Source organism: Arthrobacter sp. P1_B3, assembly GCF_056406615.1.
In genome coordinates this window covers 57,459-103,212 of the sequence record NZ_JBFTZV010000019.1, presented here as the reverse complement: position 1 = coordinate 103,212, position 45,754 = coordinate 57,459, and the positions used below count along the sequence as shown (strand labels likewise).

Annotated in this window: 39 protein-coding genes and 1 pseudogene (1 of these 40 running past the window's edge); 17 read left to right on the top strand and 23 right to left on the bottom strand. The window is 66.8% G+C overall.

Going from position 1 to position 45,754, the window contains the following annotated elements:
- The 6 genes and pseudogenes from aspA to acs form a co-directional block, all read left to right on the top strand.
- Positions 1-319, top strand: a pseudogene (gene aspA / locus AC1D2F_RS18070) (aspartate ammonia-lyase); the annotation flags it as partial.
- Between the two features lie 27 nt (positions 320-346).
- Entirely contained in the window at positions 347-1,945 is a 1,599-nt protein-coding gene (locus AC1D2F_RS18065; protein ID WP_476967323.1) for an amino acid permease, read from the top strand.
- 131 nt (positions 1,946-2,076) lie between these two features.
- Complete coding sequence (locus AC1D2F_RS18060; protein WP_229996061.1) at positions 2,077-3,393, top strand: ATP-binding protein; 1,317 nt, start codon at positions 2,077-2,079, stop codon at positions 3,391-3,393.
- 196 nt (positions 3,394-3,589) lie between these two features.
- Positions 3,590-4,879 carry a GAF domain-containing protein gene (locus tag AC1D2F_RS18055; RefSeq protein WP_229996060.1) on the top strand — a complete coding sequence of 430 codons (1,290 nt, stop codon included), beginning with the start codon at positions 3,590-3,592 and terminating at the stop codon, positions 4,877-4,879.
- A gap of 331 nt (positions 4,880-5,210) precedes the next feature.
- A complete protein-coding gene (gene adhP, locus AC1D2F_RS18050) occupies positions 5,211-6,221 on the top strand; it encodes an alcohol dehydrogenase AdhP (protein WP_364744844.1) in 1,011 nt (336 codons plus the stop codon).
- A 113-nt stretch (positions 6,222-6,334) separates the two neighbouring features.
- The gene (gene acs, locus AC1D2F_RS18045; RefSeq protein WP_476967322.1) at positions 6,335-8,365 is read left to right on the top strand and encodes an acetate--CoA ligase; all 2,031 of its coding nucleotides are present in this window, start codon (positions 6,335-6,337) and stop codon (positions 8,363-8,365) included.
- Positions 8,366-8,438: 73 nt separating this feature from the next.
- On the opposite strand, the gene AC1D2F_RS18040 is transcribed toward acs, so the two are convergent.
- Positions 8,439-9,026 carry an adenylate kinase gene (locus tag AC1D2F_RS18040; RefSeq protein ID WP_229991993.1) on the bottom strand — a complete coding sequence of 196 codons (588 nt, stop codon included), beginning with the start codon at positions 9,024-9,026 and terminating at the stop codon, positions 8,439-8,441.
- 87 nt (positions 9,027-9,113) lie between these two features.
- A complete protein-coding gene (exaC, locus tag AC1D2F_RS18035; RefSeq protein ID WP_229991989.1) occupies positions 9,114-10,637 on the bottom strand; it encodes an acetaldehyde dehydrogenase ExaC in 1,524 nt (507 codons plus the stop codon).
- A gap of 185 nt (positions 10,638-10,822) precedes the next feature.
- Between exaC and AC1D2F_RS18030 the strand changes: the two genes are divergently transcribed.
- Entirely contained in the window at positions 10,823-11,464 is a 642-nt protein-coding gene (locus AC1D2F_RS18030; protein WP_229991988.1) for a transmembrane-type terpene cyclase, read from the top strand.
- A 47-nt stretch (positions 11,465-11,511) separates the two neighbouring features.
- Complete coding sequence (locus AC1D2F_RS18025) at positions 11,512-13,026, top strand: carboxylesterase/lipase family protein (protein ID WP_364746519.1); 1,515 nt, start codon at positions 11,512-11,514, stop codon at positions 13,024-13,026.
- Here AC1D2F_RS18025 and AC1D2F_RS18020 read toward each other — a convergent pair.
- Together AC1D2F_RS18020 and gluQRS are read right to left on the bottom strand one after the other, a co-directional pair.
- A complete protein-coding gene (locus AC1D2F_RS18020) occupies positions 13,023-13,658 on the bottom strand; it encodes an HD domain-containing protein (RefSeq protein ID WP_229991986.1) in 636 nt (211 codons plus the stop codon). The two genes, AC1D2F_RS18025 and AC1D2F_RS18020, sit on opposite strands and share 4 nt — an antisense overlap.
- A gap of 9 nt (positions 13,659-13,667) precedes the next feature.
- Positions 13,668-14,615 carry a tRNA glutamyl-Q(34) synthetase GluQRS gene (gene gluQRS / locus AC1D2F_RS18015; RefSeq protein WP_229991985.1) on the bottom strand — a complete coding sequence of 316 codons (948 nt, stop codon included), beginning with the start codon at positions 14,613-14,615 and terminating at the stop codon, positions 13,668-13,670.
- A 338-nt stretch (positions 14,616-14,953) separates the two neighbouring features.
- On the opposite strand from gluQRS, the gene AC1D2F_RS18010 reads away from it, so the two are divergent.
- Positions 14,954-15,412 carry an Lrp/AsnC family transcriptional regulator gene (locus AC1D2F_RS18010; RefSeq protein ID WP_026266767.1) on the top strand — a complete coding sequence of 153 codons (459 nt, stop codon included), beginning with the start codon at positions 14,954-14,956 and terminating at the stop codon, positions 15,410-15,412.
- Between the two features lie 42 nt (positions 15,413-15,454).
- Here the strand turns inward: AC1D2F_RS18010 and AC1D2F_RS18005 are convergent, their stop codons facing one another.
- Positions 15,455-15,910, bottom strand: a complete 456-nt coding sequence (locus AC1D2F_RS18005) for an Lrp/AsnC family transcriptional regulator (protein ID WP_364746522.1) — start codon at positions 15,908-15,910, stop codon at positions 15,455-15,457.
- Positions 15,911-16,027: 117 nt separating this feature from the next.
- Between AC1D2F_RS18005 and AC1D2F_RS18000 the strand changes: the two genes are divergently transcribed.
- Entirely contained in the window at positions 16,028-16,690 is a 663-nt protein-coding gene (locus AC1D2F_RS18000) for a LysE family translocator (protein WP_229991983.1), read from the top strand.
- Between the two features lie 15 nt (positions 16,691-16,705).
- Here the strand turns inward: AC1D2F_RS18000 and AC1D2F_RS17995 are convergent, their stop codons facing one another.
- The 6 genes from AC1D2F_RS17995 to AC1D2F_RS17970 form a co-directional block, all read right to left on the bottom strand.
- Positions 16,706-17,062, bottom strand: a complete 357-nt coding sequence (locus AC1D2F_RS17995) for a nuclear transport factor 2 family protein (RefSeq protein WP_229991982.1) — start codon at positions 17,060-17,062, stop codon at positions 16,706-16,708.
- Between the two features lie 81 nt (positions 17,063-17,143).
- Positions 17,144-18,193: a hypothetical protein gene (locus tag AC1D2F_RS17990; RefSeq protein ID WP_229991981.1), complete on the bottom strand. Its 1,050-nt coding sequence runs from the start codon at positions 18,191-18,193 to the stop codon at positions 17,144-17,146.
- A 33-nt stretch (positions 18,194-18,226) separates the two neighbouring features.
- Entirely contained in the window at positions 18,227-18,727 is a 501-nt protein-coding gene (locus AC1D2F_RS17985) for a DUF456 domain-containing protein (RefSeq protein ID WP_476967321.1), read from the bottom strand.
- 101 nt (positions 18,728-18,828) lie between these two features.
- The gene (locus AC1D2F_RS17980; RefSeq protein ID WP_414645519.1) at positions 18,829-20,022 is read right to left on the bottom strand and encodes an NAD(P)-dependent malic enzyme; all 1,194 of its coding nucleotides are present in this window, start codon (positions 20,020-20,022) and stop codon (positions 18,829-18,831) included.
- A gap of 304 nt (positions 20,023-20,326) precedes the next feature.
- Positions 20,327-20,914, bottom strand: coding sequence for a TetR/AcrR family transcriptional regulator (locus AC1D2F_RS17975; protein WP_229991978.1), 588 nt, complete (start codon positions 20,912-20,914; stop codon positions 20,327-20,329).
- Between the two features lie 152 nt (positions 20,915-21,066).
- Entirely contained in the window at positions 21,067-22,347 is a 1,281-nt protein-coding gene (locus tag AC1D2F_RS17970; RefSeq protein ID WP_476967320.1) for an MFS transporter, read from the bottom strand.
- 102 nt (positions 22,348-22,449) lie between these two features.
- Between AC1D2F_RS17970 and rraA the strand changes: the two genes are divergently transcribed.
- The 3 genes from rraA to AC1D2F_RS17955 all read left to right on the top strand — a co-directional run bounded on the left by rraA (position 22,450) and on the right by AC1D2F_RS17955 (position 26,488).
- On the top strand, positions 22,450-22,926 hold the full coding sequence (gene rraA / locus AC1D2F_RS17965) for a ribonuclease E activity regulator RraA (RefSeq protein WP_476967319.1): 477 nt from the start codon (positions 22,450-22,452) through the stop codon (positions 22,924-22,926).
- 118 nt (positions 22,927-23,044) lie between these two features.
- Positions 23,045-24,703, top strand: a complete 1,659-nt coding sequence (locus tag AC1D2F_RS17960; protein ID WP_476967318.1) for an MDR family MFS transporter — start codon at positions 23,045-23,047, stop codon at positions 24,701-24,703.
- Positions 24,704-25,012: 309 nt separating this feature from the next.
- Positions 25,013-26,488, top strand: a complete 1,476-nt coding sequence (locus AC1D2F_RS17955) for a sugar porter family MFS transporter (RefSeq protein ID WP_364746529.1) — start codon at positions 25,013-25,015, stop codon at positions 26,486-26,488.
- On the opposite strand, the gene AC1D2F_RS17950 is transcribed toward AC1D2F_RS17955, so the two are convergent.
- The 5 genes from AC1D2F_RS17950 to AC1D2F_RS17930 form a co-directional block, all read right to left on the bottom strand.
- On the bottom strand, positions 26,438-27,727 hold the full coding sequence (locus AC1D2F_RS17950; RefSeq protein ID WP_476967317.1) for an MFS transporter: 1,290 nt from the start codon (positions 27,725-27,727) through the stop codon (positions 26,438-26,440). The genes AC1D2F_RS17955 and AC1D2F_RS17950 overlap by 51 nt on opposite strands.
- A 37-nt stretch (positions 27,728-27,764) precedes the next feature.
- On the bottom strand, positions 27,765-28,250 hold the full coding sequence (locus tag AC1D2F_RS17945; protein ID WP_476967316.1) for a MarR family winged helix-turn-helix transcriptional regulator: 486 nt from the start codon (positions 28,248-28,250) through the stop codon (positions 27,765-27,767).
- A 169-nt stretch (positions 28,251-28,419) separates the two neighbouring features.
- Positions 28,420-29,568, bottom strand: a complete 1,149-nt coding sequence (locus tag AC1D2F_RS17940) for a mannitol-1-phosphate 5-dehydrogenase (protein WP_476967315.1) — start codon at positions 29,566-29,568, stop codon at positions 28,420-28,422.
- Complete coding sequence (locus tag AC1D2F_RS17935; protein WP_229991969.1) at positions 29,568-31,550, bottom strand: PTS mannitol transporter subunit IICBA; 1,983 nt, start codon at positions 31,548-31,550, stop codon at positions 29,568-29,570. Before AC1D2F_RS17935 ends, AC1D2F_RS17940 begins: the two co-directional genes overlap by 1 nt.
- Before the next feature lie 58 nt (positions 31,551-31,608).
- Entirely contained in the window at positions 31,609-32,328 is a 720-nt protein-coding gene (locus AC1D2F_RS17930; protein ID WP_229991968.1) for a TetR/AcrR family transcriptional regulator, read from the bottom strand.
- A 182-nt stretch (positions 32,329-32,510) separates the two neighbouring features.
- Between AC1D2F_RS17930 and ptsP the strand changes: the two genes are divergently transcribed.
- The 3 genes from ptsP to AC1D2F_RS17915 all read left to right on the top strand — a co-directional run bounded on the left by ptsP (position 32,511) and on the right by AC1D2F_RS17915 (position 35,050).
- Entirely contained in the window at positions 32,511-34,196 is a 1,686-nt protein-coding gene (ptsP, locus tag AC1D2F_RS17925; protein ID WP_476967314.1) for a phosphoenolpyruvate--protein phosphotransferase, read from the top strand.
- Positions 34,197-34,274: 78 nt separating this feature from the next.
- Positions 34,275-34,694 carry a helix-turn-helix domain-containing protein gene (locus tag AC1D2F_RS17920; protein WP_476967313.1) on the top strand — a complete coding sequence of 140 codons (420 nt, stop codon included), beginning with the start codon at positions 34,275-34,277 and terminating at the stop codon, positions 34,692-34,694.
- Positions 34,695-34,801: 107 nt separating this feature from the next.
- Positions 34,802-35,050 carry a hypothetical protein gene (locus AC1D2F_RS17915; RefSeq protein WP_476967312.1) on the top strand — a complete coding sequence of 83 codons (249 nt, stop codon included), beginning with the start codon at positions 34,802-34,804 and terminating at the stop codon, positions 35,048-35,050.
- Positions 35,051-35,071: 21 nt separating this feature from the next.
- Here AC1D2F_RS17915 and AC1D2F_RS17910 read toward each other — a convergent pair whose 3' ends face one another.
- On the bottom strand, positions 35,072-36,292 hold the full coding sequence (locus tag AC1D2F_RS17910) for a PucR family transcriptional regulator (RefSeq protein ID WP_229991962.1): 1,221 nt from the start codon (positions 36,290-36,292) through the stop codon (positions 35,072-35,074).
- A 243-nt stretch (positions 36,293-36,535) separates the two neighbouring features.
- Between AC1D2F_RS17910 and ald the strand changes: the two genes are divergently transcribed.
- A complete protein-coding gene (gene ald / locus AC1D2F_RS17905; protein WP_229991960.1) occupies positions 36,536-37,654 on the top strand; it encodes an alanine dehydrogenase in 1,119 nt (372 codons plus the stop codon).
- A 94-nt stretch (positions 37,655-37,748) separates the two neighbouring features.
- Here the strand turns inward: ald and AC1D2F_RS17900 are convergent, their stop codons facing one another.
- The 6 genes from AC1D2F_RS17900 to AC1D2F_RS17875 all read right to left on the bottom strand — a co-directional run.
- Positions 37,749-39,260: a S8 family serine peptidase gene (locus AC1D2F_RS17900; RefSeq protein WP_476967311.1), complete on the bottom strand. Its 1,512-nt coding sequence runs from the start codon at positions 39,258-39,260 to the stop codon at positions 37,749-37,751.
- A 207-nt stretch (positions 39,261-39,467) separates the two neighbouring features.
- The gene (locus AC1D2F_RS17895; RefSeq protein WP_364746539.1) at positions 39,468-40,523 is read right to left on the bottom strand and encodes a Gfo/Idh/MocA family protein; all 1,056 of its coding nucleotides are present in this window, start codon (positions 40,521-40,523) and stop codon (positions 39,468-39,470) included.
- Positions 40,524-40,691: 168 nt separating this feature from the next.
- Positions 40,692-42,389: an ABC transporter family substrate-binding protein gene (locus AC1D2F_RS17890; protein WP_476967310.1), complete on the bottom strand. Its 1,698-nt coding sequence runs from the start codon at positions 42,387-42,389 to the stop codon at positions 40,692-40,694.
- A gap of 98 nt (positions 42,390-42,487) precedes the next feature.
- Entirely contained in the window at positions 42,488-44,656 is a 2,169-nt protein-coding gene (locus AC1D2F_RS17885) for a dipeptide ABC transporter ATP-binding protein (protein WP_476967309.1), read from the bottom strand.
- Positions 44,653-45,717 (bottom strand): ABC transporter permease, encoded by a 1,065-nt coding sequence (locus AC1D2F_RS17880; RefSeq protein WP_476967308.1) that lies wholly within the window; start codon positions 45,715-45,717, stop codon positions 44,653-44,655. The genes AC1D2F_RS17885 and AC1D2F_RS17880 overlap by 4 nt, the downstream gene beginning before the upstream one ends.
- 2 nt (positions 45,718-45,719) lie before the next feature.
- A protein-coding gene (locus AC1D2F_RS17875) for an ABC transporter permease (protein ID WP_364746547.1) crosses the window boundary here: on the bottom strand, positions 45,720-45,754 show its end. It continues 952 nt past the right edge of the window; 35 of the gene's 987 nt are visible here — the last part of the coding sequence; its start codon lies beyond the right edge, outside the window; its stop codon occupies positions 45,720-45,722.

The window sequence follows — 45,754 nt, the reverse complement described above, 5'->3', positions numbered from 1 at the left end:
CGCCTTCGAACCGATCATCGTCCACAGCCTCCACAAGAGCATCTCCCACCTGGAAGCCGCCTGCCGCACCCTCACGGCCCGCTGCGTCCGGGGCATCACCGCCAACACCGAACACCTCCGCCTCACGGTGGAACAGTCAATCGGCCTCGTCACCGCCCTGAACCCGCACCTGGGCTACGCCACGGCCACGGCCATCGCGCAGGAAGCCCTCGCCACCGGCAAGGGCGTCGCGGAGCTCGTACTCGAACATGGACTGCTCACCGCCGAGCAGCTCACCGAGCTCCTCAGCCCACAACGCCTGGCCAACCTGAGCAAGTAGCGCACCTCCGAACCCCGAAGGACCCTCATGACTCATCCCGACACTGCCCGCGCCCTAAAACAGCCAACCCAAGAACTACCGGCCCCACCACGAGAAGCCATCTCCGACCACACCATTCCGGCGCATGCCCACGCCTCCGGGGCCGCGCTCCACGCCGAAGACCAGGGCTACCACAAAGGCCTGAAACCCCGGCAGGTCCAGATGATCGCGATCGGCGGCGCCATCGGCACCGGCCTGTTCATGGGCGCCGGCGGCCGTCTCGCCACCGCCGGACCGGCCCTGATCATCAGCTATGCGGTCTGTGGGTTCTTCGCCTTCATGATCCTGCGCGCCCTCGGCGAACTCGTGATGCACCGGCCGTCGTCGGGCTCCTTCGTCTCCTACGCCCGCGAATTCTTCGGCGAGAAAGCCGCGTTCGTTACGGGCTGGCTGTACTGGCTGAACTGGGCCATGACGGCGATCGTGGACATCACCGCCGTCGCGCTGTATATGAACTTCTTCAAGAAGTACTGGGCGCCCATCGCGGACGTACCGCAGTGGGCCTGGGCCCTGGCGGCCCTGATCCTGGTCCTTGGCCTGAACCTCATCAGCGTCAAGGTGTTCGGCGAGCTTGAATTCTGGTTCGCGCTCATCAAGGTCGTGGCGCTCGTGTCCTTCCTGCTCGTGGGCATCTACTTCGTCATCTTCGGCACACCCGTGGCCGGCCAGGAGGTCGGCTTCAGCCTTATCGCGGACAACGGCGGCATGTTCCCCAACGGCCTTCTGCCGGCCATCGTGGTGATGCAGGGCGTCGTGTTCGCTTACGCCTCGATCGAACTGATCGGCACCGCCGCCGGCGAGACCGAAAACCCGGAGAAGATCATGCCGCGGGCCATCAACACGGTGATTGTGCGCATCGCCGTGTTCTACGTCGGCTCGCTCGTGCTGCTTTCCCTGCTGCTTCCCTACAGCTCCTACAAGGCCGGCGAAAGCCCCTTCGTGACATTCTTCGGCTCCATCGGGGTGGACGGCGTGGACGCCATCATGAACCTCGTGGTCCTTACCGCGGCGCTGTCCTCGCTCAACGCGGGCCTCTACTCCACCGGCCGGATCATGCGTTCGATGTCCGTTTCGGGTTCCGCGCCGAAGTTCGCCGCCCGGATGAACAAGTCCGGTGTCCCTTACGGCGGCATCGCCCTCACTGCCGGCGTGGCTGTCCTGGGCGTGATCCTGAATGCCGTGGTCCCGGCCGAGGCCTTCGAGATCGTCCTTAACGTCGCATCGCTGGGCATCATCAGCACCTGGGCCATGATCGTCCTGTGCCAGATGCAGCTTGCCCGGCTCGCAGCCCGCGGAGAACTGCTCCGGCCCGCGTTCCGGATGCCGGGCGCACCCGTCACGGGCTGGATCACCCTGGCATTCCTTCTGGCGGTGCTGGTCCTCATGGCCTTCGACTCGCCTGTAGGAACGTGGACCATCGCCTCCCTCGCAGTCATCATCCCGCTCCTGATGCTCGGCTGGCGCCTCTGCCGGCACCGCATCCTGGAGATCGCCGCGGTCCGGGACGGGTTCACCGGCCCGTATCCGCTCGTCGCCGCCCGGCCCATGGGCAGCGCCGATGGGAGCACCGAAGGGGATTCGGAGTGACACCCCGGCAGTCCGCCTCCGCGTAACGCAACGTCCCCGCAACCTCTCATGCACCCCGTTCGCATATGCTCAGCAGACCAGCCCACACTGGCGCCCACCGGCTCAGCGACGAACCATCCGGGAGACACTTCATGACCAACTGGCGGATCAGGGACTTCCATTCGGCCGACCTTGACGGCATCCTGCACCTCTGGGAATCCCTCAAAGAATCAAATGTGGAGCCCGTCTACGCGCTCTCGGAGGTCCTGGCCTCGTGCGAAAAGGACCACGCCGTCGTCGCGGTGCAGGGCGAGCAGGTGGTGGGCGCCGCCGTCGGACGGGCCGCGCATGACCAGGGCTGGATCGTTTTCCTGGCCACGTTGCCCGAGTTCCGGGGCCGCGGAATCGGCACCTCGCTGCTGGCCTCGGTCGAGAACCGGATGGCCCCGCACGGGCTCAACAAGCTCTCGGCCCTGATGCCCGAATCCGAAACCCGGGTGGAGGCGTTCCTGGGCCGCGGATTCGCGCTGAAGAAGAACCTGCGCTACTTCGAACGGAAAATCCCGGTCCAGCGCCAGGAGCTGGAACCCCTCAGCCTGCTTGGCGGCCGGATCCTGGCCCGCGACCTGTGGGAGAACGTGGCCGGTATGCGCAACGAGAAGGAACTGCTGGAACGCCGGCTGGTCCTTCCGCTCGCCGAGGCCGACCTCGCCGACGAATACGGCGTGGTGCCGCCGCGGGCAGTGGTCCTCTTTGGACCGCCCGGTACCGGCAAAACGACGTTTGCCAAGGCGATCGCGTCCCGGCTCGAATGGCCGTTCGTGGAGGTTTTCCCCTCCCGGCTGGCCTCCGACCCCAAGGGGCTGGCCGGGGCGCTGCGCGAGACCTTCCTGGAGATCGCCGAACTCGAGCACGCGGTGGTCTTCATCGACGAGGTGGAGGAGATCGCCGCGCAGCGCTCGGGCGAACCGCCCTCTCCCCTGCAGGGCGTCACCAACGAGCTCCTCAAGATCATCCCCGCCTTCCGCGAACAGCCCGGCCGGCTCCTGGTCTGCGCCACCAACTTCATCCGGGCGCTGGATTCGGCGTTCCTGCGCCACGGCCGGTTCGATTACGTCATCCCGATCGGCCTGCCGGACCGGCAGGCCCGCGAGGCGATGTGGCAGCGCTTCATTCCCGTCGCCGTGGTGGACGACGTCGACGTCGAGCTCCTGGTGGACCGCACGGAAGGCTTCTCCCCCGCGGACATCGAGTACGCGGCCCGCAGCGCCTCCCAGCGGGCTCTCGAAAAAGCGGTGTACGACGACGGCGGCTTGGCGTCCGGCGGCAGCGCCTCAGTCCGCGAGGCGGTCCGGAAGGGTCCGGCCACCCAGGACTACCTCGATGCGATCGCGGACACCCGCACCACGGTCAGCGCCGAAGTGCACCAGCAGTTCCTCGAGGACATCGACGACCTGGGGCGCGTCTAGATGAACTCCGTCAGCAGGTTGTGAGGGGGCCAGGCCGCGATCAAGGTGCCCAGCGGCAGTATGCTTGTGATTGGGTCACAGTTGGGCCCCAATTTCGCTTGACGACAATGGAGCCACCGTGCGTAGTCCCCGGTCGCTATCTCCAACCCCAGTAACGGCCCCGACGCCGTCTGCTGCCAGGCGTGTCACAGCATCGATGCAGCTCGGCATCAGGTCCGGGCAGGGGCCGCTTCGCAGAATCATTGAAGAGTCCTGGAAGCGTTCGCTGCGGCTGCAGGCCAACCCTGACATGCCGCCGTCCTCGGTACTCCTCGATGGTGAGGCGCTTGAGGAGTACCGTCGCGGCCATCCGCTGGCGTCAATCATGCCGGTGATTAACAAACTGCTGATTCAGCCCAGTTCCGAACAAGGGTTGCTCGTGGCCGTCGGGGATGAGCTGGGCAGGCTCCTGTGGGTCGACGGGGATGCTGCCCTGCGCCGGCGTGCCGAGGGCATGCTCTTCGTTGAGGGCGCGGACTGGTCCGAGGCCAGCGTGGGCACCAGCGCTCCTGGAACCGCCCTGGCGCTGGGCCGCAGCATCCAGGTTTCCGGTCCCGAGCATTTCAACCGGGCTGTTCACGCGTGGAGCTGCACGGCGGTGCCGTTCCGTGATCCAGATACCGGGGCCGTGATCGGAGTCCTGGATATCACCGGCACCGAGACGGCAGTCGCTCCGCATACCCTTTCCCTCGTGGAGGCTGCGGTCGCGGCCGCACAGGCGCAGCTGCGCGTGGAGCGTCTTCTGCTGGCCGCCGCGAAGCGCGACCGGCTCGCACGGCGGCGAAAACCTGTTTCCGCCACCGGGCCCAGAACGGTTCCCAGCAGCCCGGTCCGAAGCCTCTATCGCAACAGCCTGCAGCTGCTCGGCCGCGACCACGCGCTGCTCAGCATCGAAGGAAGAACGGTATCGCTGTCTCCGCGGCACAGTGAGATGCTGGCCCTGCTGAGCATCCATCCGGATGGTCTCAGCGGCGAGGAGCTGGGCAGCATGCTGTTCGGGGAAGTCTCAGCCATGACACTTCGGGCGGAGATGGTCCGGTTGAGGAAAGTCCTTCAGCAGTTCAATCCTGCCGCCGTGCCGGAATCCCGGCCCTACAGACTCACCGTGGACGTGCTGCCGGACGCCGGACAGGTTCTCAGTTGCCTCCAGCGCGGGGCACACAGGGTTGCCCTGGAAATTTATCGCGGCCCGGTGTTGCCTCGCTCGGAGGCTCCGGGTGTGGTGACGCTGCGGAGGCGCGTCTCCACACTCCTTCGGGAGGCGGTTCTAACGGACGGCAGCGCGGAAGCCCTGCTCCAGTATGCGGAACTTCCCGAAGCGAGCGATGACATTGCCGTCCGCATGGCAGCGCTGAAGCTGCTGCCGCCCCGCTCACCCAAGAGGGCTGCGGTGGTGGCCGACCTGGAGCGCCTGGAATCCGAACTCGGAACACGCCAGCCCGGGTGACCTGACTCACAAGGCTGCAACCTCGTCGCAACCCTCCCTTCCCTAAGCTTTAGGCAACAGCCATCATCCTGCTCAGCAGAAGTGCCGGGGATGATTGTGCTTCACACTCCAGACCAGGACTGCCTGGGTCACGTTCCACGGCAGCGACGCGGACTGGAACTGTGGCGGGTTATCCATACCCTGACAATCCGCGGGCCTCACCGCACACCCCAGGTGAGGCTTTCGGCGGACAACGGGCTTCACGCCCGGCTTCTGGCCCGATGTTCAATTCATGCCTGCGCATTATTTGCTGCGGCTACAAAACGACGAAGGAATATCGACAATGACGACGATGAAAGCAGCTGTAGTTACTGAATTTGGTAAGGATCTCCAGATCCAGGACCTTCCTGTCCCCACCCCGGGACGCGGCGAGGCACTGGTCAAGGTCATCACCACGGGTGTCTGCCACACCGACCTGCACGCCGCGGAGGGAGACTGGCCGGTCAAGCCGTCACCGCCGTTCATTCCCGGCCACGAAGGCGTCGGCGAGGTCGTGGCCCTCGGCGAGGGCGTCACCGATCTGGCCGTCGGCGATTTGGTCGGCAACGCGTGGCTCTGGTCAGCCTGCGGCGACTGCCAGTACTGCCGGACCGGCTGGGAAACCCTGTGCGAGACCCAGCAGAACGCCGGCTACAGCGTCGACGGTTCCTTCGGCGAATACATGCTGGTGGACAGCCGTTTTGCCGCCCGCATTCCGGCCGGATCGGACCCGGTGGAAATCGCACCCGTGCTCTGCGCCGGCGTCACCGTCTACAAGGGCCTGAAGATGACCGAGGCCAGGCCGGGCCAGTGGGTCACCATCTCGGGGATCGGCGGACTCGGGCACATCGCCGTCCAGTACGCCGTAGCCATGGGGCTGCGGGTCGCGGCAGTGGACATTGCCGACGACAAGCTCGCCCTGGCCAAGAAGCACGGCGCCGAACTGACCGTCAACGCCCTGCACGAAGACCCCGTCGAAGTCATTCAGCGCGAAACCGGAGGATGCCATGGAGTCCTGGTCACGGCAGTGCACCCGTCAGCGTTCGGGCAGGCCATTGGGATGGCACGGCGTGGCGGAACGATCGTGTTCAACGGGCTGCCGCCGGGGGACTTCCCGGCGCCGATCTTCGAGATTGTGCTCAAGGGCCTGACGGTCCGCGGTTCCATTGTGGGAACCCGGCAGGATCTGGAGGAAGCCCTGGAGTTCTACGCCCAGGGCAAGATCCACCCCACGGTGTCCACGAGGGAGCTCTCCGAAGTGAATGCTGTTCTTGACGAGATGAAGCACGCCAAGATCGACGGCCGCGTGGTCATCAAGTACTGAGCAATCCCGGCTGGCTGCGCCGGCGGCGTATCCCTAGGCACCCTGGGGATACGCCGCCGCCGCAGGCACGCATTTGTCACCGCAGAATATGTAAGAAAGAACAGGGGTTACCCATGTCCAACGCCCGCACCGTGGTATCACCCGGCCTCATCCAGGCAGGCGACGCTTTCGAAAACCTGTCCCAGGAGAACCGCCGGTTCGCGCCTTCGGCCGAGTTCGCGGCGAATGCGGTGGTCACCGCCGGCGAGTACGCCGAGGCCGACGCCGACCGCCCCGCGTTCTGGGCGAAGCAGGCCCGGGAACTGCTGRRCTGGTCCAAGGACTTCACCCAGGCGCTKGACTGGTCCAACCCGCCGTTCGCGAAGTGGTTCGTCGGCGGGGAGGTCAACGCCGCCTACAACGCCCTGGACCGSCACGTCGAGGCCGGCCACGGGGACCGGGTGGCGATCTACTTCGAGGGCGAGCCCGGCGAYACCCGCACCTACACCTACGCACAGCTCACCGAGGAAGTGAAGAAGGCCGCGAACGCCTTCGAGTCSCTGGGCGTGGCCAAGGGCGACCGCGTCGCGGTCTACCTGCCCATGATCCCCGAGGCCGTCATCACGCTGCTGGCCTGCGCCAGGATCGGCGCCATCCACTCCGTGGTCTTCGGCGGCTTCTCCGCCGAGGCCCTGCGTTCCCGGATTGACGACGCGGAGGCCAAGCTTGTGGTCACGGCCGACGGCACCTACCGCCGCGGCAAGCCCAGCGCCCTGAAGGCCGCCGTCGACGACGCGTTGTCCCACACGGGAAATGGCGACGGCCACACCGTGCGGAACGTCGTTGTGGTCAGGCGCAACGGCCAGGACGTGGACTGGCACGAGGGCCGGGACCACTGGTGGGCGGACACCGTCGGCGCCGCGTCGGCCGAGCACACCGCCGTCGGGCACGACGCCGAACACCCGCTCTTTATCCTCTACACCTCCGGCACCACGGGAAAGCCCAAGGGCATCCTGCACACCACCGGCGGCTACCTCACCCAGACCGCCTACACGCACAAGGCGGTCTTCGACCTGCACCCGGAGACCGACGTCTACTGGTGCACCGCCGACGTCGGCTGGATCACCGGGCACTCCTACGTCGCCTAYGCCCCGCTCATCAACGGCGCCACGCAGGTCATGTACGAAGGCACGCCGGACTCCCCGCACCAGGGCCGCTGGTGGGAGATCGTGGAGAAGTACAAGGTCTCCATCCTYTACACCGCCCCCACCGCGATCCGCACGTTCATGAAGTGGGGCAAGGACATCCCGGCCCGGTCCGACCTCTCCTCGATCCGCGTCCTCGGCTCCGTCGGGGAACCCATCAACCCGGAAGCCTGGATGTGGTACCGCGAGGTCATCGGCGCCAACGCCGGCAAGAACGGCGAACGGAAGGCGAACCCCGCACCGATCGTGGACACCTGGTGGCAGACCGAGACCGGGGCACAAATGATCGCCCCGCTGCCYGGCGTCACGGCCACCAAGCCCGGCTCGGCCCAAGTCCCGCTGCCCGGCATCGCCGTGGACGTCGTGGACGAGCTCGGCGAATCGGTGCCCAACGGCCACGGCGGCTTCCTGGTGATCCGCGAACCGTGGCCGGCCATGCTGCGCGGGATCTGGGGCGACCCGGAGCGGTTCAAGGAMACGTACTGGTCCCGCTTCGAGACCATGTACTTCGCCGGCGACGGCGCCAAGAAGGACGAGGACGGCGACCTCTGGCTGCTGGGCCGGGTCGATGACGTGATGAACATTTCCGGCCACCGGCTCTCCACCGCCGAAATCGAGTCCGCCCTGGTGTCCCACCCCGCGGTGGCCGAGGCCGCCGTCGTCGGAGCCGCGGACGAGACCACCGGCCAGGCCGTCGTCGCCTTCGTGATCCTTCGCGGCGACGCCGTGGACTCCGGCGACGACACCGTCCAGGAACTCCGCAACCATGTGGGCAAGGAAATCGGTCCGATCGCCAAGCCCAAGACCATCCTCGTGGTTCCCGAACTGCCCAAGACCCGGTCCGGGAAGATCATGCGCCGCCTGCTCAAAGACGTCGCGGAAGGCCGCGAGGTCGGCGACGCGACCACCCTGGCGGACAACACAGTCATGGCCCAGATCGCCCAATCCCTGAAGAAATAAGCGCGCAACGCCGCGCACGCCCGACGAAGGCGCCGCCCACTTTTGGTGGGCGGCGCCTTCGTCGTCGTACGTGCTAGCGTCCGCTTGCGGCGGAGGCTTTGACGGGATGTTCCAGGCTGCGCATCACCCCGTCCGTGACGTCGTCGATCCCGCCCATGCCGTCAACCTTGGCCAGTATGCCGCGCTCGGCATACTTCGCCACCACAGCTTCCGTCTGCCCGTGGTACAGGTCCAGCCGGTGGCGGATCACGGCCTCGTTGTCGTCGCTCCGCCCAGTTTCCTTGGCACGGTGCAGGAGGCGGGAGACCAGTTCCTCGTCGTCGGCAGTCAACTGCAAGACGACGTCAAGAACCTGGTCGCCGGACGCCAGAATGTCGTCCAGCTCGTCAACCTGGCACGTGGTGCGCGGGTAGCCGTCCAGGAGGAAGCCTGACGTGGCGTCTTCCTGCAGCAGTCTGTCCCGCACCATCTTGTTGGTCACGCTGTCCGGGACGAAGTCGCCGTTGTCGATGTACTTCTTTGCTTCCAGCCCCAGCGGTGTTCCGCCTTTGACGTTGGCTCGGAAGATGTCGCCGGTGGAGATCGCAACGACGTCGAGGCGCTCGGAAATCCGTTGCGCCTGGGTGCCTTTGCCGGATCCGGGCGGGCCAATAATCAACATTCTCGTCATTTGTGGGTCCTTCGTGGTGCCGTCGTTGAAAGGGTGCGTCAAGGACCCGCCGCTGTGGCGGCGGGCCCTTGATCGGCTTTAGAAGAAGCCGAGCTTGTTTTCTGAGTGGCTGACCAGCAGGTTCTTGGTCTGCTGGTAGTGGTCCAGCATCATCGAGTGGTTTTCCCGTCCGATGCCGGAGGACTTGTACCCGCCGAACGCGGCCCCGGCCGGGTAGGCGTGGTAGTTGTTGACCCACACGCGGCCGGCCTGGATTTCCCGCCCGGCGCGGTAGGCGACGTTGCCGTTGCGGGACCAGACGCCGGCACCGAGGCCGTACAGGGTGTCGTTGGCGATGCTGATGGCGTCGTTGTAGTCGCTGAACCGCGCCACTGAGACGACAGGACCGAAGATTTCCTCCTGGAAGATCCGCATCTTGTTGTTGCCCTCGAAGATGGTCGGCTGCACGTAGAAGCCACCGGCCAAGTCTCCGTCGAGCTCAGTCTGGTTCCCGCCGGCGAGGATGTTGGCGCCTTCCTGGAGCCCGATGTCGATGTAGGAGAGGATCTTCTCCATCTGGCCTACGGACGCCTGAGCCCCGATCTGGGTTGTGGTGTCCAGCGGGTTGCCCTGGATGATCTGCTGCGTCCGGGCCACGGCGTCGGCCATGAAGGAATCGTAAATGCCGTCCTGGACGAGGGCGCGTGATGGGCTGCTGCAGACTTCGCCCTGGTTGAAGGCATACAGAGTGAAGCCCTCCAATGCCTTGTCGTAGAAGGCATCGTTGGTGTCGGCGACGTCGTTGAAGAAGATGTTGGGGCTCTTGCCGCCGAGCTCGAGGGTGACCGGGATCAGGTTTGCGCTGGCGTACTGGCTGATCAGTCGTCCGGTGGAGGTTTCGCCGGTGAAGGCGATCTTGCGGATACGCGGGCTGGAGGCCAGCGGCTTGCCGACCTCCGAGCCGAAGCCGTTGACGATGTTCAGCAGGCCGGCGGGCAGCAGGTCCGCGATGAGTTCGGCCAGCACCAGGATGGAGGCCGGGGTGTTGGACGCGGGCTTGAGGACGACGGCGTTGCCCGCGGCGAGGGCCGGAGCCATTTTCCAGACCGCCATGAGAATGGGGAAGTTCCAGGGAATGATCTGGCCCACGACGCCGAGCGGCTCGTGGAAGTGGTAGGCGGTGGTGTCGTCGTCGAGCTGGGACAGTCTGCCCTCCTGGGCCCGGATGGCGGAGGCGAAGTAGCGGAAGTGATCCGCCGCGAGCGGGATGTCCGCGTTGAGGGTTTCGCGGATCGGCTTGCCGTTATCCCAGGATTCGGCGACGGCGAGCATCTCGGTGTTCGCATCGATGCGGTCGGCGATCTTGTTCAGGACGGCCGCGCGCTCGGTAGCCGAGGCCTTGCCCCACGACGGAGCGGCTCTATGGGCGGCATCAAGCGCCAACTCAACGTCCGCGGCTGCGCCTCGGGCAACCTCAGTGAATTGCTTGCCGTTCACCGGGGAGACGTTCTCGATGTACTGGCCGGTGGTAGGAACCACCCATTCGCCGCCGATCCAGTTCTCGTAGCGGTCCTTGAACTGGACCTTGGATCCTTCTTGGCCTGGCTGGACATAAACAGTCATGGTTACTCCTCATGGAAAACAGACGTCTTCGTCCTGGCCGCAATCCTAGAACTTCATAGGTTGCGGCCACGCTGCAGCGGGGGCTGTCAGCTGCTCCTTGGCCCTCCGCTGAGCGGCATCTGCCGGCCATCGATAAGCTCGCTGTGTCGGCACGCGTTGGCGCCCATGCATCAGAGGAGGGGACCGTGATTCTGTTTCTGACGATTGTGAGCGGCCTGGCCTGGACCGTGGTCTACGTCGATGCCATCCGGATCGGCTTCAGGGACAGGAGCTACGCGATCCCGGCCGCCGCGCTGGCGCTGAATTTCTCTTGGGAGGCCATTTACGCCGCCCGCTCCATCGCGACCGGAATTACCGCGCAGGGTGTCTTCAACATCGCGTGGGGACTCGCCGACGTCGTGATTGTGTACACCTTCCTGAAGTTCGGCCGCTCCGAGCTTCCGGCTTGGGTGACCCGGCGGCTCTTCATCGGTTGGGCGCTCCTGCTGGGCGTCACGTCCTTCGCCGTGCAGCTGCTGTTCGTCGCCGAGTTCGGCTGGGACCACGCGGCCCGCTATGCGGCCTTCCTGCAGAACCTGCTGATGTCCGGGCTGTTCATCGCGATGTTCGCCGCCCGCGGCGGCACCCGGGGGCAGACCCTGCTGATCGCAGTGGCCAAGTGGATCGGCACGCTGGCTCCCACGGTGGCGTTCGGCTGGCTGGGGAACTCGGCGCTGATCCTGGGCCTCGGCCTGTTGTGCAGCGTCTTTGATCTGGCGTACATCGGGCTTGTCTGGCGGGCCCGGCGCCCCGTGCTCCAGGCCGGGCCACAGCTGTCCAGGCGGTGACCTTCGGCCCTTTTCCGGAGCAACCGGGACCTGCCAGAGTGGCGGTTATGGCCATGGACGCTGTCGTCAAAACCGTGCACGGCACGCTGCGCGGTGCGGAGGCCGACGGCGTCCGCACCTTCCTGGGCGTCCCCTTCGCGGCACCGCCGACCGGGGCGAACAGGCTCCTCCCGCCGCAGCCGGTGGAGCCGTGGACCGGCGTCCGGGACGCCACGGGCTACGGGGATTCGCCTCCCCAGGTTGCTCCGCCCGTCAGCGCGGGTTTCGACTGGGACACCGGCCTCAGCGGAGGCGACTGCCTGAACCTGAACATCTGGACTGCCAGTGCCGGCGCGGCCGGGCTGCCCGTGATGGTTTGGATCCAGGGCGGCGCGTTCGAATTCGGATCAACGGCGGCCTATGACGGCCGGAACTTCGCCCGCGACGGAGTCGTGTGCGTCGTGATCAACTGGCGCGTGGGCGCCGACGGGTTCCTTTACCTCGACGATGGGCACGCCAACGTGGGCCTGCTCGATCAGATTGCGGCCCTTGAGTGGGTTCGGGACAACATCGCGGACTTCGGCGGCGACCCCGGAAACGTAACTGTCTTTGGCGAGTCGGCAGGAGCGATGAGCATCGGCGTCCTTCTCTCCATTCCCCGGGCCGAGGGCCTGTTCCAGCGGGCCATCCTGCAGAGCGGGGCAGCCCACCATGTGCTCCCCTCCCCGGCCGCCGAACGGATCGGACGGTCCCTCGCCGAGAAACTCGGGGTTCCGCAGACCCGCGAGGCCATTGCCGCCGTCCCAGTCAAACGGCTCCTGACGGCGCAGAGGGAGCTCAAGGCTGAACTGCTGGCGCACCCGGACCCCGAGCATTGGGGCCACGACGTGGTGGCAAGCCTGATGCCGTGGCAGCCGGTGATCGACGGAGACGTCATTCCGCGCCGTCCGATCGACCGGATCGCTGCCGGGGCCGGCGCGCACGTCGGCATAATCGTAGGAACGAACACCGAGGACTGGAAACTCTTCCTGGCCATCACCGGCGTGCTCGCCAGGGTTACGGAAGAGAGCCTGGGCGGAGCGGACAACATTGAAGGGTTCCCCCCGCCCGCCGCCTACGGTCTCCCGGTCCAGGCTGCGCTTGAGGCGTATCGCGCCCATTACCCCGGCGCCGCCCCCGGCGAACTTCTGGCCGCGGTGCAGACTGACTGGTGGGTACGGATCCCGGCGATCCGCCTGGCCGAGGCTCACGCGAACGCGGCGCGCGCCGGCGCGGGAACTTACATGTACGAGTTCGCCTGGGCCGCGCCGGGCCTCGGCGCGGTCCATGCCGTGGAGGTGCCGTTTGTTTTTGACACCCTGGACACACACGCCCGGCTGTTCGGGCCGCTCCTGGGCGAGAATCCCCCGCAGGAACTGGCCGATGCCATGCACGCCGCCTGGGTGTCCTTCGCCACCACCGGCGACCCCGGTTGGCCGGAATACGAACCCGCCAGCAGGGTCACTATGCGTTTCGACGTTGCTCAGGGCGTGGTGAATGACCCCCGGTCCTGGGAACGCGCCCTCTGGGACGGCATCCGCTAGCCGGCCGCGCCCGTGTGCCCGGCCTCGCCTGTGACTGCTGCCGGGCCGTCGTAGGAGAGGTTTTCGTAGTCGGTGTCGTCCGCCTCGTCGAGCATGTCGTCGAGTTCCTTCAGCAGCCACGGATTGATTCGGGCCAGGATTTTCCGGGTTTCCTCGACAGGGACGGCGGCGTAGAGCACCGGCCGGGCGTCGTCGTAGCGGGTGACCGGGGGCTTGTCCGGCCACTTTTCGGCCAGCGCCTTGACCCGTTCGGGCAGCGAATTGTGCGCGTTGTCGGCAATCTTCACCAGCGTGGCGTCGTGGTCCTCGGCGATGTACCGGATGCCGGCCTGGTAGTCGTCCGGGTTCTCATGCAGGCGCTTCGTGACCCGTTCGATGATGTCCACGGCGCGCTCGGAGACACCCATGTCCAGCAGTGCCTGCCGTGTCACAGGGGTGTCCTCGGCGATGTCGTGGAGGTAACCGGCGATCCGGATGTCGTCGTCGAAGTCCGCCAGGGCATCCCCGACGGCGAGCACATGATCCCGATAGGGCCGCTTGAGCTTGTCCTTCTGCCGGTTGTGGGCCACCTCGGCCAGGACCTTGGCTGTCTCGACAGTGAAGCGGGGCTGGGGGTGTGCGGGCTCGGTCATGAATCCAGCCTACGCGCCGCGGCTGTCCGTCCGGGCCCCGATGCCGGTTCCCGGACGTGTTCCCGGATGCGCTCCCGGCATGCCGGGCCACACCCAGGGTTCGCGTGGCAGGGCGGCCGGGTCGAAGACGGCCAGCGCATGTTCCAGTGGGCCGGGCGGGAGGCCGACGGATGCCAGCAGCGTGTCCCGGACCTGGTCCGCGGTCACGCCGGCCAGCGCGAGGTCGGCGAGGGTGACGGCGCCGTCGCGCTTGGCCAGCCGGGCGCCGTCGGCGTTCAGTACCAGCGGCACGTGCGCATATTCCGGAACAGGCATATTCAAAAGCGACGCCAAATACGCCTGCCGCGGCGTGGACGGCAGCAGATCGTCGCCGCGGACCACCTGGTCGATGCCCTGGGCGGCATCGTCCACCACCACGGCCAGGTTGTAGGCGGTCACGCCGTCGTTACGCCGGAGCACGAAATCGTCAACCACCCCCGTGTAATTGCCGTGGAGCATGTCCCGCACAGTCACCTCAGCGACGGCGGAACGGAGCCGGACAGCCGGCGGCCGGGCGGCCCGTTTGGCCTCCCGTTCGGCGCCGGTGAGGTTCCGGCACGTCCCCGGGTAGGCGCCCAGCGGAGCGTGCGGCGCGGACGGTGCTTCCTGGATTTCGCGGCGGGTGCAAAAGCACTCGTAGGTCAGACCGGCCGCCGTCAGCTGCGCGATCGCCTCGGCATACAGGTGCTCGCGGTCCGTCTGGCGCACAACGCCGCCGTCCCAGCTCACGCCGACCGCCGCAAGGTCGCGGAGCTGCTCGGCCTCGGCGCCGGCCCGGGCACGGTCCAGGTCCTCCACGCGCATCAGGAACCGCCGCCCCGAGGACCGGGCGAAGAGCCACGCCAGGATGGCCGTCCGGAGGTTGCCCACGTGCAGTTCGCCGGAGGGACTGGGGGCGAAGCGGCCAGCTGAGGTCATGGGACAAGCCTATGCGGAACAGCACAAGAGCCCCTCAGCTACCGATGACTTCGGGAAATCCGACGTCGGTGGCTCAGGGGCTCTTGCCGCGTGGTGGCGCGTTGTGCGGAGTGACGATGCGTGAACAAGAGTCAGTCAGCGGCGGGTTCCTTGCGGGAGCCTCATCCAGGGTCCGGGTGGTGTGCCGGGGTGTCCGTAGCCTTCGGGATCGTGGCGGTGGTCTCGTTCCCTTTGTTGTCACCATTTGAGCAGAAGCCCTACAGTTGGTGCAACGGACCGGCGCTGGAGTAGCCAATCTGATCAACTACGCCCGGGACAGTGAACAGGAAGTGGTCATTTTGCAAGAACTCGACGCGACGGACCGGCGGATCCTCGCCGCGCTGGACGACGATCCCCGCGTGCCGGTCATGGTGCTGGCGCAGAAGCTGGGCTTGGCCCGCGGAACGGTCCAGTCCCGCCTGGAGCGGATGTCGGCGTCGGGCGCGCTCCGTCCGAACAGCAGCCGGGTGCTGCCGTCCGCCCTGGGCAGGGGCGTGGCGGCCGCGGTGAGCGCGGAACTGGATCAGAGCCACCTCAACGAGGCGATCGCTGCCCTGCGCAATATCCCGGAAGTGCTCGAATGCCACGCCCCGGCCGGCGACACCGATCTCCTGATCCGGGTGGTGGCCAAGAGCCCGGACGATCTCTACCGCGTGTCCGAGGAAATCCGGCTGTGCCCCGGGATCGTCCGGACCTCAACGAGCATGTTCCTGCGCGAGGTTATTCCCTACCGGACCACGGGACTACTCGGCGCCTGAACGCCTCGTCGGGTCCGGCACCCCCGGCCTACCAGTCTTGGTTTAGACCGGCGGCCCGGCGTTGGCCTTCAGGTTCTTCATGACCAGCGTTGACGTCAGGCGTTCGACGCCGGGCAGTGAGGTCAGTTCGCTGTCGTAGAAACGCTGGTAAGAAGGGAGGTCCTCCGCTATGACCTTGAGCAGGTAGTCCGGTGATCCGAAGAGCCGCTGGGCCTCCACGATGTTGGGATTGTCGGCCACCCGGTTCTCGAAGATCTCCATCGTGGAACGGTCCACCTGCCGCAGGGTCACGAACACGATCGCCTCGAAGCCGAGCCCCACGGCGGCCGGATCAATGTCCGCCCGGTAGCCCCGGATGATCCCGGCGGCCTCCAGATCCCGCAGCCGGCGATGGCACGGCGCCACGGTCAGCCCGACCTTGGCCGCCAGGGCCGTAGCAGTCATTCGGCCATCCGATCGGAGGTAACGCAAAATACTTCTGTCAATGTTGTCGATCACGCAATTATCTTACCCAAAAGCCGCGATTCTTCAGTAAATACGCGAACACTTCCGGGCCAAAATTGCCTAGAGTTTTCCTTGTACCCGCTACGAGGTGCCGCACCCCTGGAGCCCGCCATGAACCCCCAGCTTTTCCTCGCCTTCCTGGTTGTCGCCGTCGCACTGGCATGCACCCCCGGCGTCGACTGGGCCTATTCGATCGCGGCCGGGCTCAGGCAGCGCAGCTTCGCACCCGCCGTCGCCGGGCTCTGCGGCGGCTACGCTGTCCACACGGCGCTCCTGGTGCTGGGACTGGCGGCATTGCTGGCCGGGATGCCCGGCGTGCTCGGCTGGCTGACGGCCGCGGGCGCCCTCTACCTGCTCTGGCTGGGCTTCAGCACCCTACGGTCCTGGCGTGGCGCCAGCTTCAGCACCGGCACGGCTGCCTCCGGTGCGGCCGCGCCGGCGAGCCAGTTCCGGATCTTCCTCCAGGGCATGGGCATCAGCGGGATCAATCCCAAGGGCCTGTTGTTCTTCGTGGCCTTGGTGCCGCAGTTCGTCAGCCCTGACGCCGCGTTGCCGGTTCCGGTCCAGTCGGGGCTTCTCGGGCTGACTTTCGTCCTGCTCGTGGGCGTCATCTACAGCTGCGTGGCACTCCTGGCGCGGAAATTGCTGCAGGCCAGGCCGGGCGCAGCACGCCAGGTGACGCTGGCCAGCGGAATCATCATGCTGATCCTGGGCGCCCTGCTGCTCGGCGAACAGATCGTGCCCGCCGTCAGCGCAGCCATGAACCGAGCGTGACGGCAGGAATCCCGGCTACTTGCGCTGCATGTACCACTCGGTGAAGGACGACGCGCGGCCGTCCGCGGTCAACTGGATGACCCACAGGTTGTCGTAGCTTCGGCTGTTGCCCCGGTAGGTTGTCAGGCCCTGCACGAACGCCCGGCCGCCGTCGACCCCCAGCAGCTTCCACTCAAACGTCCAGTCATCCGGCTCATCGCGCCCGGCAAGCCAGTGCTCGACAATATCGTCCCGGCCCCGCCACGGTTCGGCTTCCTGGGGGCTGGTTGCATAGACGGCATCCTCGGTGAACAGGGCCCGGATGTCCTCGGGATCGTTCGTCGTCCACGCCGTGATGTAGTGCTGCATCCAGCGCTCCACCGCATCTCTCATGCCTCGGTTGTACTCCCCGCCAAAGGGGCCCGCAAGAGTAGTCGATACGTGTATTTGGCCACGATCGGGCGCGGAACATTGTCAGTGGTCGTCAGTGCGACCGTATTCGCGGTCCCAGAGTTCGTGCATTTCCGCGTCCTTGCGGATGGCCTTCACGGCCTCCAGCTGAGCCGGTTTGTGGCGCTGCCATTCCCGGGACCCGAGGGTTTTGCGGCCCGCGTCCAGGAGGAGCAGGGCAGTGTCCGTCAGCGCGTCACTGCGGAGGGTGAAGTCTGTCTTCCTGCGCCGCAGGACTTCCTGCAGGGCTGAACGGGAAGCGGTGTAGGCTCCGAGCCTGCGCAGGGAACGCGCGCGGACCAGCAGCAGCGCGGCGGCCAGATCGTCCGCGTTCAGCAGCCCCTCGGTCTCCGCCACTACGTCAACGTCGCGTCCCAGCTCAGCCTCAAGAGAACAGCGGGCCAGGGCCAGCGGCAGCGACGGCGGCAGGCCGGCAAGTGCCGCAAGCGCCGCCTCCGCCTGGCCGGTCTCGCGCAGTGAATGTGACAGGGCCAGGAACACGGCCTCCTCGCTGAAGAGCACCGGAACCTCGATCCGCTCCGCCACCTCCACCCTCGTGACGACGCCGGCTAGGTACGCGGCGGCATAGCGGTTGGCGTCCTCGTCGTTCCGCAGGCTCAGGCCATGCTGCAGCAGCTCGGACGCGCGCAGATGCCCGCCGTGGGAGTACGCCAGCAGCCCGGCCATGAGGTAACAGACTCCGGCCCAGCCGGGGTAGGCGCGGGCCAGGGTGATCAGGCGGTCCGGATCGGTGCTGCCGAAGACGGCGGAGTGCACGGCTTTCAGTCTCTTGGCGGACGCCCGGCCTCCCACCCTGCCCAGGCGGGGCACCCCACCCTCGGCGGCCAGCGTCCCTGGGGCCCGGCCCGCCATGAGTCCGGTCACCACTGAGCCCACGTTGCCGGCCAGGCCGCGGACGGGCGTCCGGACCACTGCCTTGCGGAAGGGCGTCAGGTCGCGGGTGTCCGTGTACGGCCTGCGCTGGTGGTCGGGAATTTGGTCGTCGGGAATTTGGCCGATGGGAATGCGGCCGTCGGGAATGCGGGGGGCGGATTCGCCAGGTCTGGCGCTCATGCCCCCATGGTAGTAGGCTCCGGCGGGCCGCTGCTAGGCGGCCGCAGCCACCCAGAGGCCGATCACCCAAGTGCTCGCGGCGAGGCACGCGAGGCCGAATTCCACGATCATGCCAAAGCCCGTGGCCTTCAGCGCGGCCCAGCTCGAGGCCACCGCCGTGCCGAACACGCGGGTGCGCTGCAGCTCGCTGAGCAGGAGTCCGGCGGCGAAGCCCACGAAGAGCCCCACCACGGGGATGATGAACATGCCGGCCACGCCCAGCACCAGGCCCACCACCACGGAACGGCTGGGGATGCTGTGCTCTTTTAGCTTCCGGCCGGTCAGGACGGCGCTGGCGGCCATGCCGGCCAGGACGAACACCAGTCCGATCCCAAAGACCACCCAGCCGGTGGTTCCGGCGCCGCCCCACAGTGCCCAGGCCAGCAGGCTCGCCCCGATCAGCATGCTGCCGGGCAGGACGGGAATGATGGTCCCGGCCACGCCCACCAGGATGGCGAGGCCGCAGAGCACAGTCACCAGAGTCTCGGGGTTCATTTGCCCAGTCTAGGCGGGGAACGGACCCCACCAGGTTCGCCAACGGCGGCGCTCCCCCAAGGGCAGCGCCGCCGTCACCGTGTGGGCCGCAGTGTGCGGATCTACTCGGCTTCGACCGCCGCGGCGACTGCAGCGGAGACTGCGGGGGCCACGCGCGGATCCAGCGGGCTGGGCACGATGTAGTCCGCGGAAAGGTCGTCCTCGGCCAGTTCTGCGATGGCCCGGGCCGCGGCGAGCTTCATGGCCGGCGTGATCCGGCGGGCGCCGGCGTCGAGGGCGCCGCGGAAAATGCCGGGGAACGCCAGGACGTTGTTGATCTGGTTCGGGAAGTCGCTGCGCCCGGTGGCGACCACAGCCGCGTACTTGCTCGCGACCTCCGGCAGGACTTCCGGGTCCGGATTGGACAGGGCGAACACGATCGAGCTGTGGTTCATCAGCTTCAAGTGCTCTTCGTCCAGCTTTGCGGAGGAGACACCGACGAATACGTCGGCCCCGAGCAGCGCCTCACCCGGTCCGCCGACCACTCCGCGCGGATTGCTGCGGGCTGCGAGCTGGGCCTTCTTGCTTGCCGGATCGGCGGCGATGTCCGCGCGGTCCTTGCTGATCGTGCCGCGGGAGTCCAGGAGGACGACGTCGCCGATCCCGGCCGTCAGCAGGATTTCGGCGACGGCGATCCCGGCCGCCCCGGCACCGGAGACCACCACGCGCAGGCTGTCGAGCGTCCTACCTGTCACCTTGGCGGCATTGGTCAGGGCGGCGAGGACCACGACGGCGGTGCCGTGCTGGTCATCGTGCATGACCGGGCAGTCCAGTGCCTCGATGAGTTTTTCCTCGAGTTCGAAGCAGCGGGGCGCGGCGATGTCCTCGAGGTTGACGGCGCCGAAGCTGGGGCGGAGCCGGACAAGTGTCTCGATGATTTCATCGACGTCGGTGGTGTTGAGGACCAGCGGGATGGAGTCGAGTTCTCCGAAGGCCTTGAAGAGCGCGGACTTGCCCTCCATCACGGGCAGCGAGGCGCTGGCGCCGATGTTGCCCAGACCCAGCACGGCCGTGCCGTCGCTGACCACCACCACAAGGCGCTGGGCCCACGTGAGCGTCTTGGCGAGCTCCGGGTTGGCGTGGATGGCGCGGCTGACCTGGGCGACGCCGGGCGTGTAGGCAATGGAGAGATCGCGCTTGCTGGCGAGCGGGACGGTGCTGGAAATCGAAAGCTTGCCGCCCTCGTGGGATGCGAAGATTTCCTCGTCGCTGAGCACGGCTACTGCCTCAGCCGGGGAGGTGGAATCGGCGGGAATGATCGTTTCAGTGGACACGTCGTTGTCTCCTGGGACTCACCGTGGGCGCACGGCTCATGGAAGCTCAAGCAGGGGTGCTCAAGTTGGTCTGGCTGGGGCGGCGGCGACCAGAGGTGGCGGTCGCCGGTGGAGCCCCCCGATTTGCTGGCGTCAGCCGAATCCGGTCCAGCAATCGTAAACAAGGCATCGTGCCGGTTACGCCGCGCGGCAGACGTGATGCGCCGTGATGAAACGTTTCCCCACAGCTTTAAGTGACCCACATCACGCGCAAGAGGGACTTTTTCGGGTCAATGGTCTAGACCGGTTACGCGGCTTGCGGGGTTCGCTGCAGAAGCGAGCAGGCCTTCTTCAGGTCCCCCTCCGCTTCGAAGAGGGACAGCCGGCGGCAGCGGACGGCCTGGACCAGTCCCGTAACCGTCAGCAGCAGCACCCGGGCCACTGCGGCGTCGCCGCACGCTGCCGTCACTGCCTTCTCGGCTGTCGCATCGATCTCACGGAGCAGCCGCGTGGTGTCGGTGTCCTTGACGTAGACCGCGCGGTTAAGCGCCTGCTCCACGGCGGGCTGCATCAGGCGCATATGGAAGATCTCCATCACCACTCCGGCGAGGGCCTGGGCCGCCACTTTTCCCGCCTCCGGCGAACTCGCCGCGAGCAGTTCGCCCAATTGTTTGCGGTATAGCGCCAGAACCAGCTGGGTGGAGGACGGGAAATAGCGGTACAGCGTCCCCAGCGGCACGTCCGCTTTGGCGGCCACCTCGGAAAGGACCACGGATTCCAGGCCCTTGCGGGCAAACCCCGCGGCAACGTCAAGGATCCGCACGTACCGGAGCCGTTGCCGGGGCAGAGTAGGGGGAGGGGCCATCGGTGGAAGATCTGAGTGTAAATCAGGCATCAGCAGCGTTCCGGGGGGTCGTTTTTCTCGGCAGCCGGGCGCGATCCGCCCACCGCGCTGCCGCGGCAATTCCCGTCCACTATACGCCACGAAACCGGGCGTCCGGCTAGTCGGCCGGGGCCCCGGAAGCCCCTTGAGCGGGGACCCGCGGCTCAGTCCACGCCCTTGATCTTCACCACGAACACGGCGCCGAGAAGCCCAATCACGGCGGCCGCGACATACAGCGCAACATAGCCGCCCCAGAGGGCCACAAAGGGATACGCGATCAGCGGGGCAAGCACTTGCGGCAGTGAATTGGCGATGTTGATGACGCCCAGGTCCTTGCCCCGGTTCAGGGCAGTGGGCAGCACTTGGGTGATGAGGGCGAAGTCCACCGCGAGATAGCAGCCGAAGCCGATGCCGAGCACAGACGCGCCTATCAGCGCGCCCGGCCAGGTGGGGGCGAACGCAAGAATGAGGGAGGCCGCTGCGATCACTGCGGAGGAGATGACGACCAGCGGCTTCCGGCGGCCCATCCGGTCGCTCACCCGGCCGCCGATCACGCTGGTGACGATCACCATGACCGCATACAGGCCCGTGAGGATCAGGACGCCAAACTCGGGCTCGATGCCCTGGGTTTCGCGGACCCGGACGGCGTCGTTGAGGAAGAACAGCAGGTAGAGGGTGACCATGTGGTTGCCGATGTTCACCAGCAGCCGCGTCAGCCAGGCCCAGGCAAAATCCGGGTGGCGGGCCGGGGAAATCCAAAAGCCCCGCACAAAACCGGCCAGGCCGAACCGCGGACGGGCCTGCGCGGGCAGAGGAATGTCGTCGTTCTTGAAGTAATAGAGCACGACGCCGGCCAGCAGCGCCACCGCGCACACCACGTATCCGGCGGCGAAGTTTCCCGTGACGGCGGCGGCGATCACCGCGCCGATGAGTATCCCGACCGTCTGGCCCATGGCGGCCAGTCCACCCACCGTGCCGCGCTGCGGGACCGGCACCCGGTCCGGGATGGCGGCGGTGATGGCGGCGTAGGCACCGTTGCAGCCGGCCTGCACGAGGCACCAGAGCAGCGTCATGATGGCGACGTTCGGCGCCCCGGCCAGCGCGATAAGGGCTGCGGCGCCAAGGACCGCCCCGAACAGCACCCACGGCACGCGGCGGCCCATCCGGGAGGTGGTGCGGTCGCTGAAGGCGCCGAAGAGGGGGTTGGCCACGAGCGATACCGCGGCGCCGGCGCCCGTCACAAGGGCGAGGATGGCTTCCTTGTCCCCTTCACTGAACGCGGCCGCCTGTTGGCCGAGCAGCACCTGGATCGGGCCGAAGAACGCCGCATTGATGCCCAGGTTGACCAGGACCACGCCGGCGGTCCAGACCGGGCGGACACGCCGTTCCGGCTCGGCAAGCGCCGCCGACGTCGGAGCTGCGCTCGGTAGGTCGGACAAGCTCATGTGGTTCCCCCCGGAACTGGCGACTCAGGCTGATGATCTGTCTGGGGCCAGACTATCGTGGGGATCAAGATCCGCCGTCTACGTTTCAGCCAGGGAGAACCAGTGAACGCATCCGCCGTCAACACCGCCGACCTCTACGATGAGCGCGGCGAGGAGCTCAGCTCCTTGGCCATGCAGTTCCAGTCCCTCGGCGGCCGGTCGCACTTCAGCGGGCCGGTCCGGACCATTCGGTGCTTCGAGGACAACGCGCTGGTCAAGTCGGTGCTGGCCACTGCCGGCAACGGCTCCGTGCTGGTGGTCGACGGCGCCGGCTCCCTCCGCACGGCGTTGATGGGGGACATGATCGCGGCGAGTGCCGTCGCAAACGGCTGGGCCGGCGTCGTTATCAACGGCGCCATTCGGGACCGGCTCGCTATCGCGGGGCTGCCGCTCGGGGTCAAGGCGCTGGGCAGCAACCCGCGCAAGAGCGCCAAGGAAGGCGCCGGGGCCATCGACGTGCCCCTGGAGATCGACGGCGTGGCCATCCGCCCCGGTGCGATGATCTGGTGCGACCCGGACGGAATCCTGGTCGAACGCTGAGGCTTTCTTCTCTGAGGTCATTTTTCGCAGGGAGGTAGTGGCGGGAACATTTGAGCCAGTAACATAGTTACTGAAAGCAACTATCCGCTTGATCCCCACCCTTCACCTTGGAGCAGTCATGTCCAAAGCCACCTCCGCGCGCGTCGCTGGAGAGGTCCTGACCCACCGTCAGACCATCACCGTCATGGTGGGACTCATGCTCGGCATGTTCCTGTCCTCGCTGGACCAGACGATCGTGTCCACCTCGATCTACACGATCGCCAACGACCTCGACGGCCTTTCCCTGCAGGCCTGGGCCACCACCGCGTACCTCATCACCTCCACGGTGAGCACGCCGCTTTACGGCAAGCTCAGCGACATCTTCGGACGCCGCCCGTTGTACCTCATCGCCATCCTGATCTTCCTCGTCGGCTCGCTCTACGCCGGCTCGGTCCACTCCATGACGGAGCTCGCCATCGCCCGCGGCATCCAGGGCATGGGCGCCGGCGGCCTGCTGGCCCTCGCCCTGACCATCATCGGCGACATCGTGGCACTCAAGGACCGCGCCAAGTACCAGGGCTACTTCATGTCGGTCTTCGGCATCTCCTCGGTCCTGGGCCCCGTGATCGGCGGCGCCTTCGCCGGCACCGAGACCATCCTCGGAATCGACGGCTGGCGCTGGGTGTTCCTGATCAACATCCCGATCGGCCTGGCCGCCCTGACGGTGGTCTTCATGTACCTGCACCTCCCGGCCAAGCATGTGAAGCAGAAGATCGACTACTGGGGCGCGGCCGCCATCACGCTGGCGATCGTTCCGCTCCTTCTCGTCGCCGAACAGGGACGCAGCTGGGGCTGGAGCTCCGCCAACTCCTACCTCTGCTACGGCCTGGGCGTCGTAGGCATCATCGCGTTCCTGCTGGCCGAACGGCATGCCGCCGACTACGCGCTGATCCCGCTCCGGCTGTTCCAGAACATGACGTTCGGCCTGTCCTCGCTGCTGAACTTCATCATCGGCATCGGCATGTTCGGCGCCATCGCAATGCTTCCCATGTACCTGCAGCTAGTCAAGGGCCTGACGCCCACGGAGGCCGGCCTCATGATGATCACCTTCACGGTGGGCATCCTTACGGGCTCCATCACGGCCGGCCGGACCATCTCGGCGTCGGGCACGTACCGGATCTTCCCGATCCTTGGCACGGCGGTCCTGACCGCGGCCGCCGTCGTGATGGGCCTTTCCCTCGGCGTCGACACGCCGCTGTGGGTACCGGGCGCCATCGCCGTGTTCTTCGGTCTGGGCCTGGGCTTCTGCATGCAGCCGCTGACGCTGGCCATGCAGGTCTCCGTTCCGTCGAAGGACATGGGTGTGGGCACCTCCTCCGCCGCGTTCTTCCGCTCCATGGGCGGCGCGGTGGGCACGGCGGTGTTCATCTCGATGCTCTTCAGCCTCGCGGCGGACAAGATCGCCACGGGCATGAAGGACGCCGCGCAGAGTGCGGACTACCTCAAGGTGCTCAAGGACCCGGCCGTGGCGGCAGACCCTGCCAACGCCAAGCTCTACGAGTTCTTCAAAAACGGTGCCAGCAACGATTCGCTGAACGACACCAGCTGGTTGCACACCGCCAACCCGACGCTGACCCGCCCCATCACCGAGGGCTTCGCGCAGTCGATCGACGCCGTCATGCTCACGGCCGCCGTACTGACCGGCATCGCCTTCCTGATCACCTTCGCCCTGCCGAACAAGAAACTCACGGACCCGAAAGTGGCCGCCAGGGAAGTCGCCACGGCCGCAGCCCACTAGGGCGGTTCCGACCGCTGGAACACGAACACGGCAGTACACGTCACGGCAGGCAGTCTTCTGGGCTGCCTGTCGCCGTCGTCTGCCGTAAAACCGGGCCGCCAGACCGGGCCGCCGGACGGGGTGCCCGACGCCGAAAGCCTGCTCTGCGTGACGCCTTCGGTTCCGGCCCGGCAGGCGCAGACGACGGCACCGGCAAAGTGTATGTTTCATCTCACTTTCCGGTGGTTGTGACAGGCGGCACGCCGGGTCCGGTGTAAGACTGGGTAGTTGCGGCGAAGGCCGTGGACCGCGAACTGCCAAGGGAGCCGTATGACCATCACCCAGGACCAGACCGCCGCCAAGATCCCGAAACGGGTCATTTGGCTGGCCGTGGCGGGCGCCGTCGGCGGCTTCCTCTTCGGCTTTGACTCCTCCGTCGTCAACGGCGCCGTCGACGCGATCAAGGACGAATTCGCCCTCAGCGAGGCCGTGACCGGCTTCGCCGTCGCCGTGGCCCTCCTCGGCTGCGCGGCAGGCGCCTACCTGGCCGGCAAGGTAGCCGACCGCTACGGCCGGATCCCGGCCATGAAGCTGGGCGCGCTGCTGTTCCTCGTCAGCGCCATCGGCACCGGGTTCGCGTTCGGCGTCTGGGACCTGATCTTCTGGCGCCTGGTGGGCGGGCTCGGCATCGGCCTGGCCTCCGTGATCGCTCCGGCCTACATTTCCGAGATCTCCCCCCGCCACGTCCGTGGCCGCCTGGCCTCGCTGCAGCAGCTGGCGATCACCACCGGCATCTTCGCTGCCCTCCTCTCCGACGCCCTGTTCGCGACGTCGGCCGGCGGCGCCGACCAGGCCCTCTGGTTTGGTTTGGAAGCGTGGCGATGGATGTTCATGGCCGCCGCCGTCCCCGCCGTCGTTTACGGCTGGATCGCGTACACCCTGCCCGAATCGCCGCGCTTCCTGGTCTTCCAGGGCAAGAACGAGGAAGCCCTCAAGGTCTTCAAGTCGATCGCCCCGAACGAGGACTCGGACCGGCACCTGCGCGACATCAAGAAGGCGATCGACGAGGACAAGCTCGCCGGCCAGAAGGGATCCCTGCGCGGCAAGGCCCTGGGCCTGCAGCCGGTGGTCTGGATCGGCATCATCTTGTCCGTGCTGCAGCAGTTCGTCGGCATCAACGTGATCTTCTACTACTCCACCACCCTGTGGAAGGCCGTGGGCTTCCAGGAAAAGGATTCGCTCACCATCTCCGTGGCCACCGCCATCACCAACATCCTGGTGACGCTCGTCGCGATCGCCCTGGTGGACCGGATCGGCCGCCGTCCCATCATGCTGGCCGGCTCCATCGGCATGGCCCTCTCGCTGGGCACCATGGCCCTCGCTTTCAGCTCGGCCACCGGGTCCGGGGACGCGATCTCGCTGCCCGGCGCGTGGGGTCCGGCCGCGCTGGTCGCCGCCAACGTCTTCGTCATCAGCTTCGGCGCCTCCTGGGGCCCGCTGGTGTGGGTGCTGCTGGGCGAGATCTTCCCGGCCCGCATCCGCGGCCGCGCCCTGGGCCTGGCCGCGGCCGCACAGTGGACCGCCAACTTCGCCATCACCCTGAGCTTCCCCGTCATGGCCGCGGCCTCGCTGCCGTTGACGTACGCCATGTACGCGCTGTTCGCGGCCGCGTCGTTCTTCTTCGTGATGTTCAAGGTGCCGGAGACCAACGGCATGTCCTTGGAACAGGCCGAAACCCTGTTCGTCCCGAAGGGTTCAGCCAAGGAGTCCGCCCAAGACTCCGCGAAGGAGTCCGCCAGGGCCTGAGCCGGCGCCGTGTGAGGTCGCCGCTGCACTCAGCGACGTGAGGTAGCGGCGGCCGCCGAAGACCACGGCAATCGCGGCAACCATGGCCAGCGCGCCGGCGAAGAAGGGCACCTGCGGGCCGAAGTGCTCGCCCAGCTGCGCGGCGGCAAAGGGTGCCAGGGCGCCGCCCATCCAGCGCACGAAGTTGTAGCCGGCGGAGGCCACCGGCCGCGGCGAATCGGAAACGCCCATGGCCAGCTCCGTGTAGATGGTGTTGTTGACGCCTAGGAGCGCACCGGAAATGACCACGAGGACGACGACGGCGGGCACCGAGTGCCCGGCGGCCAGGCCCAGTCCCACGAGGTCCAGCATCAGCAGGACCAGTGTGCCGATGAGGACCCGGACTGCTCCGAAGCGGTTCTGCAGCACGGGGGCGGCAAACACCGAGAAGACAGCGACGGCGACACCCCAGCCGAAGAACACGCCGCCGATTCCGTAGGCGTCCATGCCCAGGATGAAGGGCGTGAAGGCGAGGACGGTGAAGAAGCCGTAATTGTAGAACAGGCCGCTGGCCGCCGTCGTCCGCAGACCCCTGTGACCCAGGGCCAGCAGCGGATCCCGGAGCCGGACCTTCCGCTCGGGCAGCGGGGTCTTGGGCAGCAGCGCAATGAGCGCGATGAAGGCGGAGGCCATCAGCACGGCGGTGCCGAAGAACGGGGCGCGCCACTGCCAACCGCCAAGCAAAGCACCCAGGAGCGGGCCGAGGGAAATTCCCAGGCCAAGGGCGGCCTCGTACAGGATGATCGCCGTGCCGGGACCACCGCTGGCGACGCCGACTATCACCGCCAGTGCCGTGGCCACGAACAAGGCGTTGCCCAGTCCCCAGCCGGCCCGGAAGCCGATGAGCTCAGCCACACTGCCCGACGTGCCGGACAGCGAGGCGAACACGACAATCACCGCCAGGCCAATCAGCAGCGTCCGCTTCCCGCCGATCCGGGAGGAGACGTAGCCGGTGATCAGCATGGCGACGGCGGTGACCAGGAAATAGCTCGTAAAGAGCAGCGAAACCTGGCTCGGGGAGGCGTCCAGGTTTTTGGCGATCGCCGGCAGGATGGGGTCCACCAGCCCGATGCCCATGAAGGCGAACACCGCCGCGAGGGCCGTCGCCCACACCGCCTTGGGCTGTTTGAGCAGCGAGGCCTTCTCGGCCTCGAGGGTAACTTCGGCTGCCGGCAAGGTGTCGGCGGGGTGGCCGTACATGGGGGCACTCCTCAATGATGGGAAGTTCGGTGGAATATCAGGCCTGGAGCGTCGCGTTGATCCTGCCGATGACCGGAAGGGCGGCGGCGAGGGCGGCACGGTCGTCGTCCGAAAGGCACGAGAGGACGCCGGCCATGACGGAGTTGCGGCGCTCATTGGCGGCGGCGACGGCGGCGAGGCCGGCTTCCGTGAGGGTCACGCGGACGGCGCGGGAGTCGTTGGGGTCCGGTTCCCGGCGGGCGAGGCCGGCACGCTCGAGCTTGATGATCTGTTCGGTGGCGCTGGGCACCTTAACGCCGAGGTTTCGGGCGATTTCGCCCACACGCACTCCACTGGCGGAGGAAGCACGGCCGCCTGTTGCGGGTCCGGCGTCCATCAGCATCTTGAGCAGGCTGAGCTGGGCGGCACTGAGTTCGCCGTCGGCATCCAGACGGCGGACGAGGTAGATGCTGTGGCGGAGGGCCTCGCGGAAGTCCTTGGCGAGAGCAAGAAGGCCGGGGTCAGCCGGTTCACTGGCGTTCATAGTTAGGTAGCCTAACAGTTAGGCAACCTAACGGTCAAGGAAGGCGAGTTGCCCTATCACTCTTGGTCGTTAAAACCGGCGAATGGGAACCATAAGTGATAGGGCAACGGAAAACACGCCGACGCCGGAACTCACGTGAGTTCCGGCGTCGGCCCAGCTAGGGCGTTGATCAGACGACGGCCTTGGCCTCCTCGATAAGGGAGGAGACAGCGGCGAAGAGCGGATGGTCCGCTGCCAGGCCGGTGATCGTCTCCGTGGCCTCGTCCGGCGTGGACGCGGAGAGGATTTTCGCCAGCTCCACGGCCTCGGCGTCGGCCGGATCGTTGAAGCGCAGGGCCGCAGCAATCGCCCCGAGCAGCGCTTCGGGGACAATTCCGCGTTCGGCCAGCTCGGCAGCGGGGCCGATGAAGCGTTCGTGCCGGCTGAGTTTGCGCAGCGGGGCGCGGCCCACCCGGTTGACGGTGTCCGGCAGGTGCGGGTTGGAGAAGCGGCCCAGGATCTTCTCCACGTACGCCTCCTGATCCCCGCGGTTGAAGCCGTGCTTGGCCACCAGCAGCTCCTTGGTTTCGTCCAGGACGGCGCGCACGTCGGCTGCGACGTCCTGATCGGCCATGGCCTCGGAAATCTTGCCCAGGCCGGCCTCGAAACCGAAGTAGGCTGCAGCCGCGTGCCCCGTGTTGACGGTGAACAGCTTCCGCTCGATGTACGGCTCCAGATCGTCCACGAAGGTCGCGCCCGGTATCACCGGTTCCTTCCCGGCGAACGGCGTACGGTCGATCACCCATTCATAGAACGTCTCCACCGTGACGTCCAGGCCCTGCCCGGCTTCCTGGTTGGGCACAATCCGGTCCACCGCCGTGTTGGCAAACACGGCGGCAGCGTCCAGGGACCCGGCAGCCGGATCCCACTGGGCAGCAACTTCGGACTTGAGGATGTCGGTCGCGTTGATCGCGTTCTCGCACGCCATCACCTGCAGCGGCGCCAGCCCGGGGGCGCGGGCCGCGATCCCCTTGGCGATCGCAGGCGCCACAAACTTCAGGATGTGCGGCCCGACGGCGGTGGTGACGATGTCCGCCGTGGCGATTTCGGCGACGACGGCGGCTTCCTGGATGCCGGAGTTCAGCGCACGGAAGTTATCGACGGTACGGACGGCGGGATTCTCTCCCACTTCGTGGACCTGGTAGCTGTCCGCGGCGGCCAGCTCGGTGATGAGGGCGTCCGCGACATCGGCGAACACCACCTCATACCCGGCCTCGTGCAGCAGCAGGCCCACGAATCCGCGCCCGATGTTTCCGGCTCCGAAATGAACAGCCTTCACTAGTCGTTGACCTTTCCAAAGAGGGCCAGCACTTCGTCAACCGTGGTGGCCGCCTCAAGCTGGGCCACCTGGGCCTTGTTGGTGAAGACCTTGGCGATCGAGGACAGGATGTGCAGGTGTTCGTTGTTGACGCCGGCCACGCCGACCACGAACTTCACTTCCTTGCCGTTCCAATCAATGCCGTTCGGGTAGCGGATCACCGACACCGCGGACTTCATGATGTGGTCCTTCGCGGCGTTGGTGCCGTGCGGGATCGCAAGGAAGCTGCCCATGTAGGTGGAGACGGATTCCTCCCGTTCGTGCATGGCGTCCACATAACCGGAGTCGACGGCGCCGCGGTCCAGCAGGAGCTGCCCGGCCTCGTCGATCGCGGCGTCCCGCGTGGTGGCGGTGCCGTTGAGGACCACGCTTTCGGCCACCAGGATGCCTGCGGGACCCGTCTCGGCGTCCGGCTCGGCCCCTGCGGGGGTTTCCGGCGTTTCGACGGCGGCAGCAGGGGCCGGGGCGCCGGCCGGGGCCGCTTCGCCGCTCGTGTTGCTTGCCTCGACCAACTCCACGATCTCGTCGTACCGCGGGCTGTTCATGAAGTTGTCCACGGAGACATGCACGGCGCTGGCGGTCGCGGGCTTGGCCCGCTCGGTCAGGTCCTGGTGGGTAATGACGACGTCGTACGTGTCGGTGAGGTTGGCGATGGCGGAGTTCGTGACCTTGACGTCCGGGAAACCGGCGGCCTTGATCTTGTTGCGGAGCACCGAGGCGCCCATCGCACTGGAGCCCATGCCGGCGTCGCACGCAAAGACGATGTTCTTGATCGGGGTTGCGAGGACAGCGACGCCGCTGGCACCCACGCCCTCACCGATCAGGGCCGCGGAAACCGAGCTCTTCTTGCCCTTCAGGGCCTCCATCCGGTGCGTGGCCTGGTCGAGGTCGTCTTCCGCGGGCGCCTTGCTGGCCTTCAGGATCACCGAGGCGATGAGGAAGGACACCGTGGTGGCGAACAGCACGGAGAGCGTCACGCCGACGTAGCTGTCGCGGGCTGTTGAGGCGTAGACCGCGATAATGCTGCCCGGGGCTGCCGGGGACCGGAGTCCGGCGCCGGTGACCACGAGCGTGAAGATGCCGGTCATGCCGCCGCCGATTGCTGCGAAGATCGTCATCGGCTTCATCAGGACGTACGGGAAGTAGATCTCATGGATGCCGCCGACGAACTGGATGACCGCCGCGCCCGGCGCGGACGCCTTGGCCAGACCCTTGCCGAAGATTGAAAAGGCGAGCAGGATGCCGAAGCCCGGACCGGGGTTGGCTTCGAGCAGGAACAGGATGGACTTGCCCTGCTCGAGTGCCTGCTGCGTGCCCAGCGGGGTGAGGATGCCGTGGTTGACGGCGTTGTTGAGGAACAGGACCTTCGCGGGCTCGATGAAGATGCTCGTGAACGGCAGGAGGCCGTTGAGGACGAGGAATTCGACCACGGCGCTGGCACCATTGCTGAATGCCTTCACCACCGGGCCGACCACCAGCATGCCGACGACCGCCATGGCGGCGGCAAGGATGCCTGCCGAGAAGTTGTCGATCAGCATTTCGAAGCCGGGCTTCACGCGGCCTTCCCAGATCTTGTCCAGCTTCATCATGATCCAGGCGGTGAGCGGGCCAAGAATCATGGCGCCGATGAACATCGGGATGTCGGTACCGACGATGACGCCCATGGTGGCCACCGCACCCACCACGCCGCCGCGCACGCCGTAGACCATCCGGCCGCCCGTGTAGCCGATCAGGAGCGGGAGCATGTACGTGATCATCGGCCCCACAAGCTTGCCGAGCTCCGCATTGGGGAAGAAGCCCGCCGGGATGAACAGTGCCGTGATGAAGCCCCAGGCGATGAAGGCGGCGATGTTGGGCATGATCATTCCTGAGAGGAACGTCCCGAATTTCTGGACGTGTACCCGCACGCTGGTGCGTGGTTTCGCAACTGTCTCTGTTGCCATGTGAATTCCTAACCGTCGTTCCCGCTGCTTTGCAGGATGGTCCGATAATTTCGCCGAGCTAGCTGGTGGAGATCCGGTGGAGCCATTCGAGGAAGAGCTTGAGTTCTGAGCTGGAGAGCTGGTCCGAGTGGGACGCCTGGAGTGCTGCGTTCAATGCGATGGCCGCCACAACCACTGAGGATTTTCCGCTGTCAACAGAGCCGTTGTCCCGGGCCTGCTCGGTGGAAACCGCAAAGATCATGGCGTCGCGGGTCATGGAGGAGAGCTCGAGGTTGCGCTCCGGCACCTTTTCCGCGATCAGCATGAGGGTCACGCCCACGTTGGCCGCCAGGATGGACCTGGCCGCCTCTTTGGGCGGGACGTTGAGCTGGCCGGAGACTGCCGCCTTGTTGAGCATCTCCTCCATGAGGGCCTCGGCATCGGCGACGATCGCCGGACGGCTCTCAGGGCGGATATTGCCAAACATGACGAGGTACAGTTCCGGCTGTTTCAGCCCGAACTGGACGTGGTTGTCCCACATCCGGCGGATGTCCTCCAGCGGCTGGCCAGAGGGCGCGAAGTCACGTTCGCCCGCGACATATTCGTCAAAACCTGCTGCGACGACGGCGTCGAACAGCCCTTCCTTGTCACCAAAGTGGTGGTACAGGGTCGGTGCCGTAACACCGGCCAGCTGTGTGATCTGGCGGGTCGAGACTGCGGATCCGCCTGAGTTGGCCAGCAGCTCGGCGGCCGCGCGCAGCAGCCGGGCCTTGGGTGGTAGCTGGCCATCGATACTCATAACCGCTACCCTAGCACCTATAGCAACGCTATATGAACTGCATCACATACAATTTTTGCAGGTGCCGTGGCCCGCCCGTTGACGTAGCCGTCAGCCGCAGGCACAAATGATCCCCAGGGTCAGCGGCACCTGGTTTACCGGCTTAGTGGCCACTGGCCTACGACAGAGAATGAGGACCTTCAGTGCAGAACTTCCCAGGAGTAGGCGTTAGCCCCGGCCGCATCATCGGCACCATCCGGCAGATGCCCAAACCGATCAGCGAACCGCCCGCCGGAGAGCAGCTTCCCGCCGGCGTCACGGCGGAAGACGCGACGGCGGCACTGAAGGCCGCGGCGAAATCCGTCCACGACGAACTCAAGGCCCGCTCCGAGACCGTCACCGGCGACGGCAAGGCCGTCCTCGAGGCCACGGCCCTCATGGCCACCGACACCATGCTGCTCAAATCCGCCGCCAAACTGATCGTCCGCGGCACGTCCGGGCAGCGGGCGATCTGGGAAGCCGGCGCCTCCGTCTCGGAAATGCTGCACAACCTCGGCGGCTACATGGCCGAGCGCGCCACGGACGTCCTGGATGTCCGGTCCCGGATCGTGGCGGAACTGCGCGGAGTTCCCGCGCCGGGAATTCCCGTGTCCTCCGCTCCGTTCATCCTCATCGCCGAGGACCTGGCCCCGGCCGACACCGCCACCCTGGATCCGGAAAAGGTCCTGGCCCTGGTCACCGCCGGCGGCGGACCGCAGTCCCACACCGCGATCATTGCCCGCTCGCTCGGCCTGCCGGCCGTGGTCGCCGCCGTCGGGGTCGACGAACTCGCCGACGGCACGGAGGTGTACGTGGACGGCGCGGCCGGCCTCATCACCGCGAACCCGGATGAGTCCCAGCGGGCGGCAGCAGCCCACTGGGCCGCCACGGCGTCGCTGCTGTCCGCTTTTGACGGGACGGGCACGACGTCGGACGGCCACCTCGTTCCGCTCCTCGCCAACGTCGGCGGCGCCAAGGACGCCGTGGTCGCGGCCGGCCTGAACGCCCAGGGAGTGGGTTTGTTCCGGACCGAGTTCTGTTTCCTCGAGCGGGACACCGAACCGACCGTGGAGGAACAGGCCGCCGCCTACAAGGGCGTCTTCGACGCCTTCCCAGGCAAGAAAGTGGTGCTCCGCACGCTCGACGCCGGCGCGGACAAGCCGCTGCCGTTCCTGACCGACGCCACCGAGCCCAACCCCGCCCTGGGTGTCCGCGGCTACCGGACCGATTTCACCACGCCCGGGGTCCTCGAGCGCCAGCTGCAGGCGATTGCGCAGGCCGAGAAGGCGTCCGAGGCCGATGTCTGGGTGATGGCCCCGATGATTTCCACCGCGGAGGAGGCGGCCCGTTTTGCCTCGCTGTGCGCCACGGCAGGGATCAGGACCCCCGGCGTCATGGTGGAGGTCCCCTCGGCCGCCCTGACGGCAGAGGCCATCCTCCGCGAAGTCGGCTTCGCAAGCCTGGGCACCAACGACCTCACCCAGTACGCCATGGCCGCCGACCGCCAGCTCGGCCCCCTGGCCGCCCTGAACACCCCGTGGCAGCCGGCCGTGCTGCGGCTCGTGGGCCTGACAGTGGAGGGTTCGGCGGCCGAGGGGCACAACAAGCCGGTGGGCGTGTGTGGCGAGGCCGCCGCGGACCCGGCCCTCGCCGTCGTCCTCACGGGGCTGGGCGTCACCACACTGTCCATGACCGCGCGGTCCATCGCGGCCGTCGCCGCCGTGCTGCAGACCGTCACCTTGGCCGAAACGCAGGAGCTGGCCAAGCTGGCCTTGTCGGCGCCGAGCGCAACCGAGGCCCGGGCATGGGTCCGGGCAAAACTGCCGGTCCTGGAGGACCTTGGGCTGTAACCGCTGGTCCGCAGGAGGGGCCGCGGGTGGGCCCACCGGCGGGCCCATCCGCTGCGATGCAGCCGCTAGGATGCACTCATGGCACTGATAGCTCCCCGGGTGACGGCCAGCCTCCCGGCCGAGGACGCGCAGAAACTCCGGTACGCCCTCGACGGCAGCGACGACATCACGGTGTTCGTCGACGGCACCGTCCACCGGCTGCCGCCCGCGGCGCGGGACGCCGTCGTTGATTTGCTGGGCCGCTTCAGCCGCGGCGAGTCCGTGACCGTCAGCAGCGTCGAGGAGATGCTGACGACGTCCCGGGCCGCGGAGCTTGCGGGGATCTCGCACACGTACCTGCGGAACATGACCGATCGCGGCGAGATCCCCGTCGAATACCGCGGAACGCACCGACGGATCCGGCTGGCCGACATCATGGCGTGGCTGGAAACGCAGAAGAAGAATAGTACGGACGCCGGGACACCGGCCGGCCATGATGGCGAGGGCGCCGGTGTTTAAGGAACAGATGCTTCATGAACGGATGCTTCATGAAGCGGTGATAAGGATCAAGCAACGATCCCGCTTCTGGGCGGAAACACTTATATGCCGCGGGTTACGCTTGAATTGTGGGTAAATTCAGAGGGTGGCACATCATGGCAGGGATCGCCGCCATGCTGCTCGCTGGCATCCTCGGAACCGCGATGGGCCTGAACAACACCGCCACTTATTTGGCCAGCGGCGTCGCTTTCGTTGCGGTGTCACTCTGGGTGGACAGCCGGATTTCCCGCCACCGCAGCGCCGTCCGCAAGACCGGTCCCGACGCCGGCCAGGACGCGAAACTGGCCCTCGACGATTCCTCCAAGCGCGAGGGCTGACCCGAGGGCTACAGCGCGCCGCTAGATTCTGGGCCGGCCCGCCCAGCGCCGCGCCTTGAGCGCAGCATGCAGTTCCAACCGCACCATTCCCTTCAACGGGTCCACGCCCAGCAGCTGGCGGATCCGGCCCAGCCGGTTGTAAATGCTGCTCCGGTGCAGGTGCAGCTTGGCCGCGACTTCCTGGACCGAACCGTCGTTGTCGTAGAACAGCTCCAGCACCGGCAGCAGCTCGCGGTTGCGGTCATGGTCCTCGAGGATGCGGAAATACACCGATCCCGCGTCCGCCCAGGCCCCCGCGCCGCCGCCGGCCGAGGCCAGCAGCTGGTAGACGCCGGTGGCCCGGCAGTCGACAAGCTCGCCCAGCTGCGGATCCACTGCCGCGGCCTGGGCCGCCTGCCGTGACTGCCGGTAGGCCTCGGCGAGTTCCCGCGGCTTGGCAAATCCCTCGCTCGTACCCAGGATGATCCGCCGGACCGTGCGCCCGGAACGTTTGGCGAGTTCCAGCTGGTAGTGGACCAGCACCTGGGCGTGGTCCGCGCGTCCTGTGGATTCCTTGAAGAGCACCACCGCGTGGGTCTCGGTACCGGCGCTGAACAGGGCGGCGTCCACGCCGATAGTGGCCTGCAGCGCCGCGGAGCGGTGAATGAGTGTGTCGGCGAAGGGATCCGAGCCCCCGGCCCAGCCGTCCGCGTCCAGGACGGTCACCAGCTGCCAGGGCCCCTTGCCCTGGACCTCTTTCCAGCCCGCCACGGCCGCCGCCGCGTTGGCCTCGCCGGCGCAGGCGGCCAGGAACTCCTGCTCACGGCGGCGGCGGAACTCGGACTCAGCCGTGTTGGAATCCAGCAGCAGGGAGGACAGCTGCTCCAGCTCCGGCGCCACGTCCTGCAGCTGGGTGAGGACGGTCGCGGCACTTGGTTCCTCGGCGTCGAGCTGGACCCACAGGTACCCCACCCGGAAGCCGCGCACCAGCAGCGGCACGCACACGCGGCCCAGCATGCCGAGATCTTCGTTGGCCGGCACGACGACCGGCCGGACCGCCGTCGCAATCCCGTGGGAGAGCTGCCATGCGATGACGTCCACGGGGACCCGCTTGCTGAGCAGGAAGTTCACCCGGACGCGGTCCGCATGCGATTGGTTCGAGCTGTAGGCGAGGAGCAACCCGTCGAGGTCCTCGAGGGAGAGACCGCGGCCCAGCCGCTGCGCCACCTGCTCCACGAGCTGCTCCACGTCCTGCTGCTGCATCCTGCCAGACTACTGCCCCGGCCGGCCGCACTGCGAATGCATCCGCACGGACACGAGCCGACACCTGACGCCCGCCACCTCGACAAATGTCTATCCCCGGATTTGAAAAACCCCGGAATAACGCGGCCAGTGCCCGGCGCCCGGTAGCGGCACCTGTCGCGTGCCTCACAGCGGGATTTATTCTGGAAGTACGAATCCCCCGCTCATCCAGGCCCACAGGCCTACACCCACTGGAGCTATCAAATGATCATCGGCGTACCCAAAGAGATCAAGAACAACGAGTTCCGCGTCGCCATCACCGCGGCCGGCGTCCACGAATTCCGCACCCACGGCCACGTGGTCCTCGTCGAGCGCGGCGCGGGCCTGGGCTCCGGCATCACGGACGAGGAATACGCGATCGCCGGCGCCGAGATCGTCGCCGAAGCCGACGACGTCTGGGGCCGCTCCGACATGGTGATGAAGGTCAAGGAACCGGTCAAGGCCGAATACCACCGCTTCCGCAAGGGCCTGATCCTCTTCACTTACCTGCACCTGGCCGCCGAGCCGGAACTGACCCAGGCGCTCATCAACTCCGGCGTCACCGCCATCGCCTACGAGACCGTCCAGGAAGGCCGGACCCTGCCGCTGCTGGCCCCGATGTCCGAGGTTGCCGGCCGGCTGTCCGTGCAGGTGGGCGCCACCTCCCTGATGGCCCCGGCAGGCGGCAAGGGCGTGCTGCTCGGCGGCGTCCCGGGCGTCCGTCCGGCCAAGGTTGTTGTCCTGGGCGCCGGTGTTGCCGGCACCAACGCCGCCGCCATGGCCCTGGGCCTGGGCGCCGACGTCACCATCCTGGACATCAACATCAACCGTCTCCGCGAACTGGACGCCCAGTACCAGGGCCGCCTGAAGACGGTCGCGTCCAATAAGTACGAGATCGAGAAGTCCGTGGTCGACGCCGACCTCGTCATCGGTTCAGTCCTGATCCCCGGCGCCAAGGCCCCGAAGCTCGTCACCAACGAGCTCGTGTCCCGGATGAAGCCCGGCTCCGTGCTGGTGGACATCGCCGTGGACCAGGGCGGCTGCTTCGAGGACACCCACCCCACCACGCACCAGGAACCGACGTACAAGGTCCACAACACGATCTTCTACTGCGTCGCCAACATGCCCGGCGCCGTCCCGAACACCTCCACGTACGCGCTGACCAACGTCACCCTGCGCTACGCCGTCTCGCTGGCGAACCTGGGCGTCAAGGCTGCGTTCGAGCGCGATGCAGCCCTGGCCGCCGGCCTGAACATCGCCGGTGGCAAGGTTGCGCACCGCTCGGTCTCCGAGGCGCATAACCTGCCCCTCGTCGCCGACTGGCACGAGCTGGTCTCCGCGTAACCAGCTGGTCTCCGCGTAGGCGCCACCGCATCGGCTGCCCCGTAACCGCCCTTTTGGACCCCCAAAACGGCGGTATCGGAGCAGCCGACTGCGTTTAACCCCCGATGGCGCGGAGGGCGTTCACCTGGCCACTGCCGTAGAAGCCGTTGTTGCCCGTGCCGCCCTGGCAGAGCTGCGGTGCACCGTTGGACGCAGACGGGAACGGCGCGTACATCGTGGTGTCGGGGCAGGCCATGCCGTCGGCGGTGGTGGTGATCCGCGCCGAAACGGCTCCCGGGTTGCTCACACCGCCGCTGACCACGAGAGCAGCAACCCCGGCGACGTGCGGGGAGGCCATCGAGGTGCCCTGCAGGTAGCAGTACGCGGCACCGGCGTCGACCACCTTGAGCGATGCGGCGCAGGGTGCGGACGCCGGCCAGGTGGACAGGACTCGACCGTTCACTGCGGCGGGGGTGAGCTGCAGACGGCGGTCTCCGCCGGGGGCCACGACATCGGCAGTGCCGACTCCGTAACTTGAATAGTAGGACTTGTTGCCCTTATTGCCGTTGGCAGTCACACCGATGACGCCCGGCAGTTCGACCGGGACCACGGCACAGGCGTTGGTGATCTCCCGCGATACCGGCGTGGAGTCGTCCGGGCTCATGACGTCCCGGGAGGGGTGGGCGAGGTCGTCCGAGAAATTACCCTGGGCTGCAACGACGGTGGTGCCGCTCTGCTGGGCGAAGCGGATGGCACGGCGTTCGGCCTCCCAGATGGCGCGCTGCTCCGGGTCGTTCTTGCAGTTGAAGAGATACGGGTCCGCGAAGTAGCTGTTGTTCGTGACCTGGATCCCCTTGGCGGCTGCCCACATGAAGGAGCAAACGATAGCCTCGGGGTAGAAGAAGCCGCCGGCGTTGCCGGCCTTGATCCCGGCAATCTTCACGTTGGGCGCCACGCCGACCATGCCGATGCCGTTCTTGGCGGCCGCGATGGTCCCCGCAGTGTGGGTGCCGTGGCCGTTGTCGTCCATCCAGGCGGACGGGGACTGGTCAGGGACGCCGCCGACGCAGGAGACACTCTTGGCAAAGTCGACGTTGGGGGCCAGGTCAGGGTGGGTGTAGTCGAGGCCGGTGTCGATGTCGCCGACCACCACGGAAGCGCTTCCGCCGTTGAGGGTGCGGGCGGCGGGTGCCTGGATCTGGTCCATGTCCCACTGCAGGGCTGACAGGTTATCGCTTCCGGGGGCGGGGGTGCCCGCCGTGACGGGCGCCTGGGCGTCGGTGTTGTCCGCGGCGCTGTCGCCGATGGCGACCCCAAAGGCGGCGGTGGAGGCCGCGCCCTGGACTGCCCCGTCCCGGGCCTTCAGCGCGGAACCGAAACCGACGCGGTCCGACTTCACGATCGCCACCCCGATTTCCGGATAGCTGTGGACCACGGTTCCGCCGGCTGTCGTGACCGACTTCAGCGAGGAATCCGACACACTGTTGGCCTTGTACAGGACCACGTAGTTCTGCATTGAGCCCGTTGGGGCATCGGCTGACGCGGCAGGATATGCCGCACCGGCCAACAAGCCCACTGCAAGGCCTACTGTGCTCAGCGGTGCAATGAGCCTTTTGAGTTTTTGCATCGTGCTGCTCCATTTCTGCCAGGGCGGCAGCACACGATAGCGGCCGGCCGCACTGGATTCGCTCTCCAATCGACCGTCGGCGTCTTTGCCGAAGACCGCTTCCGGGGTTCACCCGAACAAGATAGGTGAAGACCCACGACTTAGACCATAGTGACGCAAGTTACAGTTGTGAAGCCTCATCGGTGGATGAATTTGGCCAGTCCGCGGCTAAGCCAGCTCCCGGGCCTGCTCGATCAGCTGCAGCACCTGAAGCGGGCCCGCTGGGTCGACGGGGACGGGCAGCGCCGAGGCGGCACCACCGTCGGCGATCTTTGCGGCCAGGATCCGGTAGAACTCCGGGTAGGCGCCGCGCTCGTTGGGCAGCCGGTCCAGATGCCCGTCGCGTCCCAGGAGCCCAGCCCAGTCCGGATCTTCCACGCCGTAGTCGGCGTCCAGCGGGCTTCCGCCGGCCACGATGTAGGGCTCCTGCGGGTCCACGCCGTGCTTGGTGAAGCCGCCCTCGCTGCCCAGGATGCGGTAGCGCGGACCTTGCTGGGCGCACAGCATGTTCATCCAGAGGTGGCTGGTTACCCCGGAGCTGTGCCGCAGGGCCACGAAGACGTCGTCGTCAGCCCTCTCGCCGGGCCGCCGGGCCGCCAGTTCAGCGTGGATCACCGTGGCCGGGCCGAAGAGCTGCACGGCCTGGTCCAGCAGGTGGGTGCCGAGGTCAAACAGCACGCCGCCGCCGTCGTCCGCCGTGGCGGCCGCCTTCCACGCCTTGGGGACGTCCGGTGACCACCGCTCGAAGCGGGACTCAAAGCGGGTCACGGTACCGAAGGCTCCCGCGTCCATGAGGGCTTTCACGGTGAGGAAGTCGCCGTCCCAGCGCCGGTTCTGGAACACGGTGAGCACCCGGCCCAGCCGCGCGGCGAGGTCGATGAGTTCCTGCCCCTCGGCGCTGCGCACGGCGAACGGCTTGTCGACGACGACGTCGAGTCCGGCTTCCAGCGCCGCTTTCGCCAGCGGGTAGTGGGTGGCGGGCGGCGTGCCGAGCACCAGCAGGTCCAGTCCGCCGGCGAGCTCCAGGATGTCGGCCGGGGTGTCGACGAGCCTGGCGTCCGGGTAGCTGGACGCGGCGGCGGACTGCCGGCCGGCGTCGGAGGTGGAGATGGCATCCAGCGAATAGGCAGGGTTTGCGGCGATGAAGGGAGCGTGGAAGACGCTGCCCGAGAGGCCGAAACCGGCGACGGCGGTGCGGATAGGCCTGGCTGAATCGTTGCTCATGGTGCCTAGGCTACCGCCCTGCGCGCCTGCAGGACCCGGCAGGTTGCTGCGCGGGCGGCCGGTCAAGCGAACGAGGCCGGCGCCGCCCGGATGCTTCCAGAGGCGCCGGCCTCGGCCGTGCTGGTTGTTAATGCCTACTGTTACTCAGTATTGCTTAGTCAGCAGGGGTTACTTCTTGTCCCAGCCGACGACGCTCCAGTCCGGCGTCTGGAACAGGCTGGCGCCGTAGTTGGCCAGGCCCGTGCGGGCGAAGTAGATCTGCGGGCCGTTCATGACCACGCCCATGGAGAAGTACTTTTCCATGTGCTTCTTCTCGACGTCCATGGCGGCCTCGTTGCGCTGGGCGTCATCCTGGATGGAGGAGAGGTCCTTGATGGCCTTGTCCAGCTCGGCATCGCCGAGTTCGTTCTCGTTGGTGGCGGAGTCGTAGTACTGCTTCACCGCAGATGTGGCGTCGGCGCCGACGGAGTAGCCGCTGATGGTGAGCTGGAAGTCGCGGCTGCCAACCACCTTGCCGAAGTCGGCGTCGCCGCGCTGGTCAATGCCAACTTCCATGCCGGCCGCCTGCAGCTGCTTCTGCAGGGTCTGCACGGTGGCGAGGGCGGTGGGGTCGTCACCGAAGTTGGTGATCTTGAACGACGCTGGGACGCCGTCCTTTTCCATGATGCCCTTGGCGTTGGCCTTGTAGCCGGCCTCGGTCAGAACCTTCTTGGCCGCGTCGGCGCCCGTCTCCTTGACCGGGTAGTTGTCCTGGTAGTACTTCGAGAACGGCATCAGCATCATCGAGCCCGAGCTGTTCTCCTCCCAGTTCAGGCCACCGAAACGGACGGCGCGGATGGCCGGACGGTCAACGGCGGTGAAGATCGCCTTGCGGACGGCGACGTCGGTGAGCGGTGCCTTCAGGGCGTTGAGGTTCAGGCCGCCCGCGAAGAGTCGCTGACCGCGGCGGACCTCGGAGTTCTTGGTGCCTTCAAGCTGCTTGTACTTGGTCAGCGTGCGGCCGTCGGCCATGTCGACCTCGCCGTTCTTGAAGGCGGCGATCTCCGCGCTTGCCTCCAGCTGGCGGAAGATCACCTTGTCCAGGACCGCCTTCTCGCCCCACCACTTGTCGTTCGGAACCAAGGAGACAGTCTTCGCGGCAGAGTCGAACTTGTCGACCTTGAACGGGCCGGCCATCCACTCGGGGTGCATTTCACCGGTGAACCCGGTGTTGAAGATTTCCGGGGTGTTGACGGTCTGCGGGATGAATCCGCCGAAGATGTCGCTGAGCGGGTACACCGGCTGCGTGGTGGTCACAACGACTTCCTTGTCGCTGGTTCCGGCTTTGACGGAGTCGATGAACTCGTAGGCGCCGGACGTGACGATGTCGATGTCCTTGTTCTGGCCGTTGAGCATCTTCCACGTGTTTTCGAACGTGGCGGCGTTGATCGGAGTGCCGTCGTTGTAGGCGGCCTTCGGGTTGACCTTGATGGTGATGGTCTGCTTGCCGTCTTTGACTTCGCTCTTGAAGTCTTCGCAGAAGTTCTTGTTGAGGCTGGCGGTGCCGTCGAAGTCCAGCTTCCAGCAGCCGACGTAGCCGGCCTCGTCGATCGGGTAGTGCAATTCAGTGTTGTCCGCTGAGTTGCCCGCGTTGGAGAAGCCGTTGAAGTCCGGTCCGATGTTGCCCAGGGGCAGCGTCACGGTGCCGCCCTGCTGCAGGTCGGCGGCGTTCTTGGCGTTGACGCTGATGAGCTTGCTGAGATCGCCGGAGGCATCCTGTGCCTTGGCGCTCTGAGCTGTGGTGGAGGCGCCACCGCTGCCGCAGGCAGTCAGCGCAAGCGCCGCCACGACGGCGGTGATGCCACCGATTTTGGTGCGATTCTTCATGAGATCCCCTTCATTTTTTGTGCGAGTGTGATGCATGGGAGGTCTGCCGGACTGCTGGTCCGGATGTTGCTGGCCGGGATGTCTGCTGGTCGGGTCAGTCAGTGGTCTTCGTGGACAACGACCATGTCTGCGTCCAGTTCGCCGTCCGGGTAGAAGCAGGCGAACTGCTGGTCGGTGGCGGCTGGTTCCAGGGCGGGCTCGAGGGTCAGGCACTTCTCCTGCCTGGCCGGCGGCAGGGCCGCAAACACGGGGCAGCGGGTGGCGAAGTTGCAGCCTGCCGGCGCCTCCAGCGGTGAGGGCAGGTCGCCCTGGAGGATGATCCGTTCGCGGGTGCGCTCCAGCTCCGGATCCGGTACCGGGATCGCGGAGAGCAGGGCCCGGGTGTAGGGGTGGCGGGGGTTGTCGAAGACGGCGTCGACGTCTCCGATCTCCACGATCTTGCCCAGGTACATGACAGCAACGCGGTTGGAGATGTGCCGGACCACGGAGAGATCGTGCGCCACCATGAGGTAGCTCAGGCCGAGTTCGGCACGGAGCTTGTCCAGGAGGTTGATGACGCCTGCCTGCACTGACACGTCGAGGGCGGAGACAGGTTCGTCCAGGACAACCAGCCGGGGGTTCACGGCGAGGGCGCGGGCAATGCCGATGCGCTGGCGCTGGCCGCCGGAGAACTGGTTGGGGAAACGGTTGACGTGGTCCGCCTGCAGGCCCACCAGCTCCATGAGCTCCATGATCCGCTTCCGGATGGCCGGCTTGGGCATGCCCAGGTTTTCCATCGGCTCGGCCAGGACCTCGTAGACGGTGAAGCGCGGATCCAGCGCCCCGGTGGGATCCTGGAACACCATCTGCAGTTCCCTGCGCATTCCAGCCTTGGCCCTGGCGTCGGCGGACTGCTTGTTGCTCAGCCCGCCAATGACCACCTCGCCGTCCTGGTCCTTGTGGAATTCCATGATTTCCAGCAGGGTGGTGGTCTTTCCGCAGCCGGACTCCCCCACGATCGAGAAGCACTCGCCTTCGCGGATATCGAAGCTCAGCCCGTCCACGGCTTTCACCGTGCCGATCCTGCGCTTGAGCAGGGCGCCCTTCATCAGGGGAAAGTGCTTCTTTACGTCGCGGAGCTCCAGGACAGTCTTACGCTCGTGCCGCGGAAGGCGGTCGAAGCGGGAGACCGGCACGGCCGGGGCGGCGAAAATGGCGTGGGCGTCGACGTCGGCGAGTGCCTCGGTCTTGATGCACGCGGCACTGTGTCCCGTGCCGGGCTCCACCGTCCGAAGGTCCGGTTCGCCGTCGAGGCAGGCCTCGCTGGCCAGCGGGCAACGCGGCGCGAACGAGCAGCCGGTGGGCGGGTGGGCGAGGTTCGGGGGGATGCCGTCGATCGGGACCAGTGAGGTCTTTTCCGCGATGTCCACGCGCGGTACGGCCCCGAGCAGGCCCATGGTGTAGGGCATCCGCGGGCTGTAGTAGATGTCGTCGACGCTGCCGGTCTCCACCGGCCTGCCGGCGTACATCACCATGATGTCGTCCGCCATGCCGGCGACCACGCCGAGGTCGTGCGTGATCATCACGACGGCGGCGCCGGTCTCCTCCTGCGCGGCATGGAGCACCTCCAGGACCTGCGCCTGGATGGTGACGTCCAGCGCCGTCGTCGGCTCATCGGCGATCAGAACCCGCGGGTTGTTGGCGATCGCGATCGCGATCATGACGCGCTGGCGCATGCCGCCGGAGAACTCGTGCGGGAAGGCCTTGAGCCGGTCCTTCGGGCTGGGGATGCCGACCAACCCCAGGAGTTCGACGGCGCGGGCCTCCTTGGCCCGCTTGCTCATGGTCGGGTTGTGGACGGTCAGGGCCTCGATAATCTGGGTGCCGACGGTATAGACAGGGGTCAGGGAGGACAGCGGGTCCTGGAACACCATCGCGAGGTCGTTGCCGCGGTACTGGCACATGGCCTTGTCGCTGAGACCCAGCAGTTCCTTGCCGTTGAGCCGGACGGAACCGCTGATTTCCGCCGTCGGAGGCAGCAGGCCCATGATCGCCATGGACGTGACCGATTTGCCGGAGCCGGACTCGCCCACGATGCCCAGCGTCTTGCCGGGCAGCACGTCGAAGTCGATGCCGCGCACCGCGTGCACCACACCGTTTTCGGTGTTGAAGCGGACGTTGAGGTCCCGGACGGAGAGAATCGCGCCGGTGGGGGCATGCAGCCCCGCGACGCGGAGGCGCTCGGCGGTGCCCTGGGTGATGGTATTGGCGGTGGTATTGCTGGTCATTTGTTCTTCTTCTGTGTTTTGCCAGTCGGCGTCTCGCCAGTCGGCGTCTCGCCAGTCGGCGTCTCGCCAGTCGGCGTCTCGCCGAGCTGTGTCTTGCCAATACTGGCGCTGCCTCGCTTCGCGCGGCCAACGGAGCTGGAGCTGGGATCGAACGCGTCGCGGAGGCCATCGTTCATCATCGCCAGCGAGCCGGTGAGCAGGAACATCACGATCAACGGAGCCCAGAACATCCACGGAAAGGTGGAGACCTGCGAGGTGGACTGGCCGATCAGCACGCCCAGGCTTACGTCCGGGACCTTGATGCCGATGCCGATAAAGGAAAACGCGACCTCGGCGAGGATGGCGCCGGTGACCCCGCGGGTGACTTCCAGGACCAGCAGGGAGCCGATGTTCGGCACGAGGTGCCGCCAGACGATCCGGCGCGGCGGGATGCCCATGTACTGCGCGGCCTTGACGAAGTCACGCTGCATGAGCGACAGCGACAGGGACCTGATCAGGCGCGCGGTGCCCATCCAGCTGAAGACCAGCAGCACGATGATCAGCAGCAGCCAGCTCGGGATGGTGTTCTTCAGGCCGTTGGCGCCGCCGCTTGTGGCCACCGCGACCACCAGCAGGGCCGGCATCATGATCAGGGCTTCGAGGATGAACAGCATGACCTTGTCCACCTTGCGGCCGAAGTACGCCATGGTGCAGCCGTAGACAGCGGCGATCAGCACGGAGACGACGCCGACGACGACGCCAATCAGGATGGAGACCCTGGTGCCCTCGACGGTCAGGGCGTAGAGGTCGATCCCGGCTTGGGAGGTGCCCAGCAGATGCTCCGCGGAAGGCGGCATGCCGATGTTGAAGGGGTCGATGGCCTCCTTGTCCCAACTGCTGAAGAAGCCGCCGATGAAGGACAGGAGCGTCAGGGTCAGGAAGATGACCAGGCCGGCGACGGCTGTCCGGTTGCGCAGGAAGCGCCGCAGGATGATCCGCGACTTGCCGATCACGACGTCGTCTTTTTCCATCTTTCCTTCGTCGAGGACGGCGGCCGGGTCAATCGTGTTGAGGTTGGTCATGATTACTGCACCCGCACTCTCGGGTCGACGAGCGTGG

What these genes read in the sequence shown, in the direction of transcription:
- AC1D2F_RS18065 (WP_476967323.1), top strand. Translation starts at nt 347, where the DNA reads ATGACTCATCCCGACACTGCCCGCGCCCTAAAACAGCCAACCCAAGAA.
- AC1D2F_RS18060 (WP_229996061.1), top strand. Translation starts at nt 2,077, where the DNA reads ATGACCAACTGGCGGATCAGGGACTTCCATTCGGCCGACCTTGACGGC.
- AC1D2F_RS18055 (WP_229996060.1), top strand. Translation starts at nt 3,590, where the DNA reads ATGCAGCTCGGCATCAGGTCCGGGCAGGGGCCGCTTCGCAGAATCATT.
- adhP (WP_364744844.1), top strand. Translation starts at nt 5,211, where the DNA reads ATGAAAGCAGCTGTAGTTACTGAATTTGGTAAGGATCTCCAGATCCAG.
- AC1D2F_RS18040 (WP_229991993.1), bottom strand. Translation starts at nt 9,026, where the DNA reads ATGTTGATTATTGGCCCGCCCGGATCCGGCAAAGGCACCCAGGCGCAA.
- exaC (WP_229991989.1), bottom strand. Translation starts at nt 10,637, where the DNA reads ATGACTGTTTATGTCCAGCCAGGCCAAGAAGGATCCAAGGTCCAGTTC.
- AC1D2F_RS18025 (WP_364746519.1), top strand. Translation starts at nt 11,512, where the DNA reads ATGGCCATGGACGCTGTCGTCAAAACCGTGCACGGCACGCTGCGCGGT.
- AC1D2F_RS18020 (WP_229991986.1), bottom strand. Translation starts at nt 13,658, where the DNA reads ATGACCGAGCCCGCACACCCCCAGCCCCGCTTCACTGTCGAGACAGCC.
- gluQRS (WP_229991985.1), bottom strand. Translation starts at nt 14,615, where the DNA reads ATGACCTCAGCTGGCCGCTTCGCCCCCAGTCCCTCCGGCGAACTGCAC.
- AC1D2F_RS18000 (WP_229991983.1), top strand. Translation starts at nt 16,028, where the DNA reads ATGAACCCCCAGCTTTTCCTCGCCTTCCTGGTTGTCGCCGTCGCACTG.
- AC1D2F_RS17995 (WP_229991982.1), bottom strand. Translation starts at nt 17,062, where the DNA reads ATGAGAGATGCGGTGGAGCGCTGGATGCAGCACTACATCACGGCGTGG.
- AC1D2F_RS17990 (WP_229991981.1), bottom strand. Translation starts at nt 18,193, where the DNA reads ATGAGCGCCAGACCTGGCGAATCCGCCCCCCGCATTCCCGACGGCCGC.
- AC1D2F_RS17985 (WP_476967321.1), bottom strand. Translation starts at nt 18,727, where the DNA reads ATGAACCCCGAGACTCTGGTGACTGTGCTCTGCGGCCTCGCCATCCTG.
- AC1D2F_RS17975 (WP_229991978.1), bottom strand. Translation starts at nt 20,914, where the DNA reads ATGCCTGATTTACACTCAGATCTTCCACCGATGGCCCCTCCCCCTACT.
- AC1D2F_RS17970 (WP_476967320.1), bottom strand. Translation starts at nt 22,347, where the DNA reads ATGAGCTTGTCCGACCTACCGAGCGCAGCTCCGACGTCGGCGGCGCTT.
- AC1D2F_RS17960 (WP_476967318.1), top strand. Translation starts at nt 23,045, where the DNA reads ATGTCCAAAGCCACCTCCGCGCGCGTCGCTGGAGAGGTCCTGACCCAC.
- AC1D2F_RS17955 (WP_364746529.1), top strand. Translation starts at nt 25,013, where the DNA reads ATGACCATCACCCAGGACCAGACCGCCGCCAAGATCCCGAAACGGGTC.
- AC1D2F_RS17950 (WP_476967317.1), bottom strand. Translation starts at nt 27,727, where the DNA reads ATGTACGGCCACCCCGCCGACACCTTGCCGGCAGCCGAAGTTACCCTC.
- AC1D2F_RS17945 (WP_476967316.1), bottom strand. Translation starts at nt 28,250, where the DNA reads ATGAACGCCAGTGAACCGGCTGACCCCGGCCTTCTTGCTCTCGCCAAG.
- AC1D2F_RS17935 (WP_229991969.1), bottom strand. Translation starts at nt 31,550, where the DNA reads ATGGCAACAGAGACAGTTGCGAAACCACGCACCAGCGTGCGGGTACAC.
- AC1D2F_RS17930 (WP_229991968.1), bottom strand. Translation starts at nt 32,328, where the DNA reads ATGAGTATCGATGGCCAGCTACCACCCAAGGCCCGGCTGCTGCGCGCG.
- AC1D2F_RS17920 (WP_476967313.1), top strand. Translation starts at nt 34,275, where the DNA reads ATGGCACTGATAGCTCCCCGGGTGACGGCCAGCCTCCCGGCCGAGGAC.
- AC1D2F_RS17910 (WP_229991962.1), bottom strand. Translation starts at nt 36,292, where the DNA reads ATGCAGCAGCAGGACGTGGAGCAGCTCGTGGAGCAGGTGGCGCAGCGG.
- ald (WP_229991960.1), top strand. Translation starts at nt 36,536, where the DNA reads ATGATCATCGGCGTACCCAAAGAGATCAAGAACAACGAGTTCCGCGTC.
- AC1D2F_RS17900 (WP_476967311.1), bottom strand. Translation starts at nt 39,260, where the DNA reads ATGCAAAAACTCAAAAGGCTCATTGCACCGCTGAGCACAGTAGGCCTT.
- AC1D2F_RS17895 (WP_364746539.1), bottom strand. Translation starts at nt 40,523, where the DNA reads ATGAGCAACGATTCAGCCAGGCCTATCCGCACCGCCGTCGCCGGTTTC.
- AC1D2F_RS17890 (WP_476967310.1), bottom strand. Translation starts at nt 42,389, where the DNA reads ATGAAGAATCGCACCAAAATCGGTGGCATCACCGCCGTCGTGGCGGCG.
- AC1D2F_RS17885 (WP_476967309.1), bottom strand. Translation starts at nt 44,656, where the DNA reads ATGACCAGCAATACCACCGCCAATACCATCACCCAGGGCACCGCCGAG.
- AC1D2F_RS17880 (WP_476967308.1), bottom strand. Translation starts at nt 45,717, where the DNA reads ATGACCAACCTCAACACGATTGACCCGGCCGCCGTCCTCGACGAAGGA.